Origin of the sequence: Cohnella phaseoli (genome assembly GCF_003386235.1) — a bacterium.
GTDB classification, from domain to species: Bacteria; Bacillota; Bacilli; order Paenibacillales; family Paenibacillaceae; genus Cohnella; species Cohnella phaseoli.
Window position 1 is genome coordinate 1 of record NZ_QRDZ01000030.1, and the last position, 57,206, is coordinate 57,206.

The window sequence follows — 57,206 nt, forward strand, 5'->3', positions numbered from 1 at the left end:
CTGGTGATGACGGCGGAGGGGTTCCACGCGTACCCATCCCGAACACGACCGTTAAGCCCTCCAGCGCCGATGGTACTTGGACCGCAGGGTCCTGGGAGAGTAGGACGTCGCCAGGCTGGATTCATAGTTTTACATTGCTTACCATTCCCTGATAGCTCAGTTGGTAGAGCACTCGACTGTTAATCGAGTTGTCACAGGTTCGAGTCCTGTTCGGGGAGCCATTTGGAGAGGTGTCCGAGTTGGTCGAAGGAGCACGATTGGAAATCGTGTAGGCGTCTAAAGCGTCTCGAGGGTTCGAATCCCTCTCTCTCCGCCATAAATTTTCAGGTAAGTATGGCCCCTTGGTCAAGCGGTTAAGACACCTCCCTTTCACGGAGGTAACAGGGGTTCGAATCCCCTAGGGGTCACCATTTCTTTCATAAGAAATTTCCAGAATTTGAGGGTTGCATTACATAAGCGATATAAGGTATGATAATAAATGTCGCTTTAACGGGCAACATACTCAACAACGACGCGGGGTGGAGCAGCCCGGTAGCTCGTCGGGCTCATAACCCGAAGGCCGCAGGTTCAAATCCTGCCCCCGCAACCAAACATCATCTCGGCTCATTACCGAGTACACGCGGAGCCGTGGTGTAGAGGCCTAACATGCCTGCCTGTCACGCAGGAGACCGCGGGTTCGAATCCCGTCGGCTCCGCCATTTTCCTTCAAGGAAGCATGTAAGGCTCGATAGCTCAGCTGGTAGAGCAGAGGACTGAAAATCCTCGTGTCGGCGGTTCGATTCCGTCTCGAGCCACCATCAAGACAACTTAACACTAAGCCGACTTAGCTCAATTGGTAGAGCAACTGACTTGTAATCAGTAGGTTGGGGGTTCAAGTCCTCTAGTCGGCACCATTTCTCTCCTAAACGTGGAGGATTAGCGAAGTGGCCAAACGCGGGAGACTGTAAATCTCTTCCTTCGGGTTCGGTGGTTCAAATCCATCATCCTCCACCATCATGTTTTTAATGCTTAGGGGCATAGTTTAAGGGTAGAACAGCGGTCTCCAAAACCGTTAGTGTGGGTTCAATTCCTGCTGCCCCTGCCAATTAAATGCTTCACAATTCATGGCGATCGTGGCGAAGTGGTTAACGCATCGGTTTGTGGATCCGACATTCGGGGGTTCAATTCCCCTCGATCGCCCCATTTACATCAATTTTGTTGGGGATTAGCCAAGCGGTAAGGCAACGGACTTTGACTCCGTCACTCCTAGGTTCGAATCCTAGATCCCCAGCCATTTTCACTGCACAGGTGAACCTAATGCGCGGAAATAGCTCAGTGGTAGAGCATCTCGTTGCCAACGAGAAGGTCGCGGGTTCGAATCCCGTTTTCCGCTCCATCTCAATCTTGAATCTGGCGCCATAGCCAAGTGGTAAGGCAGAGCTCTGCAAAAGCTTTACCCCCAGTTCGAGTCTGGGTGGCGCCTCCAAAAACCTCAAAGCTTGCGCCCTTAGCTCAGCTGGATAGAGCGTTTGACTACGAATCAAAAGGTCAGGAGTTCGAATCTCTTAGGGCGCGCCAGTAAGATGCAACATAATTGAATATGCCGGTGTGGCGGAATGGCAGACGCGTTCGACTCAAAATCGAATGGGCAACCCCCGTGGAGGTTCGAGTCCTCTCACCGGTACCACTTTAACAATGACAGTTCATTAGAGATTAATCTAATGAGCTTTTTTTGTGTTCGAACCAGAAGAAGTAAGGAAACCAGGCTGTAGAGATACTAACGCCTGGTTTATGGTGGCTTCCTTCGATTATCCCTGGAACCTGGATCGGGGAATGATTAAACTAAAAGCCATCCACAAAGGTTATATGTTACTCTCTTATTTGGACGAAAAAGTCGATTACGTTTATAATTTACTCGAACAAGCTATAGAAAGTGTTTGATTAGGACAGATAGAACCGCTAACATGGAGTCCGTTATTGAACTAAGGAGGGTATAAGCATTTGACAAGCGTTCTCGTAGTCGAAGACGATACGAATATGTCGGAAATGATTTCAATTGTTTTGAACCATGAAGGATTTCGTGTCCGGGGAGCGGGCAACGGCAAGGAAGCGCTGGCCGAAATGGAGAGCTCTCCTGCGGATTTGGTTTTGATTGATGTTATGATGCCCGTCATGGACGGGTGGGATTTGTGCCAGGAGCTGCGGCTCTTGAACCCTGAACTGCCGATTATCATGATTACGGCCAAGCACGAGACAAGTCAGAAAGTGAAGGGATTCGGCCTAGGCGCAGATGATTACCTGGTCAAGCCTTTTGACCCGCAGGAGCTGGTGGCCCGAATCAAAGCGGTGCTGCGCCGGTACCGGATTGCGGCCGACAAGATGGTTAGATTGGGCAGCTTCAAGCTGGATCGGCTTCGGGGGACGGTTTCGGACGGGACCGTGAATTGGAACTTGCCGCTTAAGGAATTTGAACTCTTATATCAACTTGCGAGTTATCCCGGCCAAATCTTTATGCGAGACCAGCTAATTGAAGCGGTATGGGGCTTCGACCACGAAGGGGATGAGCGGACGGTCGATGTTCATATTAAGCGGCTGCGGGAGCGATTTGCCGCCTATGCCCACTTTTTTCGCATCGAAACGGTTCGCGGTCTCGGATACAGGTTAGCGACGGAAAGCTATGATTAAGAGCTTATACTTAAAAATTGTACTGCTCTTTTTCGCAGCTGTGGTGATAGGGATCGGAGGCGCCATTCCGATAACCATGTATTTGTTTAAAGATCGGCTTACGCAATCCATCCAACAAGAGTATGCGGTGCGAAGCGGGCTGATATCCGATGCTTTTTCCCGATTGGCGCCAGAAGAACGCGATCCATTTTTACAACAGTTGTCCGAAAAGCAGAAGATTAGCCTATGGGTATACGATCGGAATGGGCTTCGCTACGCTTATGGTCCAACAAACGAACTCAGCCTGACAGACGAGGATATCCGCCGCATCCAGAGCGGCGCCGAAGTCGTGAGTCGCACATCCGTGCTGCCCCTACCGACGAGCTTGCACATGGGTTTCCCGTTACAAACTGCGGATGAACAGTTGGCACTCGTCATCCATCCGGAAGGTACTCCTAATTCTCAGTTGTTTATGATTTTGGGCGTTTTGATTGTGATTGTCATTGCGATCGCTAACACCAAGTTTATCCTTTTTACTAGCGTAGTGGTAAAGCCCTTAAAAGCATTGACAGCCGCAACCAGAAAAATGGCCAAGGGAGACTATAACATCCGGCTTCAGACAAAGAGCAAAGACGAGTTGGGCGTCTTGTCGAAGCAATTTCAACAAATGGCCCACGAGATGAGCCAAGTCGAAAAGATGCGTCAAGAGTTTGTTTCCAACGTATCCCACGAACTTCAAACCCCGCTGGCGTCCATTTCGGGTTTTGTCTCCATCCTGCAAAGGGGCGGTCTTGATGAAGCCGAGCAACGGCGCTGTCTGAACATCATCCGGCACGAAAGCCTGCGGCTGTCCCGGCTGAGCGAGAACATGCTCCGACTGGCGACGATGGATTCCAACCAGCTGCCCTTTCATCCATCGCTCGTTCGACTGGATAGTCAACTGCGCCGTATTGTCGTAGCCGCGGAGCCGCAATGGGCGTCCAAACGCTTAAATATTCATCTGGAGCTTCCAAAAACGACGATTCATGCAGACGAAGACCTGCTAAGCCAGGTGTGGCTAAATATTTTCAGCAACAGCATCAAATTTACACCCGAGGGCGGGAACATCTTCATCGAACTTCAGGCTGAAAAGGGTGAAATCGAAGTCCTCTTCCGGGATACCGGAATGGGCATGACCGAGGCAGATCGCAAGCGTGTCTTCGAACGCTTTTTTATGGCGGATAAATCGCGCAACCGCGAAGCGGAAGGGAGCGGACTGGGACTTGCGATCGTCAAGCGTGTTGTCGAATTGCACGCCGGACGGGTCGAGATCGACAGTGCCCCAGGAAAAGGAACGACGGTAACCGTTGCTCTGCCGGCTATGTGAATCAATCAAACAATCGAAAAGAGGATCAAAAAAGGTGAACGATTTCGTTCATCTTTTTTACATTTCCAACCAATTCATTCATGTTGCGTTCATACAGGGTACGTAGTATCGGTTGCGAAAGGAGACTTGAATTCACGAGAACTTACTGGAATCGGCGGAAAGTCTATATCACTTTAAGTCAAAGGAGATGTCTTCTATGGTAAACGAATCATGTATCGTACAAACTTCTCTTGGCTCGCTTCAGGGGATTCGAAGAAAGGATGTCATTCAGTTTCGCGGTGTTCCCTATGCCGAGGCGCCCGAGGGGGAGTTTCGCTTTTCGCGGACACGTCCTGTCGCTGCTTGGACCGGTGTTCGAGATGCAAGTCATCACGGCTTTATTTCCCCGCAGCCGCCTTCTCCATTACGCCAGGCCATCGGAGAAGCTTCCGAACCGCCTCAAGGGGAGGATTGCCTATCGCTCACAATCTCAACCCCTGCCATCGATCGGGAAAAACGTCCTGTTGTCGTTTGGGTGCATGGCGGACATTATATGACCGGAGCCGGTTCGCTGGACTGGTACGATGGAGCGGAGCTTTCCAAGGACGGCAATCTGGTTACCGTAGGCGTCAATTACCGGCTTGGAGCTTTTGGATTCTTGCATTATCCAGGAGTTATCGATGGGAAAATGGGGATTTTCGATATTCTCGAAGCACTGAATTGGGTTCAAGATCATATTGCGCATTTTGGCGGCGATCCCGATCAGGTCACCATCATGGGGCAATCCGCGGGAGCCCATGCCATTATGTGCTTATTGGCCACCGGAGGGGCACGAGGTCTCTTCCGCAGAGCAATTCTGCAAAGCGCGCCTGCAAGTCTGGCTCCGTTATCGGAAGCAAAAGCAGTTGAACATGGAAGCCGGCTGTTGGAAATCTTGAATGTGAATCAGAGGGATCCACAAGAAATTACCGCCCAATTGAATTCCGTATCCCCTGCCCAAATCATTCAAGCATCGGGGAAATTAGCTCAGGAAATTGCACGCTTCGGTCAAATTGACCTTCCTTTTATGCCTGTTTTTGATTCTCTTTCCACTCCGGAACGTTTTATCGAGAGGGCTGCAAAAGGGGCCGGCGAAGCAGGCATTGATCTCATTCTGGGTACCAATAGAGAGGAAGCCAATATTCTTCTAGGGAACGTCAAGAATCTTGATCCGGCTTTGGCTAACGAACGTTTCGCTGCCTTGACCGGGAACGAAAATGCAATCGAGCGATACCGCCGGCGGCGGCCCGGTAGCGCGCCCATCGCTCTAGTATCTGACCTCATTACTGACTATGTGTTCCTGCTCCCTGCTCTAAGGTTAGCAGAGGCAGTTCATAAAGCCGGCTCGCGTACATGGGTATATCAGTTCGATTGGGCACCGCTCGGCTCTCCTTTTAAAGCGTGCCATGGCATAGAACTGCCGTTTATATTCGGAAATTTTGAATCGTACAAGGATGTACCGGTATTGCAAGGAGCTAATCCAGAGGTTGCTGCCGATTTAACAGCTGTTATGCGCAAGGCATGGATTGGATTTATTCAAACCGGCAATCCCGGCTCTCCCATCCCATGGCCAGCTTATGAGCCGGTTCAAAGAAAAACCATGCGATATGCTTCCATTGTCGGTACTGTAGGCGACTTGGCGGAGATAGATCGTTTCTATACATGAAGGGGAAGGAAGAGCAATGACAAATAAAACCGGAATGGCTCGACTATTGGAGATCGCCGGTGAGAAGCGCGGGCTGATGATCGTCTCGGCCCTGTTGTCTTCGCTTAGCGCCGTTTGCATGCTGGTGCCTTACGTTTCCGTCTTTGTCATCTTAAAAGAGTTGCTGGAGCACGCCGCATCCCCTGCTTCGGCGGACGGGGCGAAAATGATCCGCTATGGCGTTATCGCTTTAATCGGACTGGCGGGCGGCTTGGTGACGATGTATGCGGGGGGAATGGTTTCTCATATCGCCGCCTTTCGTATTCTTTACGGTCTCAGGGTCAAGCTGGCAAGCCATATCGGCAAGCTTCCGCTTGGCTGGCTGAACGGTACGTCGACGGGGGCCGTCAAGAAAACGCTGGAACAAAACGTGGAGAAAGTGGAAACGTTCATTGCCCACCATTTGCCCGATCTCGTCCATGCGGCTGTGACCACGATTCTGATGATCGCCGTGATGTTTACACTGAATGTTTGGTTGGCGCTGGCGTGCTTCGTGCCGATTGTCCTCGCGTTTGCGGTTCAAATCGCGCTGATCAGCGGACCGAAGACGAAAGAAAACCTCAAGCTTTGCCATGATTCGCTGGAACGAATGAATGCTTCCGCCGTCCAGTATGTTCGGGGAATGCCGGCCGTTAAGGTGTTCGGGCAAACCGTGCAGTCGTTTCGTCAGTTTTATCAGGACATGCTTCGCTATCGTGACTACGGCGTGAAATTAACGGATCAATTTCAATACGGATCCTTGATTTTTAAGGTGATTCTCGGCTCGCTTGCCGCATTTATTCTGCCTGTTGGCGTGTTTTTATTGAGCCGGGATCCGGGCAGCATCGCCTTCGCCTCCGTTCTGCTATTCTTTCTTGTCATGGCGCCAGGGATATCTGCCCCCATGTTTAAAATCATGTTTCTGGCCGAGACGCTCAGAGATATCGATGAGGGGGTCCGGCGCGTAGATCGTGTACTGGCGGAAGGAGATGTGACGGAGCCTGAACACCCGATGCGGCCAACTTCATTCGATGTTTCATTCGATCGCGTCTTTTTTTCTTATGGAACGGAGCCTGCGGATACGAACGTCCTGGCCGACATTTCCTTTACCGCTCGCCAAGGGGAAGTGACGGCGCTTGTCGGACCGTCCGGAGCGGGCAAATCGACCATCGCCAATCTGGTGCCTCGTTTTTGGGAGGTGAACACGGGAGCGATCCGCATTGGCGGAGTGGATATCCGTGAAATCGCGACCCCTGATCTGATGAACATCGTCGCGTTCGTGTTTCAGGAATCGTTTCTGTTTTACGATACCGTGTACAACAATATTGCGATCGGACGCCCGAATGCGTCTCCGGAAGAAGTGTATGCCGCGGCGAAGGCAGCGCAGTGCCATTCGTTCATCGACGAGACTCTTCCCTTTGGGTATGACACATTGATCGGAGAAGGAGGCGTCTATTTGTCCGGCGGGGAAGAACAGCGAATCTCCGTAGCCAGGGCAATCCTGAAAAACGCCCCCATTCTCGTACTGGATGAAGCGACGGCGTTCGCCGATCCGGAGAACGAGCATGAGATGCAGCTGGCGCTAAAAGCGCTGATGAACGACAAGACGGTCATTGTCATCGCTCATCGCCTGTCTACCATTCAGGATGCGCAGCAAATACTCGTGATGGACGGCGGGAGAATCGTCGAGCGGGGGAGGCATGAAGATCTCCTTTCAGCTAACGGTTTGTATGGCGGCATGTGGCGTTCCTACCGTCATGCGACACAATGGCATTTGGGCAAAGGGGGTGCGGACAATGAACATGAGCATGCTGCGCAGCATTACGGCGGATAATCCGCGATCTCTCGTCAAACCCGTTTTGTACACGACCTTGGCCAATCTGGCCGGCTTAATCCCTTTTGCGCTGTTGGTAGAAGCGGCAAGATTGATTTTTAATCCTTTTATTTATCCCGATATGCCGCTCGATTCGGCACGGCTCTGGTTCGTGTGCGGTGCCCTGGCAGCTTCTCTCGTTCTCTTGTTCGCATGCGAAATTCCCGCCTATCGCGCCCAATACCGCGATGCCTACGGCGCGGCTGCGGACGGACGATCGCGTCTGGCCGAACATATGCGCAAGCTGTCGCTAGGGTACCTGAACAAACGGGATCCGGGAGATTTGGCCAATCGAATGGTGGGCGATTTTTCGATGCTGGAACACGGCATTTCCCACTTGGTTCCGCAGATGATCGGTGCCGCCGTCATGCCGGTTATCGCCCTGGTCGGCTTGTCTTTCCTCGACTGGCGTCTGGCGCTTTCCCTGTTCGCGACGCTGCCGATCGCTATCCTGCTGATGCTCTTAACATCGGGCATCCAGCGCAAACTCGGCTCGAAGCATATCAGGGCCAAGATGGAGGCCTCCAGCAGGCTGCAAGAATATTTGAACGGAATCCGGGTGATTAAAGCTTATAATTTGACCGGAGAACGTTTTGTCCGGCTGGAACGGTCATTCAAGGAGTTGATGCGGCAGAGCATTCGTCTCGAAGGGACGATAGGGCCGATTGTGCTGAGCGCGATTACCTGCGTTCGTGCCGGTCTCACCTTGATGATCATGGCTGGCGTTTATCTGCTGACAGGCGGAAACCTGGATGTGATCACATTCGCAGCTTTCCTGATCATCGGAACCCGTATTTTTGATCCGCTGACGACAGCGCTCGCCGGTTACGCGGAGTTCCGCTATCTGGAGCAGGCGGGCGAACGCATCGTGCAGCTTCTGCGGGAACCGGTTATGCGGGGAGAGCGGCAACCCCCTGAGAATCAGGATATCGAATTGAAGCAGGTTACGTTTGGCTATTATGATCAACCCATCTTGCGAGATGTGAGTGTAAGTATGCCGGCAGGCTCCTTCACCGCATTGGTCGGCCCTTCGGGCAGCGGCAAAAGTACCCTTCTTCGGCTCGTCGCCAGGTTCTACGACCCGGAACAGGGAAGGGTAACGATGGGCGGGGAGGATGTTCGTGCCATGGATCCCGAAGCGCTGCTCAGAAAAGTATCCATGGTGTTTCAAGATGTGTACCTCTTTCAGGATACGATCGCAGGCAATATCCGCTTCGGACGGAGCGACGCAACGCGCGAGGAAATCGAGGAAGCGGCGCGCCTTGCTTGCTGCCATGATTTTATTCTGAAGCTGCCAAACGGTTACGACACGATGGTAGGCGAAGGCGGAAGCACGCTGTCGGGCGGTGAAAAACAGCGAATTTCCATTGCCAGGGCGATATTGAAAAACGCGCCGATCATTCTGCTCGATGAAGCAACGGCTTCGCTTGATCCCGAGAACGAAGCGGAGATTCAGAAAGCGATCGATCGACTGGTGCGAGGCCGAACCCTCATCGTAGTCGCTCACCGGCTCAAGACCGTACGGCATGCGGACCAAATTGTCGTACTGGATCATGGGCGGATCGCGGAGCTAGGCGGTCATGACGAATTACTCTCGTCGAATGGCTTGTATGCCCGGCTTTGGCAGCGCCAGCACGGTGCAGGCGAGGAGCACGCGACTCTGTAAAGTTATAAGGCAACACCCCCAAAACTCTTGACTTCTGTCGGAGTTTTGGGGGCGAATTTTAGACAAACGGAGGTCAGCCTTAGAGAGGCAATCGGGCCAATGTTTAGCTTTTGTAATAGCGAATGATGGAGGAATGGCTATGTCGGCGATTAATAGGGCGGAGAAGGTTGCGGAGAAAAAATGGTGGGCGCTCGTCGCCGTATGTCTCGGATTATTTATGGCTTTACTGGATGTTACGATTGTGAATGTCGCTTTGCCGGCTATACAAAGCGATCTTCAAACGGACTTCTCCGGATTGGAATGGATACTCAACGCTTATACCTTAGTATTTGCCGTGGCGCTGGTTACAACAAGCCGGTTGGGCGATATATTCGGGCGGAAGACGTTATTTATGTTGGGAATAGCGGTATTTACAATCGGTTCGCTGTTATGCGGATTGTCGGGCGATATTACGATGCTGAATTTGTCCAGAGGCATTCAGGGGCTGGGTGCGTCTGCAATGACGCCTTTATCGCTGGCCATCATCTCGGCGACATTCAGCGGGAAGCAGCGCGGGATCGCAATTGGAATATGGGGCGGCGTAAGCGGATTGGCTACGGGGATCGGCCCGGTAATCGGCGGTATTCTGGTAAAGCATATGGGATGGGAATCCATCTTCTATGTGAATATTCCCGTCGGAATCGTCGCGATTCTACTGTCGTTATGGGCGATCAAGCAGTCCAGGGACGAGTCTGCGGCGCGCCGAATCGATCTGTTCGGGTTCGCCACATTCACCGTCTTCATGTTCTGTCTCATCTACGGATTGATTCAGGTCAACCATGAAGGCAACGACTGGACCTCTCCGGAGGTGTGGTGGGTGCTTGCAATTTCCATTTTTGCTCTCCTCGTATTCATCGTAGGCGAGCTGCGGTTGAAGCACCCGATGGTCGATCCTCGTTTATTCAAGATTCCCAGCTTTACCGGTTCCGCGATTGCCGCTTTTTGTCTGAGCGCCGGAATGTATTCGCTGCTGTTCAATCTCAGTATTTACATGCAAAGCTTTCTCGGCTTGGATGCGCTGGAGACGGGCGTCAAGCTGATCGCATTTACCGCAATGGCTCTGCTATTCGGTCCGCTGTCCGGTGCATTAATGGGCAAAATAAGCCCCAAATGGCTCGTCGTCGTATCTATGGCGCTGCTGGCGATCGGGGTTTATTCCATGTCCTTCCTATCGAAACATAACGATCCTGCTGAATGGATTGTTCTATTGCCCGGATTTATTGTTGCCGGAATTGGCAGCGGCTTGATCAACCCGCCTATCTCTAATCTGGCAATCGGAACGGTACCGGTGCAGCGAGCGGGCATGGCGTCCGGCATGAGCAATGTGGCTCGTCAGATGGGAGGCGCGTTCGGAGTTGCCCTCTACGGGGCGATATTGTCCAGCCGCTTCGCCTCGCTTGTCACGGATAGAATCCAGTCTTTGCAAGGCGACCAGCTTTCCGAATCGGCGAAGGGGCAGGCAATTCAAGCGATTGAGTCGGCAGGCCCGATTGTAGGCAGCAGCGGTCTGGCAGGCATGGAGCGGGATATCGCCTTTCAAAACGATCCGCTGTTTGACTCCTACCGGGAGATTGCCCGCGCATCTTTCGTGGACGGAACGATTGACATTATCAAGATCGCCGCTGCGATTCTGGCAATCGGCGCCGTGCTTTGTCTGGTTTTGATTCGCAAGAAGGATTTGCGGCATTAATATAAAAATGATCAAGTAAAGGTGAAATACAATGAGAATGAGAATGATAGCAACCCTCTTGTGCGGACTGTTCCTCTTTCCTCTACTCGGTTCGGGGAGAAGTGAGGGAAGTATGCAAATTGAGGGATCTGGAACGTCAGTTTTCTCCGAAGTGGATACATATATTGCTCGGGAAATGAAACGGCAACGTCTTCCGGGGCTGGCTCTGGGGATTGTGCAGGGGGATCGCATTCTTTATCTTAAGGGATACGGTCAGGCCGATTCATCCGGTCGGCCGGTAACGCCTGAAACGCCTTTTGGAATAGGTTCGATCGGCAAGTCGATTACGGCCATGGCCGTTCTGCAGCTTGTCGAAGAAGGAAAAATCGACTTGGATGCGCCTATACAGCGCTATATCCCCACCCCCTATAACGGCGCAAAGTTCATTACTGTACGCCAATTACTTAACCAAACAAGCGGGTTCACCCAAATCTCCACTTTCAGCAACACGCTGTCAAGTATCAACGTTCAGGATCAAGACGCTCTGGAGAAAAATGCTTTATCCTATGCGGAAAAGTTTCTAAAGAGAGCCGTTCAAACCGCGCAGCCCTTCAGGTATTCGAACGCAAACTATGTACTGCTCGGGTATATTGTGCAGCAAGTGTCCGGCCAGTCCTACGGCGACTACGTGAAGGAACATATTTTCACTCCTCTGTCTATGCAAGACAGCTACGTTACGCTTGATGAAGCGGCTGAGCACGGGCTGGCTAAGCCCCATCGCCGAATATTCGGATACAACGTTCCCTATGAAGGCCCCTATATTTATATTCCAGGAGATGCGCCGGCAGGCTATCTCTATTCGAGCGCTAAGGACATGAGCCATTACTTGCTTGCCCAAATGAACGGCGGCCGATTCGGGGATCATTCCGTTCTCTCTTCGGAAAGCACCCGCCTCATGCAAACCGAACCCGTTCCGGGAACGTACGCCATGGGTTGGATGACAGATCATATTAACGGGTTGCAGGTTATCGGTCAGCCGGGCGGCTCAATAGGATTTCAGGCGCAAACTTATATGGTTCCGGAACAGCAGTTGGGAGTTATCGTGTTCGCTAACGTGCTAGACGCGATCGATGCCTCGTGGCCCAACAAAACGCATGTCATTACGACTACCCATATCGCCACCGGGGTCATAAGCTTACTGAATAACGAACCGATTGCAGGATCAGGTCTAAGCATCTCGCAGAAATATGGGGTCGTAAACGGACTCTTATTCCTACTCGGCGTTTGGTTGTTATATACGACCTATAGAACGGCGAAGCGCTGCTTTGGGCCGTGGAGTCCGGATAAATCCAAACCTGCTAAAATATCGATCAAAGTTACGGCAAGAATTTTTTTGAATTTTGCGGGCCTGATTCTTGTCCTGCTGTGGAGTATGACTCAAGTCCTTCCGGTATGGCATATTGCAACCATTTATCAGCCGGACCTCATCCTTTGGCTGAAGGTCATGACTGTACTTATGGCGCTGAAGGGAAGCCTGGAAATTACCCGGCTGGTTCGGTTGAATGGTACGAAAAAGGAAGAGGAGGCTTAGTAAGACGATAGAATAAAAGCCTTCCGCAACCTGATAAATAGGATGCGGAAGGCTTTACACGGACTAACGGTTCTCTCCATTTGGCTTCAGTGAGCAAAATGTTCCTGCCATTCATTTACTCCCTCATCCATCCGATAGGCGCTAAATCCTTCAGCCTGCAGCTTCTGCGCAGCGATTGCGGAGTATACACAGAGCGGACCTCTGCAGTAAGCGACAATCTCGGTCTCCTGAGGGAATTCACGCATAAAATACTCCAGTTCCTCTATAGGTACGGATATCGCGCCATCGATATGGCTAATTTCAAACTCTTCTTTTGGACGCACATCCAGAAGAAGGATAGACTCCGTATTTAATTTTTCCATGACCTGGTCCATCGTTAGAGTTTGAATGTTATCCAAGTTATCCATAAAGTCGTCCTTAAGCTTTCCGATATCGGGAAGCTGCTTGTTGCTGATTCTCCACAGGGAAGTCAATAAATCAACAATAGCAGGGTCGGCCAATGAATAGATGACGTGGGTGCCTTTCTTGGTGAATCTAACAAGCTTGGCATCCAACAATACCTGGAGATGGCGAGATACGTTTGCAAAATTCATCCCCGTGGACGAGGTTAACTTTTCCACCGTCTTGGATCCCTGGGACAATAAAGTCAGAATTTCCAAACGCTTATCGCTCGACAAGCATTTACCGATTCTCGATAACTGTCTGTAGAGATCTTCTTTGAGGGCATTCGCAGAATCCAGCATAGTATCATTCATAATGATATTCCCTCGATTCTTGAACAGAGCCTAATCTAAAACCGCGGTGATATGCGCCTTCGTTACAGACCAATGCGAGGAGGTCCAGTATTTGGCTTTATCCTTTACATAAATAATTTGCGGGGATTCATGCTTTACATTCAAGTCTTCCGCGATTTGGTTGGATACCGGGCGCGATTCGATGACTTTGACCAGCACATAATTCAAATTTTCATTCGGCTTATCGTTTAAATATTGTTCGTATTCTTGAAGCGCGTTAGCGCTTACCGGGCAAGTTGTACTATGCTTCAGTATCACTTGTCCGCGTTCGGACGACTGGAGCAAGAGCTCATTCCATTCCTCGATCGTCGTTATTTCATTCCATTGCATACGAAAATACCCCTTTCGGTATCAGACCGATTGTCAAAAAATAATAGGCTGAATTTTTATATAGTGTACATCATCTTGTTCAATTATTCAATTGAGCAGCAGGGTTGGTTGCAGATAGAGAGGGTTGACGGGTATTTTTTTTAGAATTATAATTCAATTCATTGATTGAATGGTTGAATTCATGCGTGAGTAGACTACATCATAAGCAGAGAACGGGAACGATTTCTTTTTTAGAAGGAGAGTATAAATGTTAGAGAATCCAATGGCTGCCGGTAAAAAGGCACAAAGTCTGCCATCTTCGATGATGGACGTTGTCGAGTCGTCGGAGAAGCAGCGTCAGCTACATACAAAGACATTGAAGGTCGTGATTTTGTCGCAAGTTCTTGCCGGAGCGGGTTTGGCGGCAGGAATCACCGTAGGCGCATTGCTTGCGCAAGAGATGATCGGAACGGATCGTTATGCCGGAGTGCCTACCGCGCTATTTACGTTGGGTTCTGCCGGAGCTGCTCTTGGGGTCGGCCGCCTTTCCCAGCGATGGGGGCGCAGGCCCGGACTGGCTATAGGATTCATAACGGGCGGTTTGGGAGCGATCGGCGTCGTACTCGCTGCATTATTGAACAGCATTCCTTTACTTCTTCTTTCGATGCTGCTCTATGGGGCAGGCACGGCGACAAACTTGCAGGCTCGATATGCAGGTACGGATTTGGCATTGCCGGCACATCGGGCGAAGGCGATCAGCTTGGCTATGGTATTCACAACGTTTGGCGCCGTTGCCGGCCCGAATCTAGTCAATCTGACCGGACGGCTAGCCGTTTCCCTGGGCGCTCCCCCGTTGTCGGGGCCGTTCATGCTGGCTGCTGCTGCGTATCTAATAGCTGGCCTTGTTCTTCTTATTTTCTTGCGGCCCGATCCGTTCCTTGTCGCTAAGGCCGTTGCCGACAAGCAGCGGCTCAAGGCAATGTCCGATCAGGCGGCTCAACCCCAAGCTCAGGCAAATGCCGTAAACAAAAAAGGGATTATGACGGGCGCAACCGTCATGGTGCTGACACAGATTGTCATGATAGCGATTATGACTATGACTCCCGTTCACATGCAGCACCATGGACACGGTCTGGGCGAGGTGGGGGTTGTCATCGGCATTCATGTCGCTGCGATGTATCTTCCATCTCTGCTCACCGGCGTTCTCGTCGATAAATTTGGTCATATCGCCATGTCGTACGTTTCCGGATTTACATTATTGTTGTCCGGGCTAGTAGCCGCGTTTGCTCCCGGCGATTCCATGGGGATGCTGGTTCTGGCGCTTGCGCTTCTTGGATTGGGATGGAACTTTGGTTTGATTAGCGGGACGACGGCAATTGTCGACGCAACGCCTCCGCAGGTCCGTGCCAAAACCCAGGGCACCGTGGACGTGTTGATCGCTTTAGGAGGGGCCTCCGGAGGCGCGCTGTCCGGCATGGTTGTCGCGCAATCGAGCTATGCGACCCTTTCTTTGGCCGGAGCTTGTCTGTCCTTGCTTCTGATTCCGGTCGTCGTGTGGTTCCGAACAAAGAAAAGCTGATGCAATGGGGAACAGAAACCGCTCGCGTGCACGGAGGACACCTGGATGCCCTACTCCGCTCCGCTGAGCGAGCGATAGCCGAACTCGCCGATCGGGCAGGAGGTTCTTACGTTAAAATCGGGGCCAGATGCTCCAGCGCCAAGGAGCGTATGTGTTGATCCTCCGGAATATTGTCGTACAGAAGATGGCCCTTGCCTGCCTGCTCCATTAGCTCGCTTATTGCCGCGATGCGCCCCTTGTTGAAGTCGATAAAACGAAAATCGACCTGTCGCAAGCTCTCCATGTCCCTCAAGGGAGCAAAGGCTTCAGCCTTAATGGCCGTATTGATTTCTTTCAGCTCCAGAACCTCAAGCTGCTTGGCAGTCCATAGATTTGCGATGTCCCGCAATGATTTCATGTAGTTTAACTCGAGCTGCCGGAGATTGTCCATTTTCGAGAAGTCGCACAAGCGTTCAACCTTAGGCAGGGATAATTGCAGAAAGCTCAAATTGCGCAATTGTCCTACGGCCTGAATATCGATTAGGTTGCGCACGGCGGATAGGACGAGCATACTTAAGTTCGATTCGGCTAGTACATCGAGCGGACCATTTAACTCGCAGCTGTCGATCAACAAATACTTGATCTGCGGAAGTTCCGCTACGAAATCCAGACGATCAATCGCACAGTTCAGCAAGAGCGTGTTCAGACTGGCGCATTCCGCTATTGGGGTCAACCCGTCGAATTTTCCGTGCAGTTCAAGAAAGTTTAATTGGGGGTAGCTGCGGATAAAATCCAGGCTTTGCGCTTTTTTGGGCGAGCTTACGTTAAGGAATTGCATTTGCTTCATCCTGCCAAGTCGGGTCAAGTCCTGCGGCTGTCGCAGATCCAACCTTAGAGCGGCTACGTGCTTCAGCGCAGCAAGCGTCTCAAGAAATTCGTCCGTGTAACGGGCCTTCTCATCCTTATTCCATATGTACAAAATCAGATCCGGCCGTGTGGCAAATACCCGCTTATCCAGTTCAAGCAGATCCTCCGTCAAATCTGCGCCGACAACAAAACTAACCGTTGCCCGGTTTCGCAAATCTTTTACGGCAGCCTTCATTTTCTCTTCATTCCAGGGAATCCCCTGCATGGAAGCATGCCAAGGTTTATCCATCGTTTATCATCTCCAATCCAAGTTTTCTGCGGCATATTTACCACTACCATTGCGCCAATACAGCCTCCAAGTCTTGTCTGAGCAGATCCGTGCGGTAGCTCAGCTTTTTCTTCTTCAGCTTCTCTTCTAAGATGGCAACCATCTCTAGCAAATCCTGCTTAAACAGCTCCTTCAGAGTTTCAACGGCGAGCTCGCCTTCGTGCCTGGTAAAGTGTCTCGTAAATTCTATCTTAAGCTGGCCGTTGCGCTTGGCGAGTTTGCTTGTCTGCAGTCGGGGACGTATATAGTACGATTCCGCAAAATGGGGCGGGACGTCCTCCTCCGTATGAAAATACTCGTAGCGCATAGTGGGCGAAGGGTCGTCGTGATGGCTGAACCAGCATTGAACGGCAAAATAGTCGAAGTCGGAACCGTATCGTTCCTGCCGCATATCCCGGTCAAGCCGCTCCCGAAGCTCCCGCAGGCAGTCTACAAACGGTTGAACGGATTGCTGATAATTGCCCGATCGAACTAGACGAACAGGGTTTTTCGGCAGGGAGTTGCGCTGGGTAGCCAGGCTTGAAATCCCATAGTCCGTCGGGTCGCGGCCATCGTCAATGACAAAGCTGTCGCCTCGCTTGCTCCATCCTTTGGCTGTTCCTTCAATCGTATGGAAGGTTCGAGTCCGCAGACTGGAATAATAGGAACCGTTAATCCACTTCTCCGCAATCGCCTCGACGGGCTCCCGTTCCTTCCAGCCTACAATATGCAACGCCTCGCACACGCGAACCAGCTTGTTCCACTCCTGAATGTTCGCATAGTCGGCGTAACGGTCGTATTCGGCAAATAGCGCTTGGCGTAGCGCATCCGGAGACGGCTCCTCCTGAATCCGGACGGTTAACTGTTCTATCGTTTCTATCGAATAAATATCGTCCAGCATACGCTTTGAAGCCTCCTTGGGTATCGCGACTTATTTTTGACTGACTCGAAGCCTATTCCTTAATTTTACTTCTCCTATTTTTTCGCTCAAGAGGCCAATGTCTCAATGTTGCCGTAACAAAATACGAGAATCGGATCAAGCTACATTCGTTACCTCTGCTTCACCAAGATAACGCCAATTATAATGACAGCAAGACCTGTCCATGTTTTCCAGGAAGGGGCTTCCTTCATAAACCAATACCCCATCCAGATGGAGATCAATACTTCGATACATTTGGCGATGATCAGGACGTAGCCCAGTTGATTGACGGCTTTCATACCGAACTTGACGCCGTATCCGACGCCCAAATTAGCGACGAGAAAGAGCGGCAGCATCAGAAGCTGAAATTTTAACGTAGACCAGAAATGTGGGGAAATATGCTTGCTCTGATAGGAGAAAATAATGTTGATACAAGTTAGGCCGGCAAACATGAGCGAAAAGCTGATCAAATACAACATATTCGTACACCCCAGGATTCATATAGTAGGATTAATGTTTCCTTGATCCAACAATTTTATCCTGGGGCATTTTTCTTAGCTCATTCGTTCAGCAATACAACCGACCAGCGCGTCCACATAGTCTGCGGCATCATTCAGGAATTCCGTTGCCGCAAACTCCAAGCCGTATGAAGAAGCTTCATTGTGGCTATGGATCCGGCAATCAAAGACGGCTTCGACATTCTCGATTAAGGACAATAAATCGCAAACTACAACGGCTTTCCCTTCAGTGGCTGCAATGTCCCTGATTGCCTCGAGTATATCGGGGCCCAGCCATTTCTGCGGAGGCGACCCCGGACTACGATACGCGAGTCTCCAGTGATTCCAACAGGCTTCTGCGGCAACGGCAGCAGCCATCTCGCGAAACGCCGCGATAAACTCCATATTGGCGGAAGGCAATCCGGGTTGGCTATGAGCTGTGAACAATACGGTAGTCTTGGGCCGATTGGCGGCGGATATCCATTGCAGCGCGGTCCGAAGCCGCCGGGCTAAAGCTTGAACAACTGCAGGATACAAATGCCAGTGGTTGATTTCGTCCACAGGAATTTCTGTATCCAGTGAAGCAAGCTTCTTACGCACGCGCAAATGATAGGCTGCAGTTCCTGTTCGGGAGTAGAGAGGCGACATTGGAAAAGTATACAGTCGGGTAGCGCCATCGGCTACGATTTGCCTTGTCGTTTCCTCCACGAAAGGAGAGGTGTGCTTTGCCGTCTGGTACACCCGAACCTCCTCATTTAAGTACAGGGATAGCCGCTGCTCCAAAGCGGCCGCCAGTCGGGAAGTGACCGATCCGAGGGGATCGGCCGTTCCGATTGAGCGAAACCGCGACATTGCCGCCATCATCATTTCTGGCGGCGGCGTTTTGCCATGAAACAAGTGCGTGTAGAAAGCCGGAACATCGTCGATCGATTGCAAAGAAGCATAGCTAAGCAACAGAACTGCTTTCATTAAGAGTTCACCTCTGTGGAATGGATTACAAACGTTCCGGATGGAGCCAATGAGCAATCTCTTCCAGCGTATCGATTGAGTATCGCGTCGGGTTAAGCAGCTTGCGCGCAGGCATGACGAGGACACGCTTATTTTTTACAGCCTGCAGGGTCGACCAGCCTGGCGTTTGCGTAACCTCGTTCATATCATCGCTTTTGCCTTTCTCCCATTCAACAAGCAGAATATAGTCGGGATCGGCCTTAATTATTTGCTCGATGGTCGCTTTGGTCGTACGCGTCAATCCAAGGCTGTCCGCAGCATGTGCGGCTCCGGCAAGGCGAACCAGATCATATGAAATATTGGAGGAGCCGAGCAGGTAGGGGCCGGTGCCAGGTCCAAGCGGCGAGACTACCAGTACAGTGGGCCTTACCGCCTCGGATACGGCGGAAACGACTTTTTCCTGTCGGCTTTTCATTTCCGCTACGATATCAGCGGCCTGCTTCTCCTCGCCAATAGCGGCGCCAATGGTCATGATGTTATTCATCAATACTTCCATTGTGCTCCATGATTCCAAGGAAATGATGGGAATGCCGGATTGCTCGAGCAGCTCCGTGGCTTCTTTTTCCTTGTCGTGCAGTTTGGTCATGATTAGCAAATCGGCATTGTAAGACAGCACTTGCTCGGGATCAAGCGAAGTGGCGCCGGCAATTTTATTGGCAACGCGACTTCCCTCCTCTGTCCGGAAAGCGAGCGAAGGATTTTCAATGCTTCTTGGCACGACGGCTACGCGTTCCGCGTCCGTTAGTTCCAGCACGACCTCGGCGGCATCAAGCGACAGCGCCGCGATCCGTTCAGGTTTCGAAGGAATTGCGCTAGCGGATTCGTTCACTTGATCTGTCTTGCCTGGCGACGAAGGCTCTTGGCTTAAGCCGCAGCCCGTCACGGCTGCCGCTGCGGTTAGCAGCAATAAATGGAATGTCCAAAGTTTAATAGATTTCTTTATTAGGCTCATGGCGTTCTCTCTCCTCTTGATTTTTGAATGGCCGTAATAGCTAGCGAATCGGTAGAAGGATCGGTATATACAGCCGCATCTACCTCATAGGCGGTTTGGAGCATAGCGGGCGTCAACACCTCCAGAGGTGCGCCGGCAGCGAGCAAGCTTCCGTTGTGAAGTAAAATCAGGCGGTCGCAGAAACGCGCTGCCAGACTTAAATCATGCAAAGCGGCAATCACGGCTAAGCCTTGCCGAGCCATCTTGCGCATCAATTCAAGCACATGCAATTGATAGCGAATATCGAGCGCCGAAATCGGCTCATCCAGTAAGAGCAGACGAGGCTCTTGAGCGAGCGCCTTAGCGATCAATACCATTTGTCGCTGTCCTCCGGATAATTGGGTTGCATATCGATTGGCTAAATGATAAGTCGACGTTTTTTGCATCGCTTTTTGCGCGATAAGCCGATCCAGCTCGCGTTCATTGCCGAAGGGCGGCAAATGGGGAAACCTCCCCATCAGCACGATATCTCGCACGGTAAAATCAAACTCAATGGCCGTATTTTGCGGGACATAACCGATGATTTTGGCAAACTGTTTGCGCGTATATCGTCCAAACGGTTGATCCGCTATGCTGAATTGTCCGGAGGAGGGGGGAAGAAGACCCGCCAAAGTCCGGAGCAAGGTGGATTTGCCGCTGCCGTTGGGTCCAATTAAGCCAACACATTCACCTCCTTTGACGCTCAGGGAGATATCATGCAGAATTTGGCGATTGTCGATAAAGCTGTGAATTTGATGGGCAACAAGCATGTTCATTGCGCATGACCTCCCCGACGCGAGCGAATAATGATGGCGATAAATACAGGAGCGCCGATACAGGCGCAGACGACTCCAACTTGCAAGGTGACCGGCTGAAGAACCATTCGCGATACGACATCTGCCAATACAAGGAAGATAGCGCCTCCTAGAGCGCTTGCCGGCAGCAGCAGGCGGTGGTCGGGCCCTGCCAGCAAGCGAATGATATGCGGTACCACAAGACCGACAAAGCCGATAATGCCGCTCACCGCGACAGCCGCTCCCGTCATTAGGGAAGCAAGCGCCAGTAAAAGGTAGCGAACGAGCCGGATATTGACGCCGGATGTCGCAGCCTGATCGTCGCCAAGCAGCATCATGTTCAAGTGGCGGCCAAAGATCAGCATAAGCAGGCATCCGGACAAGATCGGAGCGGCGATCAATTGCAGATGCTCCCAGGTCCTTGCTTCCAAGCCGCCTTGCAGCCAAAAAACGATACTGCGCAATTCTTGATCGCTGCTGGAGCTAGCGACCATGATGCTGATCATGGCGGACAAAAGCGAGTTGATGCCGATGCCTAGGAGGAGCAAAGTGGCAATAGAGCGGCTGCGGCTGCTTCGCCAAACTGCGAGGATAATCAGCACAGCAAGGACAGCGCCGATAAATGCTGATAACGGCAATGCCCATCTCCCGAATTGGCTCCAGCCAAAAAACAAAGCGCATACCGCCCCCGCTGCCGCTCCGCTGGATACGCCTACATACCCGGGTTCAACCAACGGATTTCGAAATACTCCTTGCATGGCTGCCCCCGATATGCCTAGCGCCATCCCGACCAACGCGCCAACGAGCACTCGCGGCAATCGAACCTGCGAGACGACAAGCCACTCCCGCTCCGTAACCTGGACAGGGAGCGGGTACCCGATCAGTTCCAGCAAAATAGCTGCCGTTCGCGAAAAAGGAATGGACACTGGACCAACCGATCCGGCGAATAGGATTGCCCCGAGCAGCGTAATGAACAATCCGAAAACAACTAAAATAATCGTGCGACTTCCACTTGAAGTCGGCTGAAGCGACTTTGATGCATGCATGTGAGTAATCCTTCCTAATGGCAATAGTCAAATGAGGGAGAATTGCAGCTCGCGGCCGGACGTCCGAGCAGAAAGCCTTGACCGAGCGGAACGCCAAGGGATCGTGCGGCGATCAGATCATCGGCGCGCTCGATACCTTCCAGAACAAGCAGTTGTTCCCCGCGGCAAAACTCGGCAAATAGAGAAACCAGTCTTTGTTTGGCTGTATTAGTGGCCAGGTGCTTGCCGAAATAGCGATCCAGCTTTACGATGTCGGGTTTGTACTCGACAATTTTCTTGAGCGAGGCGGCGCCGGAACCGACATCATCAAGCGCAATCAGAAATCCGTATTGACGCATTTCAGATAGCCTCTCGCCTAATAAGGCGATATCCCACATCTTCTCTTCTTCAGGCGCTTCGTTAATCTCCAATACGATTCGGTTTAAAGGGAATCCGTTGTCCAGAAATTTGTTGACGATCCATGCGCTAAACGCAGGGTTTAGCAGTGTAGAGGGGAAAACATTGACGAATAACCAGGTAGGCGATCCGCAATTTTCCATCTGCTGAAAATACGTCGAAATAGATCGGGCCATAGCGCCGCTATCCAATTCGTATAAATAGCGATGCGCGCGGGCCAGGCGAAATAAGCAGTCAGGAGAAATAGAATCGGATGAGCGGAGAAGGGCTTCGTGTCCGTGGACTCGTTCGTTCTCAATCCAGACGATAGGTTGAAAAAGAGAGTAGTGGCGATGTTGTGAGAAGATCATCCCGAAACCTCCTTTAATTTATTGATGAAAAGAAAATTGTATTAAACGAAAAGTTTTTCCTTTGTGCAAAATATAATTTGTTGCTATTCTACATCAGGGATGTCGTCTCTTGCAATGACTTATTTTCATCCGCGTTACCCCAAAAAGCCTTGACAAGAAAATAGAAAGTAATTAAGTTATACATGACCATAAATTTTGCCTTAGGTAAAAATTTTTGAGTTTAGACAATTTTTTAGGAGGAGAACAGAGTGGAACAGGTACGATTTAAGTCTAAATGGGTGTTGTTAGGGGTTAGTTTGCTCGTAATGGCGCTATGGATGGCGGGATGCACGTCCGACAAGAAGTCGGATCCGAAAGAGAGCGGGAGCAAGCTGAACATCGTAACCACAATTGCTCAGATTGCCGAACCGATTTCCATCATTGGAGGCGACCGGGTTACGGTTCAAAGCTTGATGGGACCGGGCGTCGATCCGCACTTGTACAAAGCGACCCAAGGCGATATCGGAAAACTGGAAAGCGGCGATATGATCTTCTACAGCGGGCTCCATCTGGAAGCCAATATGCTCAAAGTGTTTGAGGAAATCGGCAAGACCAGACCGGTATTGGGGATTAGCGAGTCTATACCGGCAGATCAGTTATTAAAGGACGAAGGGGGAGCGATCGATCCCCACGTCTGGTTTGACATCGACTTGTGGAAGCAAGCGCTTGGGGCGGCAACCGAACAATTGAAGATAGCTGCGCCCGAGGATGCGGAGTATTTCGAAAGCAACAAAGAAGCCTATTTTAAGAAGCTGGACGATCTTAAGGCCGATGCCAAAGCGAAATTGTCGCAAATTCCGCAAGAGAAACGCGTGTTGATTACAGCGCATGATGCATTCGGCTATTTTGGCCGCATGAACGAGATCAAGGTGGTCGGGCTGCAAGGACTGAGCACGGAAGACGAAGTAGGTTTATCCGATATTGACGATACGGTAAAGCTGCTGGTGGAGTACCAAGTTCCTGCCGTATTTGTGGAAAGCAGCATCAATCCGGCCTCTATCAATGCGGTAATCGAAGGGGCCAAGAAGCAAGGGCTTCATGTAGCGGTCGGCGGCGAATTGTTCTCGGATGCTATGGGCGATGCGGGAACGCCGGAAGGTACATACCTTGGCATGTACAGTCATAATGTCAATACGATTTATCAAGCATTAAGCGTAAAAGGAGAGTGACGGGGATGCTTCCGGTTCTCAGCGTTGATGGATTATCCGCTTCCTACAGGAAAAATAAAGTGTTGGATGACGTTGTATTCGATGTTAGCCCTGGGACGATGACCAGCATTGTAGGGCCGAACGGAGCAGGGAAATCAACCTTGCTCAAGACCATACTTGAATTGCATCCCCGTCTGGCGGGCAAGATCAGCTTCTTTGGTTCCTCCTATCAGAAAGTTAAATCCCGCATCGGCTATGTTCCGCAACGCGGCTCCGTGGATTGGGATTTTCCCACTAATGCGCTTGACGTCGTATTGATGGGGCTATACGGAAAAATCGGCTGGCTGAAGTGGCCCAAACGATCTCACCGCGAAAAAGCGATGGAAGCTTTGGCGGAGATGGGGATGGCGGACTATGCTTCGCGCCAAATCAGCCAGTTGTCCGGCGGTCAGCAGCAGCGGGTCTTCCTGGCACGGGCCCTCGTCATGGATGCGGATTTGTACTTTCTGGATGAACCGCTTGCCGGCGTGGACGCGGCAACAGAGCGTGCGATTATGGCGACGCTCAATCTGCTGAAAAGCCGGGGAAGAACGGTGCTGGTCGTTCATCACGATCTGCAGACGGTAGAAGATTATTTTGACCATGTTTTGCTGCTGAATCGTACTGTCATTGCGCACGGTCCAACGGAGAAGACGTTTACCGAAAGCAACATTTATCGAACATACGGAGGAACGCTGCGCTGGAAGGGAGCGAAGTCTGGATGATACTGGGTTTGTCGCATAATGCGCAATGGGTCTTGCTGAGTACCTTAATTCTGGGAACGGCTGCCGGCATTATCGGCTGCTTTGCGTACTGGAAGCGGCAAAGTTTGATGAGCGATGCCTTGTCTCATGCGGCTTTGCCGGGAGTGATTTGCGGATTTGCTATCCTTGGCGTGAAAAATCTGCCTGTCATGATTGCCGGCGCCGCTGCGAGCGCGCTATTCGGCGCTCTGCTTATCCATTGGATTAGATCTTCAAGCCGCGTCAAGGAAGATGCGGCAATGGGAATCATCCTGTCCGTCTTCTTCGGTCTCGGCGTCATGCTGTTGACCTTTGTCAACCGTATGGCGGGAGCCAGCCAGAGCGGTCTGGATAGCTTTATCTTCGGTCAGGCGGCTTCCATGGTGAGCAAGGATGTATGGCTTATGGCGGGATTGGCGCTGCTTGTTCTGTTCATTTCGATGATCGCCTTCAAGGAATGGAAGCTTTTTCTGTTTGATGCGGCGTTTGCCAAAGGATTGGGGCTGTCGAGCCGCTGGATGAACAGTCTCTATATGTTTAGCCTTGTACTGGTCATAGTCATCGGAATTCAGGCGGTGGGGGTTATTCTAATGGCAGCGCTGCTGATTACGCCGGCCGTCAGCGCCAGATATTGGACGAATTCCTTCAAGGGGATGATGATTTTGTCGGCATTGTTTGGGGGAGGCGCCGGCGTCATCGGAACGCTGCTGAGCGCGTACGGCAAAGGATGGCCGACAGGCCCGTTTATCGTGATTGCGGCCGCTTCGCTGTTTGTCGTCTCCTTGGCCTTGGGCGTTCGCAAAGGCTTGCTGGTCATGGGAATTCAGCAATATCGCCAGCGCAAGCTGCTTAACAAGCCGTCCGTTCATCAACGCGGGGCGCTGGAAAGGGGGAATTCGGCATGAGCTATGCCGGCTGGATTATACTGACTGCTTCTCTAGTCGGGATTTCCTGCGGATTGGTCGGTTCATTGCTCGTTCTGCGCCGAATGGCGATGATGGCGGATGCCATTAGTCATACGGTGTTGCTTGGCATTGTGACTGCCTTCTTGATCACGCGCGAGCTAAGCGGCATTCATATGCTGATCGGCGCAATCGTTGCCGGATTGCTGACCGCGATATTAATTCAGTGGCTGCACTCTCTCGGCGTGCAGCAGGAAGCTTCCATCGGGGTTGTTTTCACTTCTTTATTCGCGGTTGGCGTTGTCCTGATTGCAACCAAAGTCGGAAATGCGCATCTGGATGTCCAGCACACTTTAATGGGGGAGATCACTTTCATTCCTTGGGAGAAAATGAGCCTGCCCTGGATTGGCGAAGTGCCGGAAGCGGTATTTATTTTGTCTATCGTGCTTGTCGTTGTATTAATCGCAATCATCGGATTTTTCAAGGAATGGAAGCTGACTTCGTTTGATCCTGCGCTTGCGGCGAGTATTGGCATCCCGGTTGTGCTTATGCATTACGTTTTTATGGGGCTAGTCTCCGTGACGACGGTAGCGGCATTCGACGCAGTTGGCGCAATTATGGTTGTGGCGATGCTCATCACCCCTGCTTCGGCGGCTTACCTCTGGACAGACCGATTGGCGATCATGATGGGGTTAAGCGGAGCGTTCGGCATTATCGCGGCGGTGGCCGGATATTATATTGCCGTTTGGTTGGACACTTCAATTTCCGGGTCGATGGCTTTTGCGACCGGACTTCTATTTATGATCAGTTTCATTGCTTCGCCTAAGCACGGCATCGTTGCCAGACTGAGGCGGCCGACCTTGACGTCGACCTAAACAGGAGGAGAAGAGATGACAACGCCCGGCATGGAAGATCATTTGGAGCAAATCTATCTGCTGTCGCTTGACAAAGGGTATACTCGGGTTTCCGATGTTGCCGAAGCGTTGTCCGTCCATCCCTCATCCGCTTCGAAGATGGCGCAGAAACTCGGAGAATCCGGCTATATTGAATATGAGAGATATGGCCGGATTTCCTTGACGAGGAAAGGGGCTCGAGTCGGTCAACAACTGCTTGACAGACATCGGCTGCTGGAACGTTTTTTACGGCAGATTGGCGTACCCGAGCAACGCATTGAAAGAGAGGTTGAGCAGCTAGAGCATCATTTTAGCTGGAGTACGCTTGAACTGCTTCGAGATTTGGTGCATTTTATGGAGGCTGATCAGGGAACGGCAACAGGTTATGGTCGCAAAAAGCGGCTCAGTACAAGCGATAGACATAAGGATCTTTTGGAGCAGCGATTTTTTTGAATTCGGTCACGTTAAGTACAGGAATTACCTGTTTGAACGGCTGGTACAGCTCGGAAGTCAGCTTGCCTGTCACATGGACCCAATCGTCGTCATTGAGATTCGTCCCCTTTGGAAAATGGACTAACATCCCGAACACGCCGGAATCGGCGGCGCAATGAATAAAACCGAAACGGAAAATGAAGTAATGGTCCCCATCGACCTGCTCTCCCTTATAAGCAAACCCGTCAAACGAAATCGTTCTCCCCATGAACTTGCCCGGGTAATTGTAAATGACCTCCATGCCTTTCATATAGCTGTCATCGTCTAGAGAGATCGTACTGAGATTAATAAATTGTTCAAGCTCTTTGCTTTTAAACTCGTTATAGCCTTGCTTGCCGAAAAACACGCTGGAATCCGGCTTAAGAAACTGATGCACTCCCGGATTTTGTTCGGATAAGGAGAGCTCCATCGAGGGGAAAGAGAAGCCTTTTGCTTTGACAAAGCTCGAGTCGAGCGTCGAGACCGGCAAAAAAATTCCCGTAAATATAGGGAAAGCGAGAATGAGATATCCGATCGCGCGTTTCCACTTGGAGGAGGATTCATGAGTATGTCCGAAATCATCGTGAATATGGACCGAGCTTTCATGATCGTGAACATGGGAATGTATGTGCTCATGATTTTCCTTGCATATATGTCCTTCGGCGCGTTGTAGCTCGGTCGCTTCCGCTTTCTTCTTTGCCGCTTTCTCTAATCGATCCATTCGAATGAGCTCGATGATGCAGAGGAACAGAAGAATAACAATCGCACTGATTGATAAATAAGCATACCGCATGTTGATATATTTATTTAACTGGCCTTGAAAATGAATGGACAAGAACATGAGGGCAAAGCCGAGCAGGATAAGAAAACGAATCATTACACAAACCTCCCCACGATTAAAGAGCCGATTAACGTAAATAGGGTGACCAGCGCAATCAAGACGGCGACGAACTTTCCGCGAAAAGACCCGAGCAGCATAAGAGTATTCTTGATGTCGATCATGGGCCCGTATACAAGGAAGGCAGAGATAGAACCCATTGAGAAAGTACTGCGAAAAGAAGAAGCGATAAAAGCGTCTGCTTCCGAACACAGCGACATTGTGAACGCCAGTCCCATCATCACCAAGGAAGCCATGATCGGATTGCTTCCGATGTGCAGCAAGGACGAAGTCGGGATGAACGTCTGCATGCTAGCGGCAATAAATGCGCCGAGCACGAGATATTTTCCCACGGAAAAAAATTCATCAATCGCGTGCAGGAAAACATGCCCCAACTTTGGAAAAAACGGCTGACGAGGAGCAGCAACGGAATTTTCCGCGGAAGCGGCGACTTGTTGTTCGTTCAATCGTAAGGGTAATACGGGAAACAGCAGCGCGACGCATAAAGATACGGCCAAAGCAACCAGGAAAGCCATTCCCGAACGAATCGCAACGACTCGCCAATCGTTTCCGAAGGCGATATAAGTTGAAAATAGGACGATTGGATTAATAATGGGTCCAGTCAACATAAAAGCAATTCCCGCATTTAGAGGGACGCCTTTGTTTAATAGACGGCGGGTGATCGGAACGATCCCGCACTCGCATGAAGGAAATAGAATGCCGATACTGCAACCGAAAAGAGAAGCAAGATATCGGTTTTTAGGCATAATTCGAGAAATCCAACGTTCTGTAATAAATGATTGAATAACGCCTGAAATCAAAACGCCCAGAAGAACGAACGGGATCGCTTCCATAATCATGCTCAGGAAAATCGTATTAAGCTGCAGAAAGGTTTTCATTTGGCACCTATTAATTGATTAAGATTCATGATTCAAAATGCTATGTATAGTTATCTTAACAAATGCGGAATACGATGTCTCGGAAAAGCTTAAGTCCAAGCTAGGCTTAGGCTTTTTTTGCTGTGTTATGGATTGTGCAAATAAGTCGCATATGGATGTATATCGACAAACCAAACTTTGATAAACTGACAGAGAGAGAAAGGGAGGAATCTTATGTTCAAAGTGTTGGTATCCGATCCGATCAGCGATTTCGGTTTGCAGCAGCTTAATGGAGCTGAAGATGTGGAGGTTGTAAAAATAACGGGGCTGAGCGAAGAGGAGCTTGTCGCCGTTATTCCTCACTATGACGCATTGCTTGTCCGTTCTCAAACGAAAGTGACTCGGCGCATCATGGAGGCCGGCGTTCGTTTGAAGGTGATCGGCCGAGCGGGAGTCGGCGTGGATAACATTGATTTGGAGGCGGCCACGAACCGGGGAATCATCGTGATTAATGCGCCCGACGGCAATACGGTCACGACGTGCGAGCACACTTTGGCGATGATGATGGCGCTGGCCCGGCATATTCCGCAAGCCTATGCAAAAACCGTAGCCGGGCAGTGGGACCGTAAATCGTTTCTAGGCGTTGAGTTGCGCAACAAGGTGCTTGGCGTGTTGGGGCTTGGCCGGATCGGAATCGAGGTGGCCAAACGCGCGGCGGCGTTCGGGATGACCGTCATCGGATACGATCCTTTCCTATCGGAGGAGAGGGCGAGCAAGCTCGGGATCAAGCCGGCGACCGTAGACGAAATCGTACGAACTGCGGATTTTATGACGGTGCATACGCCGCTGACGAGTGAAACGCATCATATGATCGCCAAGCCGCAATTCGCCGTCATGAAGCGGGGAATGCGAATCATTAACTGCGCCCGCGGGGGAATTATCGACGAGGCTGCTCTGATCGAAGCGCTGGACGAAGGGATTGTGGCCGGCGCCGCTTTTGACGTGTTCGAACACGAGCCTCCGGCACCGGATCATCCCTTCCTGCGGCATCCCAAGGTCATTGTGACTCCGCATCTAGGCGCGTCCACTGTGGAGGCCCAGGAGAATGTAGCTTTGGACGTTTCCGAACAAGTGATTCATATTTTGCGTCAGGAGCCTTTCAAAAACGCGGTCAATATGCCGGCCGTGCCAACCGACCTGCTGAACCGATTGCAGCCGTGTTTTACCTTGTGCTCGCATCTGGGCAACTCGCTTGCCCAAATGACCGACGGCGCGGTACGCGAGGTTACGTTGGAATGTTCGGGCGAGCTGGCGGACCTGGACGTCACCCCGCTCATTCCTTATGTTCTCAAAGGCATACTTACGCGCCATCTTGGCTCGGAACAGGTCAATGTCGTAAATGCCATGCACCTGGCGAAGTCCCGCGACATTAACGTTTCGGTGCAAAAATCGTTGTTGGCACACAGTCCGCATGCATTCGACGAGATTACGATTCGATTAAAGACGACCGTCGAGGAGAGATGGGTCACAGGTGCGGTTCTGCCCGATGCGGGGGAACGCATTGTTCGCATCGGTCCTTACCCGGTGGAGCTTTCGCCTGAAGGACATATGCTGTTGATCTCGCAGAAGGACAAGCCGGGCATTATCGGACGTGTCGGAACCTTGCTCGGGGATAACGGAATTAACATTGCCTCGATGCAGGTAGGGCGAACCGAAATTGGCGATTCGGCGGTTATGATCCTGAAAATCGATAAAAAAACACCCGAAAGCGTAATGGAGTCCTTGGTCGCGATTCCGGAAATCAAACGCGTAAGGGAAATTTCCTTCGACTAAAGCAAAGTCGGAAAGAAGGCGGGCCAGATGAGCAACCCGGTTGAAGAAAATCTCAATGCGGTGAGACGGCGGATGGAGCGGGCTTGCCAGGCCTCGGGACGCAGCGTCGCGGATGTGAAGCTGCTGCTGGCGACCAAAACCGTACCGCTGGAAAAGCTGCAAATGGCGATGCAGGCGGGGGCGACGCTGTTTGGCGAAAATAAAGCGCAGGAGCTGCGGGACAAGTTTCCGTTGATGCGGCAGTACAGCGAGGTGGAATGGCACTTTATCGGACATTTGCAGACGAATAAGGTGAAGGACGTGGTCAAATACGTCACGCTTATTCACTCCGTGGATCGTCTGAAATTGGGTCAGGCTCTCGACCGGCAGCTGAACAAAGAGAATAAGACGATGGACATTCTGGTGCAGGTGAATACGTCCTACGAAGAGAGCAAATTCGGCATTCCTCCTGAAGGGGCCGCGGAGCTGGTAGAGCAGCTGTCCCGGTTCGAAACGCTGAACATTAAAGGGCTGATGACGATCGGCAAGCTGAATGCCACCAACGACGAGACGCGGCATTGCTTCCGACTGTTAAAATCGCTGCAAACGCAGATCAGGGAGCAGCAATTTCCGCGAGTCGAGATGGATATTCTCTCGATGGGGATGTCCGGCGACTTCGAGGCGGCGATTGAAGAAGGAGCTACGATCGTCCGCGTAGGGACAAGCGTATTCGGTCAACGAGATTTGCCTGACAGCTACTACTGGAATGAGAATTTACGGCAGGACGGCGGGGGCTAACAGAGAGAAGCGCGAATCAAGCGGCCGCCGGCGGGGATGCTTACGTTATGGAAGTATCTCCGCCAGCCGCCTGATGCCTTCTTCAATCGCGGCTTCGTCCACCTTGGCAAAGCCCAGTACCCATCCTTTGCGCTTGCTCTCCAAACCGTACTTGCTTAACGGATAAACGCGGATTCCTTTTTCGCTCGCCAAGCGGGTTACCGCTTCCTCGTCAAATGCCTCCTCGGCTTCAAGCAGCATATGCAAGCCTGTTTCCACCCCGCTCAGCTTATAACGCTCACTCAGTCCCGTCGCGATAATCGCCTTCGTCATCACCTCGTGTCTGCGCCGATACACATTTCGAACGCGTCTCATATGACGCATGAAATGACCGTGCTCGATAAAATGGGCAAGCGTTAATTGCTCCATAATCGGGAGCTGACGATAGGTTAGCGCATGGACTCGGGCAAGCTGACGAATCGCGTTGGCGGGGCCGACGACGGCCGAGATTCGAATGCCGGGAGCGATCATTTTGGAAAAACTCATCATATATAACGTGTTCTGAGGCCGCTGACTGAACAAGGTAGGGAGCGGGTCGCCGCGATAGCGAAATTCGCTGTCGTAGTCATCCTCCACTATCCAGAATCTTTGCTCCGCAGCCATGTGCAGCAATTGCTGTCTGCGAGGCTCCGACATAATTACGCCAACCGCGCATTGGTGCGATGGCGTTACGTATACAAGCCGCGACTCCGGGGCGATCCGGTCTACGCATAGTCCGTGCTCGTCCACGGGGACAGGCGCAACCTGCATGCGCTGGTATTTCAGGGCCATCCAAGCGGCAGGGAACCCGGGGTCCTCGACCGAAACCATGTCGTCTTGCCGCAGAAGCGCTTGAGCGATCAAATCGAGGCTGTGCTGCGCGCCAGATGTGAGCAGAATTTGCTCGACGCTCACATGCACGCCTCGTTCAAGCGATAGATAGCGCTGAATCTGTTCCCGCAGCGGCAGGAATCCGTAAGCGTCGCCGTAAGCCCAGGCGTCCAGCTCGGTTTCCGCCGAGGCCCGCAAAAAGGATTGTCTCCAGTTTTTCTGAAACTGCTCGTCCAAATAAGGCTCGTGAGGACTGAAATCGATCTCCGTTGTTCGCTCCGTTTTGTCTCCCAACCAACTATGCAAATGATCGACGGCGGCGTTAAGCATCGGCAATTCGGGGAGAAGCGGCCCGTGGGACGAAACCTCCTCCAAAGGACGAGCCTCGCCGATCCATTCGCTCACTCTGGTCCCGCCGCGGCGGGAGGTTATCGTATACCCGCGGCTGAATAGCTCTTCGTACACAATCTGTATGGTGGAGCGGGACACGCCGATCAATTGCGCGAGCTCGCGGGTCGGGAGCAGCAATTCGCCCGGCGGCCAGTTACCGGTGGTAATATTGTGAATGGCTTGGTCGAGAAGCTGCTGCCAGATGGGACGTTCGTCCTCCCGGTTAATCTGTAGCATGTGTTCATCTCCAGTGCTTCGACAATGAATATGGATGGAAGAAATTCATGATTAATGTACTGAAGTAACAGTCCATTGGTTGATATGCTATCACGAACTTCGTTGCTATTGCAACCTGCGGTAGGATAGAGGGCCTTGGAGGCACATTTTTGGCCTACGCTTTGAGGCAAGGCCACGGTGGAGGCACTTTCTTGACCTCCGCTTCGAGGCTCCTATGCTTGACCCACAACACTTCTAGATAATTCCCAGAAATTATTCGTATAATTATCGAAGACGCTTTAGTGACATACAATCCCTGATCTTGGTTGATTTATACGATTTTCCCTACAAACGTTCGTCGTTTGAGTCTGAGCCGAGTTGCTTTGTGCGGTTTTTCCTACAAACGTCCGCCGTTTGAGCCTGGTTCGAGCTGCTTTGTACGAATTTCCGACTAACTTCACTGCGTAAGCTCATGTGTGCAAATAGATCCGTCGTAAAAGTTTAATATCCAATAAATTGTAAACGTTGTGGGTCATGATTAGCCAAGGTACGGCTACAGGGGAGGCACGGCTACAGTGGAGGCCCGGCTACAGGGGAGGCACATTTTTGGCCTCCGCACTATTCGGTCCGCCAAGTTAACCTGCCGGCATCGAGAGGTTCTAGCCTTTCTAAGGGCACGCCTCAGCCGATTTACTTAAGCCCAATCACGCAAACGCCGACGAGAATGATGCCGGCCCCGATCCAGCGGTTCGGCGGGATGACCTCGCCCAGCAGCAGCCACGCCAGCAGCAGCGCGAATACGTAGGCGAGACTTTGCAGCGGATAAGCGGCGCTTAGCGGCAACCGAGACAGGACGGCGAGCCACAGTACCGTCGCCAAGCCGTACAGCAGCACGCCGGAGAGGATCCACGGGGAGAAGAAGACTTGCAGCACATTGTGCAGATGCAGGCCGCCCAGCCTGTCCAGACCGATTTTCCATACCGTCTGTCCGGCTACGAGCAGCGCGATGTTCAGCAGCAGCAGGGCGTAGGCCGTCACCATGCCCGGTCGTCCATTTCGGCTCTTTCCGCCGCTTCTTGAGCGAAGATTCTCGGGATTTTCAGCTTTTGCTGCTCCAGCTCCCTGATCCGCTGCTCCTGCATCGCCAGCGTCTGGGTCAGCTTGATGACCCGGCCGGTTAGCGACGATAGAGCGATCGACATATGCATCAGGAGAAAAAGCACGCCGATGAACGCAAGCAAATACAGCAGCGACGGGGCGTAGTCGACGTTGAAGAAGGAGGCGAGACGATCGATAATCCCCGGGAACGGGGACAGCACGATCATCAGCATCCCTAGCGCAAGCCACAGAAGGGCGTACTGCTCGCGCAGCTTCCGGACCCGGATCAGATGCAGGACGGTTGCGGTGAAGCCAATGCCGATCATAAAACTGACGAAATAAATGTCCGGATTCATAGCTGAGCGCTCAACCCCCTGCTCTTCCGGCTCTTGGATATAAGGACGGCAAGCGTTACTTTAAGCATGTAGTAGACCGACTTGAGCGCCGAAATGCTGGATTTGCCCGTCTTGCGGGCGCTCATGACGACAGGCGTCTCCATAAACGTCAGGCCGGAGTTGTCCATCAGCACAAGCGCCTCCACCTCGGGATAATCGGTCGGATAATCGTGCGCGAACAGCTCGATCGCCCTTCGGCCGCATATGCGATAGCCCGATGTCGGATCGGTCACCTTGCGGCCGATCAGTCCCGAGACGAGCCCGGCGAGCAGGTCGATGCCGATTTTGCGGGCAAACGTCGATTGGAAGCCTTGGCCGGTCAGGAAACGCGAGCCGACAACCATGTCCGCGCCGCTGCCGCGAAGCGTATCGAGCAGCCGCTCGAAATCTGCGGGATTGTGCTGGCCGTCTCCGTCGATCTGAGCGGCGTACCGGTACCCGTTCTCCTCGGCATAGCGGTAGCCGGTTTGCACGGCGCCGCCGATACCGAGGTTGGCCGGCAGATGGATGACGAGCGCCCCGGCCTCCTCTGCGAGCCTTCCGGTGGCGTCATCGGAGCCGTCGTTCACGACGAGCACATCCGCATAGGGCGCTCGCGTCCGAATCTCGTTCACGACACGGACGATGCCCTCGGCTTCGTTATAGGCCGGCACGATAATAAGCGCTTCTTTGTCGCCGGGGAAGCAGGTCATTTGGTCAAACGTCATGTTGAGCATGTCGGTTCCTCCTTGTGATAGACAGCTTAGAGCGAAGCCGGAAGCGCTTGTCCAGCCGGGCAAACAGCCAAGCTAGCAGACGGGCGGCAAGTAAGCTGCTCAGAATAATCAATTGCGGCATTGCCGTAAAGTTGTAGCGATATTCCGGGACGAAGGCCAGACGGGCTGCGGATATTGCGATCAGCAGGAAAACGATGAGCATGGCCGGTTGCCGCCAATTGATCAGAATGACAATCGCTGAGATCAGCCCCGTATAGACCAGCAGCAGATGGAATGACGAGCGGAACGGGATGACTGGATAGAACGGCTTATGGCCGCTGCCAGCAAACATTTTATTGTAGATGTAATCCAGCTTGCCGACCGTATACCATTTGACGAACGTCCACGTATGCTGCGTAAAGCCGACCCGCAGCCGCTCCTTGGCGACCTCCATCTGCGTTTTTCCGCCGCGCTCGACGAGACCGTCGTCGTAATTTTTGTTCGGATACGTGCCGGCCGCGAACGGATTAACCTGGGTCGACGTCACAATCGGCTTGTTCAGAGTTACGATGTTGCGGATCAGCCACGGCGACAGCACGACCGCCATGCCGATCCCTGTGCACAGCAGCAGCTTCAGCGCTTGACCTCCCTTGCGGCGCCAGAGCAAATACAGCAAGTAAGCGGCCGGAGCCATGATCAGAAACTCGGGACGGACGAGCGCGGTCAGCCCAAGGGCGAGGCCGGCCCATAACGCGGCTTTGCGATCTTTTCGCTCGAAGGCGATAAGCTGCCAGTACATATACGCCGTAAGCAGCATCGCGGCGATCGTCTCCGTGAGGACCGCCCCTGTCGTCCATACGAACGGCGGGTAGACGGCCATGCCCGCCGCCGCAATCAGTCCGGCCCATTCGCCGCCCAATCGTCGGGCGATGCGGTAGACGAACCAGATCGTTATCAGGCTGAAGACGAGCTGGAAGTAGCGGATCGCCGGAAAAGGATCGCGCTCCTCGTAGTCGACCAGCTTGTACACGGCGGCCATGAACAACGGGTAGCCGGGGGATACCTGAGCGTTCGGCTTTGCGCTTTTGTAGCCGTAGACGCCTTCCTCCAGGAGCTGCCGTACCATAATGTCGTAGTTGATCGTATCGTGGGAATTGTGATGGTGGACCGAAACGAGAAAATCGAACCTCAGCAGCGCGGCGACGAGCAAAATGAACAGCAGGGCGACGCGCGTCCATTCGTTCAGCTTTAACCGCTTCAACAATAACAAGGCAATTGCTCCCCTCCCGAGGCTTATCCGGCACGCAAAAAACCGTTAAGCTCTCTCTGACTTTCATTGATTGAAAGTATAGAGGAGATAGCTTAACGGTTCGGTAAGTCAAATCTTAACGAAATCTTATTATTTTCCGTACAAAAATTCAGGGCTCTCTCGGGAACCTACAGCGGCAAACGGGTCGTAAAGACGGTTTTGTCCTTGCGGCTGGATACGTCGATCGTTCCCCCGTGGACTTCGATGATGCTTTTCGTAATGGCGAGCCCGAGGCCGGTCCCCCCGGTTTCTTGGGAGCGGGAGCGCTCAACTCGATAGAACCGGTCGAAAATAAACGGCAAATCCCGCTCGGGAATCGGATCTCCGTAGTTGGCGATCGCGACGATCGCCTCCTCGCCGGAACGGTGCACGGAGATGTCGACGTACGGACTTTTCCGCCCGTAGCGGATCGCGTTGGAGATCAGATTGCCGAAGCTGCGGACGAGCAGATCGCCGTCTGCCGAGACGATCAGCGCTTCGTCGTCGGCCTCGATTCTGCACGTCATTCCGGCCTGCTTGAGCTGGGGGACGAACTCCTCGGCGAGCTGCCGCATAAAACCGACCAGATCCAGACCGACGATATTAAGGGGCATACCGTTGTTGATCCGCGTAAACTCGAACAGGTCTTCGATCAGTTTCTTGAGACTGATCGCTTTATGATAGGCGATATCGGTATAGTGGCGCAGCTCGACCTCGTCCCGGTAACGGTCCTGGTTAATGACTTCCAGGAAGCCGAGAATCGAGGTGAGCGGCGTTCGCAGATCGTGCGACACGCCGGTAATGAGATCGTTTTTGGTCTTCTCGGCATTGCGCTCGTCGAGAATGGAGCGGTTCAGCTTGGCCGCCATCGCATTAATGCTATGTGCGACTTCGGCCAGTTCTCCGGAGGCGTCAGCCGTCTCGATCGGCCGGTCGAAATTGCCGTCGGCGATCTCTTGCAGGCCGGCGGTAATACGCTTCAGATCGCGGCTGAGCTGCCCGCCTAACCGCCCGATCATCTCCTGGATGCGGCCGATCTCGTCGGCGGAACGGGACGCAGCCAACTCCTCGAAGCTGCCCTCTTCCATGCGCTGCAAGGAGTGATGCAGGCTCTCCAGCCTGCGCAGGGTTCCGCGGATAAGCAGAAAAAAGCTAGCAATGTACAGACCGATTCCGGCAACGATAAAGACGGGCAACGACCCGATATGGTTAATCACGTAGGCAAACGGCGCGCGAATCGACGATTGCAGCAGCAGGGCGACAAGAAAGTCGGCGGCATACAGCGTACCTGCCGTTATTGTCGCGCTGGCCAGGCTGTAGAAAAGCAGCTTCCAACGCAGCGTATCCTTCAAATACAAGCTCAATCGTTTCTCCTCCTTACCTTACGTAGTCGATTCCATCTTGTAGCCGATGCCCCATACCGTTTTAATAATCCGGGGATTTTGCGGGTCTTTCTCGATTTTCTCGCGGATTTTGCGGATATGCACCATCACCGTATTTTTGGATTCCATGAATGGCTCGTTCCATACTTTCTCATAGATCGCGTCCATGCTCAGCACCGCGCCGCGATTGACGGCGAGCAGCCTTAGAATGGCGAATTCGCGCGGTGTCAGCTTGACCTCCTTGCCGTCCACCGTGACGGTATAGTTCACGAAGTTGATGACCAGATCGTCGATCTCGATGATGCTGCCGTCGTTATGAAGCTGCCGCTTAAACCGGTCGTAACGCCGCAGTTGCGACTTCACGCGCGCCATCAGCTCCAGCGGGTTAAACGGCTTCGTGACATAGTCGTCCGCGCCGATGCTGAGTCCGGATATTTTATCGATGTCCTGGCTTTTGGCGGACAGGAAAATAACCGGCACGTCGCACAGCTCGCGGATTTTGATACAAGTCTCGATCCCGTTCAGATGCGGCATCATCACGTCCAGAACGACCAGGTCCACCGGATTGGCGGACATCAGCTCCAAGGCCGCCATTCCGTCGCTGGCCTTAAGCAGCTTGTACCCTTCGTTAAGGAGATAAATCTCCATCAGCTTAATGATTTCCTTCTCGTCGTCTACCAACAAGATCGTCGTGTTCGAAGACATTCCCATCACCTGTATGTTCGTTGTGCTTTCCTACGTAAATATAGCATAACCAGACGCCTGGCAGTTCTTAAGTCTTGTTAAGGAATGGCTGGGATAATTTTCTCTTCGCGTTCGAGGGGGCATTCGTCGGACAGTTATTGTATATTGAAAAGGAAGGCCGATTGGCGGATAGCGACGATCGGAGGAGGGGACGGTTATATGATGAACGCGGACAAGCTGGCCGATATTTTTGCCGGCGGCTCCTATGAGATCAATGGGGTTCACCGTTTGGTGATCCAGCCCAAAAGCGTGCTGCGCGAGTTCAAGACGATTAAGTATGGCTTTCTTTTTGTCGTTCGCGGAGAGGCGACGATAAGCGTGAACGAGAAGGAATATAAGCTGCGGAGGGGTTCGGTGCTTCATGCGGCTCCGGGCATGCGGATGGACGCTAGGGCGACCGGCTCGACGGAATATGAGTACTATACCGTGTTTTACAGCTTCGGGGATGCGTCCGGCGGCCGCGAATGCGATGTGCATTTCCTGCTGGATCCGGCAGCCAGCCCGCGGGTGGCGGAGCTGCTGGCCGTGCTTCATCAGAACGCGCGCACGAAGGACGGCATCGGACGGCTTCGCGCGAAGCAATTGTTTCTCAGCGTCCTGGATCAGGTTCTGACGGGCTGCAGGCACCGGGAGGCCGTCAGCGCGCCGGGCCGGCGAGCGATCGAAGCAGCGGTAGATTATATCAACGGACATTACACGGACCCGCTGACGCTGGATGAATTGGCGGAGCTGCATGCAATGAGTCCGAAGAGCTTCTCGTACTTTTTCCATAAGCATACCGGGCTTCGTCCGATCGACTACGTGATCCACTATCGAATGGAGAGAGCGAGAGAGCTTCTCGGCGAAGGCAATTATCTCGTGCGGGATGTGGCGGTTAGCGTCGGCTATGCCAATCCGCTTTATTTCAGCAGAGCATTCAAGAAGAAATTCGGCGTTTCTCCTACGGACTACGCGTTGCAAACCTCGAATCGACGGCCGGAATAATCGTTCCGGTCAATTCTCCGTTCAATAATGATGCATGTGCGATTAACCATTTGTGCATTCCTATTTCTCCTTTCTCTTGCTAAACTACTTATCGATAATGATAATCATTATCGATAATACTGTTTCTTGACGAACTGGTGCCGAGGTTGGCCGATCAAGGCTTGTTCAGATCGGAGTATACGGGTACGACATTACGCGAGCACTTGGGGATTGAATAACATTGGAGGAATCGAATATGCAAAGATTAACAGGCTGGATTGTTCCGCTTGTTTTGTTGATGGCTGTACTGACAGGCTGCTCTGGCGCTTCGGAGGGCAGCGACGCTTCCGAATCCGCGCCTCCGCCAAGCTCGCCGAGTCCGTCTACCGCGCAGGAGAGCGCCTTCCCCGCCGAGAGTCCGCTGGATGCCGAAGAGTCGGGGGAGCAGGCATGGCCGAGAACGATCAAGGACGCCGTCGGGAACGAGATCGTGCTGGCGAAGAAGCCGGAACGAATCGCCGTGCTGCATCCCGTCTATTTGGACTATTTCTTTGCCTTGGGCGAGCCGCCGTTCGCCTCCGCCAACGCGGCGGAAGCGCTGCAGGAATACGGCACGCTGCAGCCTTATGCGGCGACGGCCGACATTTTGGATCTGGGGAGCGGCCGGGAATTGAGCCTTGAATTCATCGCTCAGGCCAAGCCTGATCTGATCGTGACGTTTAAGGGCCACATCGATACCCTCTACGACAGCTTGGTCAAGATTGCTCCCGTCGTTCAGATCGATTTTGCCGACAGCTGGCAAAATACGACGATGCTCTGCGCGGCGATGATCGGCAAGGAGAAGGAAGCGGAACGGTACATCTCAGAGACGAACGAATTAATCAAGCAAACCCAGGACAAGCTGGGCGACCGGATAAACCGAACCTTCGCGATGCTGCGCATCGACGGCAAGGCGAACTTCTTCGCTCCGGGGACGAGCAACACGATGTATTACAAGGCCGACAGCTTTGGCTTGAAGGCTCCGGAGGGGTACCCGGAGGGCAGCGAAACGCTGTCCCTGGAAGGACTGTCGCAAATGAATCCGGACTACATCATTATCCAGCATGATATCGCCACGGCCAAGGCATCGGTGAAGGAGAAGGAATCGTTAAAGGTGTGGAATTCTCTTAAAGCGGTGCAGGAAGGTCATGTGCTGTTTTTCGATAACTCGTTGAATACGGCAAGCGTGTTGGCCGTCCGCTTGGCGGCGCAAAATCTGATGGAGCTTGAGAACTAGCGCCCGGCGGCAAACCAGAGGCTGCTTCATAAGTCAAGGCGACAAAAAGGATCGGCAACAAGGACGGAGATTCTCCGCGTCCATGAAGCGATCCTGTCCGTTTGTCGTCCTCAATGACTTAGGGTGCAGCCTCTTCTTTTATGGTTTTTTTTGCTATGATGAGAATGCAAGCTTCATAGCCGTGCTGTATTCGCTTTTGTCGGCTGAGGGAAGGAGACGGGGGAATGAAAGAAAAAATCTGTATGGTTACCGGCGCCAATTCCGGTATCGGATTTGCCGCCGCCAGAGGGCTGGCGGAGCGAGGGGCCGCTGTCGTTATGGTATGCCGCAATCGGGAGCGCGGCGAGGCGGCGCGGAAGGAGATCGTCAGGCAGACCGGCAACGAGCGGATCGAGCTGCTTCTCTGCGATCTATCCTCCTTGAAGTCCGTTCGCGACGTCTCCGAAGCTTTCCGCTCTCGCGGAGACAGGCTGGACGTGCTCGTCAACAACGCCGGCGGACTGTTCGACCGCCCGCAGACAAGCGCCGACGGCTTCGAGATGACGTTCGCCGTCAATTATTTGGCTCCGTACCTGCTGACGCATCTGCTGCTGGACAAGCTGCGCGCCTCCGATAACGGCCGCATCGTTAACGTCGCTTCCGTCATGCAGGCCAAGACGCTGGATCTGGATGCGGCTATTCGGCCGCAGACTCCTTATTCCGGCTTTAATGCATATCGAACCGCCAAGCTTGCGGTCATTATGGCGACGTATTTTATGGCTGAGCGTCTGGGGGGAAGCGGGATTGCTGTCAACGCGCTTCATCCGGGCGTGATCTACACGCCGCAATCGACGAGAAGCGTGCCGGGATTTCTCCGTCCGCTGGCCAAGCTGTTTATGAGCTCTCCCGAGCAGGGCGCCCGGCTCATTTTGCATCTGGCTGCGTCGCCGGAAGCGGGCTCGTCGAGCGGGAAATATTACGCGGGCGGCCGCGCCGTATCCACGGTTCCGGTGTCCTACGATTCGCAGCAGCAGCGAGTGCTGTATGAAAGAAGCCTGCAATGGACCGGCCTGCCCGAGAACGCGCTTGGCCTAGACTGAGTCGGGCGCTGCCGCTTGATTCTCCCCGAGCTACCTCCTGCGCATTCCTTTGACATTGAGAATCAATCTCAATTATAATCGATTTATGTCAAAGCGAGTCGAAGCGGCGCCGGTCCGGTGCCGCCGTTTCGGCTTTGCGAAGGAGCGAGCGGAATGATGGAGAAACGACCGGCAGAGCGTATGCCCGACCGGGAGGAGCTGGGCATGGCGATTCAGGTGTGGCTGCATTCCTCCATTGCGATCGCCGATATTCGTCAGTGGGCGGTCGAGTCCGGAGAACCGATCGACGAGTACCGAATGCCGAGCAGCATGTTCGTCTGCTCCTACGGAGGTCCGGCGGAGGTGCGGCTGAACGATGAGCTGTACAGCGTGGAGAGATTCGGTCTTTTTCACGGAGGCAAAGGGACACGGCTGTCTATTCGTCCTACCGGATCGAGATGCGACTGCTACGCGTTGTATTATAAAGCGGAGGAGCCGCCGTTCTACAAGACGGAGCTGAAGCGGCTGCTGAGCGTCGTGAATCCGTTTCGGGAGCTGTACGGCTTTGCGCCGCGGAATCCGATTTTCTTCGTGGAGCAGCTGCGGCAAATGCACGAGCGTTGGAACGGGCCGGCCCCGCTTCAGCGCTTTTTCGGCAAAGCCGCCTTCTATCGGTTCGTCTGCGAGATTTACGAGGAGCTGAAGCAGGGCGGCGTGGATGTTTTGCAGCCCGACGTCGTGGCGCTTGTCAAAGGGTATATCGACGAGCACTATCGCGAAGCGGTATCGCTGCAAGCGATGGCCGAAATGTTCCATGTCAGCGCCGGCCATCTGAGTCGGCTGTTCAAGAAGCAGGAGCGCTTCAGCCCGCAGGAATACTTGATCCGAACAAGGGTGGAGGCGGCTCGAACGCATCTGTTAAGCACGGACGCCACGCTGCGGGAGATTGCCTGGAGCTGCGGCTTTTCCGACGAGTTCCATCTGATCAAAACGTTCAAAAGCCACTTCAAGATGACGCCCGGCGACTGCAGGAAAATAAGTTCAATCCGATTGCGCGATACCGCCATAGGATATGGCGCGAACCTCCCTTATTCTGATAGTGGACTGGCAAAGCCGGATCACTTATCGGGAAAAGGGGAGTATTCGATGTTTGGAGCAAATAGAAGCAAGACGATGATGGCGACCGCAGCGCTCAGCTTGATGCTGATGCTGTCGGCCTGTTCTTCCGCGCCGGCCGCGTCGCCGTCGCCCTCGGGCGCTAGCGGGACAAGCCCGGCTGCGAGCCCGGTCGCCTCAAGCGCAGCGGAGAGCGCGTCGAGCCAGACGGCGCCCGCCTCGCCAGCGACTGCCGCAACGAGGGAGTTCGAGCATGCCGGCGGAAAATCGGTCGTTCCGGCCGATCCGCAGCGCATCGTGGCGGACTGGTACTACGGAGAGCTGCTGGCGCTTGGCGTAAGGCCGGTCGGCTATCCGGAATACTTGCTGAGCGAATATCCTTATCGGGAGGCCGAGGGAACGGAAGGGTTCGCGGAGTCGATGGAGCAGGTCATCGAAATGAAGCCGGACCTGATCATCTCGACTTGGGACGACAGCTACAAGGAATTTTCCAAGATTGCGCCTTCGGTATTGCTGAAGCTGAACAACGGTGTAATCGACAAGATGCGCGTACTCGGGCAATTGGTGAACAGGGAGGAGGAAGCGGAGGAATGGATTGCTTCGTTCGAGGAGAAGCTGGCGAAGGCGAAGCAGCGATTGGCCGACAACGCTCCTGCGGACACGACCGTAACGATTTTGAGCATTTTCCAGAAAGACGTGAAGGTGTTCGGCTACCGCAACATGGGCGGAGACGTTCTGTACAACCTTCTGCAGGTCAAGCCTCCCGAGAAGGTGCGGGAAATGTTCGACGGAACGGAAGCATGGAACCATGCCGTTTCTTTCGAACAACTGCCTGAAATTGCAGGCACGCATATTATTTTAACGACGTATGATGCCGAGGGAACGGGGCGCGAGACGCTGGAGCGGCTGGAGCAGAGCCCGATCTGGCAAAATCTTGACGCGGTCAAAAACAACCGGGTGCACAAAATCTCGTACTACGACTTGTTCTTCGACGATCCGATCGCCATCGAGCATCAGATCGAGCTGCTGACGGACATGATTCTGGGACAGTCGGCCGATCAATAAGAGCAACGAGAGAGCCTCGGAATCTTCACGAATTCCGGGCTTTTTTGCTTGATGGAGCAGCATGTCCGTCCTTGGATTTCCCGATGCGAACCGTCTGCCTTTCTCCATTCGCAGGCCCCCGGAGCCCGGAGTCTTAGCTGGACCGGTCTGGGGCGGTTATTCTCCTAAACTCCTTGGGCGTAAGTCCGGTCATCCGCTTAAACAGCTCGGTAAAGCTGGCATGCTTGCCGTAGCCGACCGCTTGAGCCACCTCCTTGATCCCCTTTCCCGAATTCAGCAGCAAATCCTTCGACTTCTCGATGCGAACCGACTGCGCGTACTCCGTCATCGTCATTCCGTAAGCTCGCTTAAAGCCGCTCGTCAACGCGCTGGGACTCATGCAGGCCAGCCTGGCCAGAGCGTCGAGCGCCTGCTGCCGGGCGTAATTGCGCCGGATATGCTCGCGCACCGCTTCAAGGGAGTCCAGATCTCCGTCTGCGCGATGAGCGGAGGCGAGATGCGCCTTCCGATCCAGCCCCCACTGCATAAGAAAAGAGACGATTTCGAGCACCTTGCTCTCGTAATACATGTTGGCCACCTTGGGGGACGGCCGATAAGAACGAATTTGCCGCAGCGCCGCCGCAGCCTCGGGAATGGCGAAGCTGCCATTCAGCATGGAGCAGATCTCGGGCAGCGCGCGAATTTCCTCCGCGAACCTGCCGGGCAGAATCCCTTTGTAATAGGCGGGCATGAGGTTGATGCCGACGCTGCGAACGGGTACGCTGCGAGGAAAGCGCATCCGATACTCGTGCTCGTACCCTACGTAACCGGTGAGGCTCTCTTCGCCGCCGGTCGGACTTCCATCCGCGACTTCCTCGTAGATTCCCACGTTCAAAAATGACGGCTGATCATATTGAAGCGACACATCGCAACGGAACGCGAGATCGTTAATCGTAATCGCGAACAGATGATCGACGGGATACACCCAGACGGAACCGGTTCCCAGCGCTGGATCAAGCTCGTAGCGGATGCCCCCGCCCGAGTCGCAGTCGGCCGCAGGGGAGAAGCCTATTTGGGACAGATAGGGCAAGTACAAGGAATCGAGGATGCTTTTCAACGATTGTTCCTCCTCCGACTACCGCGCAAAAACGGAAATCTTCCGCTCAATAACGAAAGGACTGCAAAGCTATGGCGGTCTGCTTTTTTCTAATTGATAATGATTATCACTGCGACGGGTTATGAGAGAAATTGTAGCCAACTTCGGAGAAGAAATCAATTACAGAATCAGGCGGAGGAGAAAGAAGATGAAACGAGTTGCGGTTACGGTCATGTTATGCGGTTTGTTGGCGGTGACGGCCTGCGGCCAAGCGGAGCAGGGCGGCGAAGCGGAGGTCAGGACGGTCGACAACGGGAGAGGCCAGAAGATTGAAATTCCGGCCGAGCCCAGCCGAATCGCCGATCTGTCGGGTTCGACGGAGGAACTGCTGGCGCTGGGCATCGTTCCTGCGGCATCGGCGAACGCCGATTATGGCGATCCCAGGCAAATGTCGCCGACGATCAAGGATCGTTTGAGCGCCGATACGGTTAATCTCGGCTGGTACGGAATGCCGATCGATCTGGAGGTCGTCGCGTCCGTCAAGCCCGATCTGATTTTGCTGGGCAAGCTGTTCAACGAAGATTTGTACGACCAATTGGCCAAGATCGCCCCGACTGTTCAAGTGGCTTATCCTTATTACGAATGGCGAGAGCGTCTGGGTTTCCTGGCGGAGCTTTTCGGAGAAGAGGACAAGGATAAGGCATGGATTGCCGAATACGACAAAAAAGCGAAGGAATGGAAAGACAAGCTCCAACCGGCCGTTCAGGACGAAACGTTCGCGGTGATCGAGACCTATCCCGGCAATATCGTCATCTATTCTTCGTCGGGCTTGGCCGAGATGGTCTATCAGGATATGGGACTGAAGCAGGCGGAAGGTATCCCGGAGCCCGAGCCGTGGGGAGGGCTGGAGACCAGTCTCGAAGCTCTCACGTCCATCGACCCCGACCATTTGATTTTCCTGGAAAACAGCGAGAACAAAATGGAGGACAGCCAGGTGTGGAGCAGCATCAGCGCAGTGAAGAAGGGGAATGTCTACAAGATTACGAACGTCGACAACTACAACTACGCTTTCACGGCGCTTGGTCGCATGGAACTGCTTGATCGCATCGGAACGATGATTCTGGATAAGCATCAATAGCTAAGCCGAGGTGATCAGCGAATGAATGCCAAATCGGAAGTGTCGGGTTTGTTGCAAATCGCCGGGGAGAAAAAGGGGCTTCTGATCGCGGCGTGCGTCTTCTCCGTTCTGTCCAGCGTGCTGCAGATCGCTCCGTTCGCGGCGGTGTATGTTATTGTCGAGGAACTGCTGAAGCATGCGGGAGACCCGGCAAGCATGGACAAGGGGCTTCTTCTGTACTGGGGAGTTGTCGCGCTGACGGCTCTGGCCGCGGCGCTGGTCGCCATGTATGTCAGCCTCATGTGTTCGCATATTGCCGCCTTCGACATTCTGTATCGGCTCCGCGTACGGCTGGCCGATCATGTCGCCAAAGTTCCGATGGGTTATCATACGAAAACGGCAACCGGAGAATTGAAAAAAATTATCGAAGTCAGCGTCGAGAAAATCGAGAAGTTCATCGCGCATCAGCTCCCCGACATCGTCGGTGCAGTCACGATTCCGCTTCTGTTCGTCGGGGGCCTGATCTGGTTGGACTGGAGGCTGGCGCTGGCGCTGCTCGTTCCGATCGGCTTCGGCTTCTGGCTGCAGGCCCGGATGTTCGGCAGCGAAGACGGACGCAAGGCGTACCGGGAATTCCAGTATGCGACGGAGGAGATGAACGCGACGGGCATCGAATACGTTCGGGGAATGCCCGCGGTCAAAGCGTTCGGCGTGAAGGCGGACGACTTCCTTACGTTCAGATCCGCCGTTACCCGCTATCGTGATCTTTCTCTTCGCATTACAGATTTGTACAAAACGTCGTACAGCGTCTTTTTCGTCCTGATCAGCTCGCTGTTTACGTTCGTGGCGCCTATCGGCGTCGCTCTGGCGAGCGATCGCGCGGATAGCCGGGCGTTCGCCGTGACGTTTATTCTGTTCTTGATTGTAACGCCGAGCTTATCGGCACCGCTGCTTAAGCTGATGTATGCGGGAGGCGCGATGAGGGAGATCGTGGAGGGCAACAAGCGGATCGCCGCTGTTCTGGCGGAGGCGCCCGTCGAGGAGCCTCTTCGTCCCCTGGCGCCCGTCTCGTATGAGATCTCTTTCGAGCAGGTGTCGTTTGCCTATGAGAGCAAGGATAGCAAAGATTACAAGCCGGCGTTGAGAGGGATCGATTTCGTCGCTAAGGCGGGCGAAATGACTGCGCTCGTCGGGCCTTCGGGCGGCGGCAAGTCGACGATCGCGAATTTGCTGCTGCGCTTCTGGGACGTGCAGGAAGGCGTTATCAAAATCGGAGGCGTTCCGATTCGCGACATCGGGACGGAGAAGCTGATGCAGACGGTGTCCTTCGTTTTTCAGGATGTGCATCTGTTCCATGACACGATCGAGACGAATATCCGGATGGGCAACGCAGGCGCGACGAGGGAAGAGGTGGAGGCTGCGGCGAAAGCGGCTTGCTGTCATGATTTCATTGAGAAGCTGCCCGACGGATACGATACGAAAATCGGCGAGGGAGGAACGTATTTGTCCGGCGGGGAGATGCAGCGGGTTGCCATCGCACGGGCGCTGCTGAAGAACGCCCCGATTCTCGTGCTCGACGAGGCGACCGCCTACGCGGATGCGGAGAACGAGAGCAACATTCGACGGGGGCTGGCGGAGCTGGCGAAAGGTAAAACGGTGTTGATCATCGCTCATCGTCTGTCCAGCGTCAGGTCCGCCGAGCAGATTCTTGTCGTCAAGCAGGGACAGATCGCGGAACGGGGAACGCATGACGAGCTGCGGAAGCTTGACGGGCTGTACGAGCAGATGTGGCTGGCCCATACGAGCGCCGCTTCCTGGAGACTGGGAAGGACCGAAGCGTCGCTTGCCGCCGCCGTCGAGAGGGAGGAGAGCAGGTCGTGAAGCGTTACTTGTATAATATATCGGGCGGTAATGTTCGCAGCTTGTGGTCCGCAGCCTTCGCCGCGCTGCTTGACGGAATCGCGAAGGTCGTTCCCGCAGCGTTATTGGCCGATCTGCTCCATACGGTTTATCGCGCTTTTGCCGAGCCGGAAGCGGGACTGGACACCGGGAGATTGTGGGCTGCGTGCGCCGTTCTGATCGCTTGGCTGTTCGTATCGTATGCGGCGTATGGGCGACTGTACGACAAGTCGTACAAGACGGCCTACCGCTTGTCGGCGTCCGGCAGGCTGAGGCTGGCCGAGCATCTGCGCCATCTATCGCTGGGGTATTTCGGCAAGCGCGATCCGGCGGACATGACCAACCTGCTGCTGAGCGACTATGGTCAAGTGGAACATACGGTGTCCCACAACGTGCCGCAGTTGATCAGCGGGATTATGCTGCCGCTGCTGGCTCTGGCGGGTCTTGCATTCGTCGATTGGAGGATGGCGCTGGCGATGTTCGCTGCCGTTCCGCTCGGACTGTTGCTACTCTGGCTGACTGATTCCATGCAGGAGAGGCTAAGTGAACGCCATGTTCGGGCGAAAAACGAGGCTGCCAGCCGTCTGCAGGAATATTTGGGCGGCATTCGCGAAATTAAGGCCCATCATATGGGCGGCGAGCGGTTCGAGCGGCTGCGGCTTTCCTTCGAGCGCCTGAAACGCGCTTCAATCCGGCTGGAAGGCAGAATGGGGCCGCTCATTATGGGCGCGATGCTGCTGACCCGCTCAGGCATGACGATCATGATCGCGGCCGGGAGCTATTGGCTGGCCGGAGGGGAGCTGTCGCTCTCCATCTTCCTGCTCTTCCTGCTGGTCGGCACGCGGATATTCGAGCCGCTGACCGCCGTGCTAATGAACTATGGAGAGATGAGATATTCCGCCTTCAGCGCGAGGCGCATCATGGACGTCCGGCAGGAGCTGCCGATGCAAGGAAGCGAAAGCGTCGATCCCCGAGGCCCGATCGTCTTCGATCGGGTCACGTTCGGATATGACGAACGCGAGCCCGTGCTTAAAGGGCTATCGTTCACGATTGAGCCGAATGCGATTACTGCGCTGGTCGGACCGTCCGGCAGCGGGAAAAGCACGGTAACGCGCCTGGTCGCGCGCTTCTGGGACGTTCGGCAGGGAGAGATTCGCATCGGCGGACAGCCCCTTGGCCAAGCGGACCCGGAGGAACTGCTGCGGCATGTGGCTATCGTGTTCCAGGACGTCTATCTGTTCCGGGATACGATCGGCAACAACATCCGTATCGGGAGGATGGACGCCACGCAGGAGGAGATCGAGGAGGCGGCCAGGCGAGCCTGTTGCCATGACTTTATCTCGGCGTTGCCGCAGGGCTACGATACGCCGGTCGGGGAGGGCGGCTCGACGCTATCCGGCGGGGAGAAGCAGCGAGTCTCGATTGCCCGAGCGCTGCTCAAGAACGCGCCGATCGTGCTGTTGGACGAAGCGACCGCTTCTCTCGATCCGGAGAACGAGTATTCCGTGCAGCGGGCGATCGACGAACTGGTTGCGAACAAGACGGTCGTCGTCATCGCCCACCGGCTGAAGACCGTTCGGTACGCCGACAAAATCGTTGTGCTGGAGCGGGGGCGGCTGACGGAAGAAGGTCGGCACGATGAATTGCTGGAAAGCGGAGGACTCTACGCCAAGCTGTGGCGCTTGCAGCAGGAGTCGGAGGAGTGGCAGGTCAAAGCTTAGGCGGCCGGTTTCGACTTTTGTCCATGTTATTTTCAGAATTGCTCCATTTCCATATGCTCTCTTTTCTGCTACAATCATTTTGATATTGAGAATCATTATCGATGTCATAGAGATAGCGTTGTTCAGCGCGGAAGGAGAGAGGATGACTTGATTCAACGTTTTTTTGCGTATTACCGGCCTTATAAAGGATTGTTCATGCTCGATTTCGGCTGCGCGATTATTGCCGGCTTGCTGGAACTGGCGTTTCCGATGGCCGTTAACTCGTTTATCGACGATCTGCTGCCGGGAAGCAAATGGGGGCTGATTCTATGGGCTTCGGTCGGGCTGGTCGCTTTGTATGCACTGAATACCGTATTGATGTATATCGTCAACTATTGGGGGCATATGCTGGGCATCAATATCGAGACGGATATGCGGCGCAAGCTGTTCTCGCATATTCAGAAGCTGTCGTTCCGCTTTTTCGACAATACGAAGACCGGCCATCTGGTCGGACGGCTAAGCAACGATATGAACATGATCGGCGAGATGGCGCACCACGGTCCGGAGGATCTGTTTATCGCGATCATGACGCTGACCGGCTCCTTCGCGCTCATGCTGGCGATCAACTGGAAGCTGGCGGTGATGACCTTCATTATCGTGCCGGCGATTATTTGGGTGGTTGTATACTTCAACGGCAAAATGACGAAGGCGATTCACCAATTGTTTGGCGATATCGGCGACTTCAATGCCCGCATTGAGGACAACGTAGGCGGGATCCGCGTCGTCAAGGCGTTCTCCAACGAGTCGTTCGAGGAAACGCGATTTGCGGAAAACAATGGACGCTTCCGCCTGACGAAGCTGATGTCCTACAAGCTGATCGCCAAAAACGGCTCGATCAGCTACATGATGATGCGCTTTGTTACGCTGTTCGTCATGGTATGCGGCACATGGTTCGTCATTAAGGGGCAGCTTACTTATGGGCAATTCGTCGGCTTCCTGCTGCTGACCAACGTATTTTTTCGGCCGATCGAGAAAATCAACGCCATCGTGGAAAGCTATCCGCAGGGGCTTGCCGGATTCAAGCGTTACACTGAGCTGATGGATACCGCTCCCGATGTGGCCGACGCTCCGAATGCGGCCGAGCTTGGCGCCTTCAACAGCGATATCGAGTTCGATCAAGTGAGCTTCGGCTATGAGGGTGAGAAGAAGGTGCTGCAGAACGTGAGCCTGACGGTTCGCAAAGGGGAGACGATCGCCTTCGTCGGCCCTTCCGGCGCCGGCAAGACGACGCTGTGCAGCCTGCTGCCGCGTTTCTACGAGATCGATAGCGGCGCGATTCGCATCGACGGCGTCGACATTCGCGAGGTGACCCAGGAATCGCTGCGTCGCCAGATCGGCATCGTGCAGCAGGATGTGTTCCTATTTAACGGAACGATTCGCGAGAACATCCTGTACGGTAAGCTGGACGCCACGGAAGAGGAAATCTGGGAAGCGGCGCGGCGGGCTCGTCTGAACGAGTTCATCCAGGCGCAGGAGCACGGACTGGAAACCGTCATCGGCGAGCGGGGCGTGAAGCTGTCGGGCGGACAGAAGCAGCGTCTGGCCATCGCGCGGATGTTCTTGAAAAATCCGCCGATTCTGATTCTGGACGAAGCGACGTCGGCGCTGGATACGGAGACGGAGCTGGCGATTCAGCAATCGCTGTCCGAGCTGTCGCAGGGTCGGACAACGCTCGTGATTGCCCACCGTCTGGCGACGATCAAGGATGCGGACCGCATCGTCGTCGTAACGGAGGAAGGCATTACCGAGCAGGGGCGCCATCGCGAATTGGTCGCTGCCGGGGGCGTCTACAGCCGTCTGCATCAGGCGCAATTCGGCCAACTCGCTTAATCCAATAAAAAGAAAAAGATCGCTTCTTATCCGGCTCTCTTAGCCAGGGTAGTGGCGATCTTTTTTTATATTCCGGCAGAGATGGGACAGATGGGGCGCATGCATCATAACCACCTATAGCTATGCATACACATTGGAGATAATGCAGGCATGGGAGGCTGAGAAATGGACGACAAGAACGACCGCGACCAGACGAACAATCGAAGCTGGCAAAGCGTCGCTCCTTCGCAATGGGCAGGCGGTCCACAACCGGAGCGTTACTCGCAGACGGTAGGAGAGAGCGGCCCGATTCTCGAACAAGACACGATGCTGCACGAGAAAAACGAAACTTTTATTCATCAGACCCTACGAGAGCGCCCTTTGCATGTGAAGGGCTTCGGAGCCTTCGGCTATTTCGAGACGGTTAACTCGATGGCGGCTTATACGAAGCTTTGTTTCCTGCAGCGTCCGGGCCAGCAAGTGCCTGTTGCCGTTCGATTCTCGCTGGCGGCCAGCAACAGGGGGACGCCGGACACTTCGCGTAATGTGCGCGGCTTCTCGACTAAATTTTATACCGAGCAAGGGATCTTCGACTTAATATGCAACCATCTTCCCGTGTTTACGATTCGGGATCCCATGCGGTTCGTAGAGACGGTCAGCGCCTTCAACCCGTCGCCCGTCAACAACTTGATGGATCCCAATCGCTTCTGGGGCTTCTACGCGCAAAATCCGGAGGCGACGCATTTCGTGCTGCAGCTGTACTCCGATCTGGGGACGATCAAGAGCCTGCGGCACATTCCGGGCTACAGCGTGAGTACTTATGTTTGGAAGAATGAACAGGGTTTCCGTACTTACGTGAAATACAACTGGATTCCGCTAGCCGGCATGCAGTATATCGATAGCCAAGAGGCGGCGCGGCTCGCCTGCGAGAATCCGGATTACGCAGGCAAGGATCTCTACGATACGATTGCTCAAGGGAAGCCGGTCGAATATGGGCTGTATGTACAGCTCATGAATCCGCAGGACGAAGCTGCGCTGCCGTTCGATCCGTTGGACGATACGAAGGTGTGGGATGTGAGGCAGTACCCGCTGCTGCCGGTCGGCAAGATGGTGCTGAACCGCAATCCAGACAATTATAGAGATCAGGTGGAGAAGCTGGCTTTTTCCCCGTCCAATATGCTGGAGGGCGCCGAATTTTCATTCGACAGAGTACTGCAAGGCCGCGCCAATATTTATACAGATTCACAGCGTCATCGGCTGGGCCCGGATTTTCGCAGCATCCCGATCAACCATCAGGCGAACTGGAAGCCGTCGGACGAGGTAACAAGCGGCACCGGCCGCCATGTGGAAGGGCGGCTCGAGCGCACCGCGCCTCCCAAGGGGGATGACTTCACGCAGCCGGGGCAATTTTACAATTCGCTGTCGCCCGATCATCGGGAGCACTTAGTCCACAACATTGCCTCGGATCTTGGAGCCGCCGTGCCGGAGTTGCAGCGTGTCGTGATCGGTTATCTGAACCAGGCGAGCCCGGAGCTGGGAGAACGCGTTGCCCGGCAGATCGGGACCCAAGGGAAAGGATAACGCCCTTCTAAACGCCGTAAAACAGTGAAGGGGCTGTCTCATAAGTAGGGTCATACAAGATGAACGATTAAGAAGAAGTGCATGTATCTCCTGGAGACCTAATCATAACCCGCAACACTTCGAGATAATTTCCAGAAGTTATTCGTATCATCATCGAAGACGCTTAAGTGACATACAATCCCTGATCTTGGTTGATTTATACGATTTTCCCTACAAACGTTCGTCGTTTGAGTCTGAGCCGAGTTGCTTTGTGCGGTTTTTCCTACAAACGTCCGCCGTTTAAGCCCGGTTCGAGCTGCGTTGTACGAATTTCCGACTAACTTCCCTGCGTAAGCTCATGTGTGCAAATAGATCCGTCGTAAAAGTTTAATATCCGATAAATTGGAAACGTTGTGGGTCATGATTAGTTTGGAGACTGCCTCATACGGTCCTGAAATCTGAAACCACCTTATCACGGGTTAACCCATTCAAATTTCAGGATCGTATAGCATCGTAGGGAGATACATGCACGACAACATCCTCTATCGATCATTCTTACGTACAACTTTTCTACTTATGGGACAGCCCCTTCTTGACATTCGGCGGGGTTGTCCCGATCCCCGATTTCTCCCTGATTTACTCGACAATTCCGTAGCCAAAGCCCCTGATCGTCTGAATGATGTCGCCCGATCCGGGCGAAGCCCCGTTCATTTTTTCCCGCAGCCGCTTGACGTGAGTGTCCACTGTACGAGTGTCGTTCTGGAAGGCGGCTTTCCATACGGCTCTGATTAGTTGCTGCCGAGAGAACGGCATGCCGAAGTTGGCGGCCAAGTAGTAGAGCAGCTCGAACTCCTTGACGGTCAGCTCCATTCTCGCTCCGTCCACCGTCACCTTGCGCGTGCTGGGGTCCATTCCGATGCGGGGCAGGGCGATTGGACTGACGGGCCCCGGCTTGTGCGGACGATACCCTTGCGTCGACGTGCGGTACAGGATGCCGCTAATGCGATGGACGACCTCGCGCGGGCTGAACGGCTTGACGACAAAATCGTCCGCGCCGGCCTGGAACCCGCCGATGACATCCTGTTCGCTTTCTTTGCCGGTTATGAAGACGACCGGGGTGTTGCTAGCGGTCTTAATGATATGGCAAAGCTCCAATCCGTTAATGCCCGGGAGCTCGATATCGAGCACGATCAGATCGAAGCTTCTGTTCGACAGACGGCGCAGGGCGCTTAAGCCGTGCGACTCTTCGAGTACCCGAAAGCCCTCTTTTTTCAAATAGCGGCCTAGCGTATTGCGTGTATGTCTTTCCTCGTCGACAATCAAAATTTGTGCGGTGGACATCAATATGGCCTCCTTAATTGCTTCTTCTCGACGTTCCGGCTTGTCTGCTATAATAGATAATGATAATCATTATCAATTATAATCATATCTAGCATATAACTCAAGGAGGCAATTATGGTTCATATTGAGCATCGCGATATGCATCAGCATTTCTATCAGTACAAGCCGTTTTTGGAAATGATCGACGATCACGATCTGACGATGGAGGTGCTGAGACTGCCGGAGCATGTGGGCGAAGGAGAGGTCAGAAGGCTGATTCTTCGCGGGGGGATGGAGCTCTGCATAACCGAGTATCGGATGCGCGACGAACGGGTCACGACCTTCAAAGGAAGCGAAGCGCTGGTGGAGCTGAATTACTGTTTGGAGGGGGGCGGGCTGTTCGAAGTATCGGGGCGGCGATTTGAGGTGAAGCCGAACGAATGGCAGCTTCTGTTGATGAAAGATTTGTATGCGGTCATGAAGCACGAGCCGGACAGGAAAATGCATTTTCTCGGCATTCGGATGAAGGAGTCGGACTTCCGGGAATATGTCGGAGCGGGGGAGGGCGAGGAGGCGACGGCCGTTCCTCGTCTGCGTGGCGCTCAACCGTTCTATGCGGCCAGCCGGCCGATGACGCCGGAGATCGGCGCGGTCGTGCGGGAGCTGGCGGCGCGGGCGCGTCAAGAAACGATGCCCAGACTGTACATGGAGAGCAAAACGCTGGAGCTGCTTCTGCTGAGCTTGCGACAATACTTTCTTCCGGAGGATGGAAGGGGCGCGAAGTCCATTCTCAGAGGCAACGATCTTGACAAAATCAAACGAGCGAAAGCCGTTCTTCGGGAGAAAATGGACAGTCCGCCGACGCTGCTGCAGCTGGCCAGGCTGGTTGGGCTCAACGACAACAAGCTGAAGCTCGGCTTCAAGGAGGTGTTCGGCAACACTGTGTTCGGAGTGCTGCGGGAGATGCGTCTGGAGCAAGCCAAGCTATGTCTGGAGCAGGGAACGATGAATGTCAGCGAAACGGCGTATGCGGTCGGCTACTCGAATCCGGGCCATTTTGCCGAAGCCTTCCGGCGCAAATACGGCATTCAGCCGCACACGCTGCTGCATCGAGCTAAAATCTCCGTATAACCGCCGAAAAAATCCGTCCGTCGGCAGACAGCTTCTCGCTATTGGTGATAATGTTTCTCAGTGAGTGTGCTGAGAAGATACGATATGAGGAGCGTGCAGGGATGGATAGGAGAAGAAAATGGAGCATCGGTATTGCGGCGTTGATCATAGCGGCTGCGCTTGGCGCGGCGGGCTGCGGTAACAGCAAAGGCAACGGCGACGAGGGGAGCGTTTCTTCAGCCTCTACGAATGGCGGGCAAGCCGGACAGAGTGGGCAGAGCGGGCAGAGTGGGCAGGCCTCGCAGGCTGCGTCTGCCGAGTCGCCCAAGCCGGACGCAGAACTGCGCAAGGTGAAGGATGCGAAGGGCGAGACGGAGATTCCTGCGAAGCCGCAGCGAATCGTCGATATTTCCGGCGCATCGGAGGAGCTGGCGCTGCTCGGCTTTAAGCCGATCGGCACGGCGAATCAGGACAGTCTCAAGCCGGGAGAGATGCCGGCTTACTTAAAGGAATACGTTGCGGACGCGCAGATTGTCGGCAACTATGCGAGCGGGGAGGCGAATTTGGAGCGGATTGCGGCGCTAGAGCCGGATTTGATCGTCTCCAGCGCAATGTTCGACAAGGTGTACGAGCAGTTGAGCAAAATCGCGCCCGTGTTCGTTATCGAAGACGATCCGCTGTCTTTCGCGGGCTGGCGCAATCGGCTCGTGCAGCTTGGCGCGGCGCTCGGCGAAGAGGCGAAGGCCGCGGAGTGGCAGAAGGCTTACGACGATAAGGCCAAGGCAATCGGAGAGCGGATCAAGGCGGAAGCGGGGGAAGACAATTTCGCCGTCGTGGTGGCTTTCCCTAACAACCTGAGCGTCTTCAGCGGCACAGGGCTGGGAGATATGCTGTACGGAGATTTGGGTCTGCCCCGTTCACCCGGCATTCCGGCGGAAGGCTGGGGCGAGACAATCAGCCTGGAAGGGCTGACGAAAATCGATGCGGACCGTATTTTCCTGCAATTTGCCGAGGGGACCGACGCGGAGCTTGAAGACAGCGTCGTATGGCGAAGCTTGAAAGCTGTGCGCGACGGCCGCGTGTACAAGCTACCGAACGAGGACTATTACGATATGACCTTCAGCCCGATCGGCAAGGAACGACTGCTGGACAAAATAGCCGAGCTGGCGCTAGCCGCACCTTGACCGATCGGGAGGAAGGGAAATAGCCAGAAGGAAAATGGCAAGGAGGAGAACGCATGCAGAACAAAACGGGCATTGCCCGATTGCTTGAAATCGCCGGGGAGAGACGCGGCCTGCTGATTGTCTCCGGGCTGCTCTCGGCGCTCAGCGCAATCGCTTCGCTCGTGCCCTACGCAGCCGTCTATTATATTTTGAGAGAGCTGCTGGAGCATGCCGCCGCACCCGCTGGAGCCGACGGAGCCGCGATGACTCGCTGGGGCGTATATGCCCTGCTCGGACTGCTGGGCAGCCTGGCTCTGATGTATGCCGGGGGCATGGCTTCGCATATTGCCGCTTTCCGCATTTTGTACGGCTTGAGGATCAAGCTGTCCGCCCATATCGCCAGATTGCCGCTTGGCTGGTTGAACGGGACTTCGACGGGAGCGGTCAAAAAAACGCTGGAGCAAAACGTCGAGAAAGTCGAGACGTTCGTCGCGCACCAGTTGCCCGATCTCGTTCAAGTCGCTGCGACGACGCTGCTGATGATTGCGGTCATGCTGACGTTAAACGTCTGGCTGGCGCTCGCCTGCATCGTGCCGATCGTTCTGGCCATCGTCGTGCAGATGAAGCTGATGAGCGGTTCGGGAACGCAGGAGCACGTAAAAAGGTATTACGATTCGCTGGAGCGTATGAGCGGCGCGGCCGTGCAGTACGTACGCGGGATGCCGGCGGTCAAGGTGTTCGGACAGACGGTCCATTCCTTCCGCAGATTTTATGCCGATATGATGCAATACCGCGATTATTGCGTAAAGTTTACCGACCAGTTCCAGAACGGCTTTCTGATCTTTAAGGTCGTGCTCGTCTCGTTCGCCGCTTTCGTGCTGCCGGTTGGCGTCT

The 57,206-nt window shown here is 53.7% G+C and carries 48 protein-coding genes, 15 tRNA genes and 1 rRNA gene (1 of these 64 running past the window's edge); 43 read left to right on the top strand and 21 right to left on the bottom strand.

All coding sequences use genetic code 11. The features are described from left to right. The 23 genes from rrf (at window position 1) to DFP98_RS29140 (ending at window position 12,549) form a co-directional block, all read left to right on the top strand. A 5S ribosomal RNA gene (gene rrf, locus DFP98_RS29025) occupies window positions 1-116 on the top strand. Window positions 117-145: 29 nt separating this feature from the next. Then, window positions 146-221: transfer RNA gene (locus DFP98_RS29030), tRNA-Asn, on the top strand. 3 nt (window positions 222-224) lie between these two features. Next, window positions 225-316 (top strand) — tRNA-Ser (locus DFP98_RS29035). A 19-nt stretch (window positions 317-335) separates the two neighbouring features. Beyond that, window positions 336-410, top strand: a tRNA-Glu gene (locus DFP98_RS29040). Between the two features lie 102 nt (window positions 411-512). Next, window positions 513-589: transfer RNA gene (locus tag DFP98_RS29045), tRNA-Met, on the top strand. A gap of 32 nt (window positions 590-621) precedes the next feature. Then, a tRNA-Asp gene (locus DFP98_RS29050) sits at window positions 622-698 on the top strand. A 23-nt stretch (window positions 699-721) separates the two neighbouring features. Further along, a tRNA-Phe gene (locus tag DFP98_RS29055) sits at window positions 722-797 on the top strand. A 20-nt stretch (window positions 798-817) separates the two neighbouring features. Beyond that, window positions 818-893 (top strand) — tRNA-Thr (locus tag DFP98_RS29060). A gap of 16 nt (window positions 894-909) precedes the next feature. Further along, window positions 910-993, top strand: a tRNA-Tyr gene (locus tag DFP98_RS29065). Between the two features lie 17 nt (window positions 994-1,010). Beyond that, window positions 1,011-1,084 (top strand) — tRNA-Trp (locus tag DFP98_RS29070). Window positions 1,085-1,106: 22 nt separating this feature from the next. Next, window positions 1,107-1,182 (top strand) — tRNA-His (locus tag DFP98_RS29075). Between the two features lie 16 nt (window positions 1,183-1,198). Then, window positions 1,199-1,273, top strand: a tRNA-Gln gene (locus DFP98_RS29080). A 27-nt stretch (window positions 1,274-1,300) separates the two neighbouring features. Further along, window positions 1,301-1,375 (top strand) — tRNA-Gly (locus DFP98_RS29085). A gap of 16 nt (window positions 1,376-1,391) precedes the next feature. Then, window positions 1,392-1,465 (top strand) — tRNA-Cys (locus DFP98_RS29090). 15 nt (window positions 1,466-1,480) lie between these two features. Then, a tRNA-Arg gene (locus DFP98_RS29095) sits at window positions 1,481-1,557 on the top strand. 24 nt (window positions 1,558-1,581) lie between these two features. Next, window positions 1,582-1,666 (top strand) — tRNA-Leu (locus DFP98_RS29100). A gap of 314 nt (window positions 1,667-1,980) precedes the next feature. Then, complete coding sequence (locus DFP98_RS29110) at window positions 1,981-2,664, top strand: response regulator transcription factor (protein WP_116064149.1); 684 nt, start codon at window positions 1,981-1,983, stop codon at window positions 2,662-2,664. Continuing rightward, window positions 2,657-4,009 carry a sensor histidine kinase gene (locus tag DFP98_RS29115; protein ID WP_116064150.1) on the top strand — a complete coding sequence of 451 codons (1,353 nt, stop codon included), beginning with the start codon at window positions 2,657-2,659 and terminating at the stop codon, window positions 4,007-4,009. The genes DFP98_RS29110 and DFP98_RS29115 overlap by 8 nt, the downstream gene beginning before the upstream one ends. Window positions 4,010-4,205: 196 nt before the next feature. Further along, window positions 4,206-5,693, top strand: coding sequence for a carboxylesterase/lipase family protein (locus DFP98_RS29120; RefSeq protein ID WP_116064151.1), 1,488 nt, complete (start codon window positions 4,206-4,208; stop codon window positions 5,691-5,693). A gap of 16 nt (window positions 5,694-5,709) precedes the next feature. Then, the gene (locus DFP98_RS29125; protein ID WP_116064152.1) at window positions 5,710-7,545 is read left to right on the top strand and encodes an ABC transporter ATP-binding protein; all 1,836 of its coding nucleotides are present in this window, start codon (window positions 5,710-5,712) and stop codon (window positions 7,543-7,545) included. Then, entirely contained in the window at window positions 7,514-9,250 is a 1,737-nt protein-coding gene (locus DFP98_RS29130) for an ABC transporter ATP-binding protein (RefSeq protein WP_116064233.1), read from the top strand. The genes DFP98_RS29125 and DFP98_RS29130 overlap by 32 nt, the downstream gene beginning before the upstream one ends. 139 nt (window positions 9,251-9,389) lie before the next feature. Then, the gene (locus DFP98_RS29135) at window positions 9,390-10,979 is read left to right on the top strand and encodes an MFS transporter (RefSeq protein WP_181918005.1); all 1,590 of its coding nucleotides are present in this window, start codon (window positions 9,390-9,392) and stop codon (window positions 10,977-10,979) included. A gap of 112 nt (window positions 10,980-11,091) precedes the next feature. Then, window positions 11,092-12,549, top strand: coding sequence for a serine hydrolase domain-containing protein (locus tag DFP98_RS29140; protein ID WP_281275168.1), 1,458 nt, complete (start codon window positions 11,092-11,094; stop codon window positions 12,547-12,549). Between the two features lie 86 nt (window positions 12,550-12,635). Here the strand turns inward: DFP98_RS29140 and DFP98_RS29145 are convergent, their stop codons facing one another. Together DFP98_RS29145 and ytxJ are read right to left on the bottom strand one after the other, a co-directional pair. Beyond that, entirely contained in the window at window positions 12,636-13,304 is a 669-nt protein-coding gene (locus DFP98_RS29145) for an ArsR/SmtB family transcription factor (RefSeq protein WP_116064155.1), read from the bottom strand. A gap of 30 nt (window positions 13,305-13,334) precedes the next feature. Next, window positions 13,335-13,673, bottom strand: a complete 339-nt coding sequence (gene ytxJ / locus DFP98_RS29150) for a bacillithiol system redox-active protein YtxJ (RefSeq protein WP_116064156.1) — start codon at window positions 13,671-13,673, stop codon at window positions 13,335-13,337. Window positions 13,674-13,935: 262 nt separating this feature from the next. Between ytxJ and DFP98_RS29155 the strand changes: the two genes are divergently transcribed. After that, complete coding sequence (locus DFP98_RS29155; RefSeq protein WP_116064234.1) at window positions 13,936-15,231, top strand: MFS transporter; 1,296 nt, start codon at window positions 13,936-13,938, stop codon at window positions 15,229-15,231. 106 nt (window positions 15,232-15,337) lie between these two features. On the opposite strand, the gene DFP98_RS29160 is transcribed toward DFP98_RS29155, so the two are convergent. The 8 genes from DFP98_RS29160 to DFP98_RS29195 form a co-directional block, all read right to left on the bottom strand. Further along, window positions 15,338-16,366 carry a leucine-rich repeat domain-containing protein gene (locus tag DFP98_RS29160; RefSeq protein WP_116064157.1) on the bottom strand — a complete coding sequence of 343 codons (1,029 nt, stop codon included), beginning with the start codon at window positions 16,364-16,366 and terminating at the stop codon, window positions 15,338-15,340. Window positions 16,367-16,409: 43 nt separating this feature from the next. Then, window positions 16,410-17,285, bottom strand: coding sequence for a hypothetical protein (locus tag DFP98_RS29165; RefSeq protein WP_116064158.1), 876 nt, complete (start codon window positions 17,283-17,285; stop codon window positions 16,410-16,412). Between the two features lie 149 nt (window positions 17,286-17,434). Continuing rightward, window positions 17,435-17,782 (bottom strand): hypothetical protein, encoded by a 348-nt coding sequence (locus tag DFP98_RS29170; protein WP_116064159.1) that lies wholly within the window; start codon window positions 17,780-17,782, stop codon window positions 17,435-17,437. A gap of 75 nt (window positions 17,783-17,857) precedes the next feature. Further along, complete coding sequence (locus DFP98_RS29175) at window positions 17,858-18,769, bottom strand: ferrochelatase (RefSeq protein ID WP_116064160.1); 912 nt, start codon at window positions 18,767-18,769, stop codon at window positions 17,858-17,860. Between the two features lie 25 nt (window positions 18,770-18,794). Continuing rightward, on the bottom strand, window positions 18,795-19,760 hold the full coding sequence (locus DFP98_RS29180) for an ABC transporter substrate-binding protein (protein WP_116064161.1): 966 nt from the start codon (window positions 19,758-19,760) through the stop codon (window positions 18,795-18,797). Then, window positions 19,757-20,554 carry a heme ABC transporter ATP-binding protein gene (locus DFP98_RS29185; protein WP_116064162.1) on the bottom strand — a complete coding sequence of 266 codons (798 nt, stop codon included), beginning with the start codon at window positions 20,552-20,554 and terminating at the stop codon, window positions 19,757-19,759. The genes DFP98_RS29180 and DFP98_RS29185 overlap by 4 nt, the downstream gene beginning before the upstream one ends. Further along, entirely contained in the window at window positions 20,551-21,618 is a 1,068-nt protein-coding gene (locus tag DFP98_RS29190) for a FecCD family ABC transporter permease (protein WP_116064163.1), read from the bottom strand. Before DFP98_RS29190 ends, DFP98_RS29185 begins: the two co-directional genes overlap by 4 nt. A 14-nt stretch (window positions 21,619-21,632) precedes the next feature. Then, window positions 21,633-22,364, bottom strand: a complete 732-nt coding sequence (locus tag DFP98_RS29195; protein ID WP_116064164.1) for an EAL domain-containing protein — start codon at window positions 22,362-22,364, stop codon at window positions 21,633-21,635. 317 nt (window positions 22,365-22,681) lie between these two features. Here DFP98_RS29195 and DFP98_RS29200 point away from each other — a divergent pair, with 317 nt between their 5' ends. Genes DFP98_RS29200 through mntR form a run of 5 tightly spaced genes read left to right on the top strand, consistent with a single transcriptional unit; the run spans window position 22,682 to window position 26,581 of the window. Beyond that, complete coding sequence (locus tag DFP98_RS29200) at window positions 22,682-23,572, top strand: metal ABC transporter solute-binding protein, Zn/Mn family (RefSeq protein WP_425455562.1); 891 nt, start codon at window positions 22,682-22,684, stop codon at window positions 23,570-23,572. Between the two features lie 5 nt (window positions 23,573-23,577). After that, window positions 23,578-24,315: a metal ABC transporter ATP-binding protein gene (locus DFP98_RS29205; RefSeq protein ID WP_116064165.1), complete on the top strand. Its 738-nt coding sequence runs from the start codon at window positions 23,578-23,580 to the stop codon at window positions 24,313-24,315. Continuing rightward, window positions 24,312-25,238, top strand: a complete 927-nt coding sequence (locus DFP98_RS29210; RefSeq protein WP_116064166.1) for a metal ABC transporter permease — start codon at window positions 24,312-24,314, stop codon at window positions 25,236-25,238. Before DFP98_RS29205 ends, DFP98_RS29210 begins: the two co-directional genes overlap by 4 nt. Beyond that, a complete protein-coding gene (locus tag DFP98_RS29215) occupies window positions 25,235-26,110 on the top strand; it encodes a metal ABC transporter permease (protein WP_116064167.1) in 876 nt (291 codons plus the stop codon). Before DFP98_RS29210 ends, DFP98_RS29215 begins: the two co-directional genes overlap by 4 nt. A 15-nt stretch (window positions 26,111-26,125) precedes the next feature. Continuing rightward, window positions 26,126-26,581, top strand: a complete 456-nt coding sequence (mntR, locus tag DFP98_RS29220) for a transcriptional regulator MntR (protein ID WP_116064168.1) — start codon at window positions 26,126-26,128, stop codon at window positions 26,579-26,581. Here the strand turns inward: mntR and DFP98_RS29225 are convergent. Together DFP98_RS29225 and DFP98_RS29230 are read right to left on the bottom strand one after the other, a co-directional pair. After that, window positions 26,532-27,476 (bottom strand): TIGR03943 family putative permease subunit, encoded by a 945-nt coding sequence (locus DFP98_RS29225; RefSeq protein ID WP_116064169.1) that lies wholly within the window; start codon window positions 27,474-27,476, stop codon window positions 26,532-26,534. The genes mntR and DFP98_RS29225 overlap by 50 nt on opposite strands. Beyond that, window positions 27,476-28,375: a permease gene (locus DFP98_RS29230; protein WP_116064170.1), complete on the bottom strand. Its 900-nt coding sequence runs from the start codon at window positions 28,373-28,375 to the stop codon at window positions 27,476-27,478. Before DFP98_RS29230 ends, DFP98_RS29225 begins: the two co-directional genes overlap by 1 nt. Window positions 28,376-28,588: 213 nt before the next feature. Between DFP98_RS29230 and serA the strand changes: the two genes are divergently transcribed. Beyond that, the gene (serA, locus tag DFP98_RS29235; protein ID WP_116064171.1) at window positions 28,589-30,187 is read left to right on the top strand and encodes a phosphoglycerate dehydrogenase; all 1,599 of its coding nucleotides are present in this window, start codon (window positions 28,589-28,591) and stop codon (window positions 30,185-30,187) included. Between the two features lie 27 nt (window positions 30,188-30,214). Continuing rightward, complete coding sequence (locus tag DFP98_RS29240) at window positions 30,215-30,964, top strand: YggS family pyridoxal phosphate-dependent enzyme (RefSeq protein WP_116064172.1); 750 nt, start codon at window positions 30,215-30,217, stop codon at window positions 30,962-30,964. Between the two features lie 45 nt (window positions 30,965-31,009). On the opposite strand, the gene pdxR is transcribed toward DFP98_RS29240, so the two are convergent. From pdxR to DFP98_RS29275, 7 genes are all read right to left on the bottom strand, one after another. Next, a complete protein-coding gene (pdxR, locus tag DFP98_RS29245) occupies window positions 31,010-32,440 on the bottom strand; it encodes a MocR-like pyridoxine biosynthesis transcription factor PdxR (protein ID WP_116064173.1) in 1,431 nt (476 codons plus the stop codon). Window positions 32,441-33,109: 669 nt separating this feature from the next. After that, window positions 33,110-33,460, bottom strand: a complete 351-nt coding sequence (locus DFP98_RS29250) for an EamA family transporter (RefSeq protein WP_116064174.1) — start codon at window positions 33,458-33,460, stop codon at window positions 33,110-33,112. Then, complete coding sequence (locus DFP98_RS29255) at window positions 33,454-33,873, bottom strand: DUF2304 domain-containing protein (protein ID WP_116064175.1); 420 nt, start codon at window positions 33,871-33,873, stop codon at window positions 33,454-33,456. The genes DFP98_RS29250 and DFP98_RS29255 overlap by 7 nt, the downstream gene beginning before the upstream one ends. Then, window positions 33,870-34,628, bottom strand: coding sequence for a glycosyltransferase family 2 protein (locus DFP98_RS29260; protein WP_246016848.1), 759 nt, complete (start codon window positions 34,626-34,628; stop codon window positions 33,870-33,872). Before DFP98_RS29260 ends, DFP98_RS29255 begins: the two co-directional genes overlap by 4 nt. Continuing rightward, window positions 34,609-35,877 carry an ArnT family glycosyltransferase gene (locus tag DFP98_RS29265; RefSeq protein WP_246016850.1) on the bottom strand — a complete coding sequence of 423 codons (1,269 nt, stop codon included), beginning with the start codon at window positions 35,875-35,877 and terminating at the stop codon, window positions 34,609-34,611. The genes DFP98_RS29260 and DFP98_RS29265 overlap by 20 nt, the downstream gene beginning before the upstream one ends. Before the next feature lie 167 nt (window positions 35,878-36,044). Continuing rightward, window positions 36,045-37,259 carry a sensor histidine kinase gene (locus DFP98_RS29270; RefSeq protein ID WP_246016861.1) on the bottom strand — a complete coding sequence of 405 codons (1,215 nt, stop codon included), beginning with the start codon at window positions 37,257-37,259 and terminating at the stop codon, window positions 36,045-36,047. Between the two features lie 18 nt (window positions 37,260-37,277). Then, entirely contained in the window at window positions 37,278-37,982 is a 705-nt protein-coding gene (locus tag DFP98_RS29275; protein WP_116064239.1) for a response regulator transcription factor, read from the bottom strand. Between the two features lie 198 nt (window positions 37,983-38,180). Here DFP98_RS29275 and DFP98_RS29280 point away from each other — a divergent pair, with 198 nt between their 5' ends. The 4 genes from DFP98_RS29280 (at window position 38,181) to DFP98_RS29295 (ending at window position 43,499) form a co-directional block, all read left to right on the top strand. Continuing rightward, window positions 38,181-39,005 (top strand): AraC family transcriptional regulator, encoded by an 825-nt coding sequence (locus DFP98_RS29280; RefSeq protein ID WP_116064176.1) that lies wholly within the window; start codon window positions 38,181-38,183, stop codon window positions 39,003-39,005. Window positions 39,006-39,240: 235 nt separating this feature from the next. Next, window positions 39,241-40,260: an ABC transporter substrate-binding protein gene (locus DFP98_RS29285; protein ID WP_116064177.1), complete on the top strand. Its 1,020-nt coding sequence runs from the start codon at window positions 39,241-39,243 to the stop codon at window positions 40,258-40,260. A 224-nt stretch (window positions 40,261-40,484) separates the two neighbouring features. Next, window positions 40,485-41,339, top strand: a complete 855-nt coding sequence (locus tag DFP98_RS29290) for an SDR family oxidoreductase (RefSeq protein WP_116064178.1) — start codon at window positions 40,485-40,487, stop codon at window positions 41,337-41,339. 153 nt (window positions 41,340-41,492) lie between these two features. Then, window positions 41,493-43,499 carry an AraC family transcriptional regulator gene (locus DFP98_RS29295; protein WP_116064179.1) on the top strand — a complete coding sequence of 669 codons (2,007 nt, stop codon included), beginning with the start codon at window positions 41,493-41,495 and terminating at the stop codon, window positions 43,497-43,499. A 133-nt stretch (window positions 43,500-43,632) separates the two neighbouring features. Here the strand turns inward: DFP98_RS29295 and DFP98_RS29300 are convergent, their stop codons facing one another. Continuing rightward, the gene (locus tag DFP98_RS29300; protein ID WP_116064180.1) at window positions 43,633-44,595 is read right to left on the bottom strand and encodes a helix-turn-helix transcriptional regulator; all 963 of its coding nucleotides are present in this window, start codon (window positions 44,593-44,595) and stop codon (window positions 43,633-43,635) included. Window positions 44,596-44,782: 187 nt separating this feature from the next. Between DFP98_RS29300 and DFP98_RS29305 the strand changes: the two genes are divergently transcribed. The 5 genes from DFP98_RS29305 (at window position 44,783) to DFP98_RS29325 (ending at window position 52,740) form a co-directional block, all read left to right on the top strand. Next, window positions 44,783-45,712, top strand: a complete 930-nt coding sequence (locus DFP98_RS29305; protein ID WP_116064181.1) for an ABC transporter substrate-binding protein — start codon at window positions 44,783-44,785, stop codon at window positions 45,710-45,712. A 21-nt stretch (window positions 45,713-45,733) separates the two neighbouring features. Then, complete coding sequence (locus DFP98_RS29310) at window positions 45,734-47,572, top strand: ABC transporter ATP-binding protein (protein WP_116064182.1); 1,839 nt, start codon at window positions 45,734-45,736, stop codon at window positions 47,570-47,572. Continuing rightward, window positions 47,569-49,311 (top strand): ABC transporter ATP-binding protein, encoded by a 1,743-nt coding sequence (locus tag DFP98_RS29315; RefSeq protein WP_116064183.1) that lies wholly within the window; start codon window positions 47,569-47,571, stop codon window positions 49,309-49,311. The genes DFP98_RS29310 and DFP98_RS29315 overlap by 4 nt, the downstream gene beginning before the upstream one ends. Before the next feature lie 147 nt (window positions 49,312-49,458). Continuing rightward, window positions 49,459-51,180, top strand: a complete 1,722-nt coding sequence (locus tag DFP98_RS29320) for an ABC transporter ATP-binding protein (RefSeq protein WP_116064184.1) — start codon at window positions 49,459-49,461, stop codon at window positions 51,178-51,180. Between the two features lie 165 nt (window positions 51,181-51,345). After that, window positions 51,346-52,740, top strand: a complete 1,395-nt coding sequence (locus DFP98_RS29325) for a catalase (protein WP_116064185.1) — start codon at window positions 51,346-51,348, stop codon at window positions 52,738-52,740. 615 nt (window positions 52,741-53,355) lie between these two features. Here the strand turns inward: DFP98_RS29325 and DFP98_RS29330 are convergent. Next, window positions 53,356-54,060: a response regulator transcription factor gene (locus tag DFP98_RS29330; RefSeq protein ID WP_116064186.1), complete on the bottom strand. Its 705-nt coding sequence runs from the start codon at window positions 54,058-54,060 to the stop codon at window positions 53,356-53,358. 114 nt (window positions 54,061-54,174) lie between these two features. On the opposite strand from DFP98_RS29330, the gene DFP98_RS29335 reads away from it, so the two are divergent. The 3 genes from DFP98_RS29335 to DFP98_RS29345 form a co-directional block, all read left to right on the top strand. Beyond that, the gene (locus tag DFP98_RS29335; protein WP_116064187.1) at window positions 54,175-55,170 is read left to right on the top strand and encodes an AraC family transcriptional regulator; all 996 of its coding nucleotides are present in this window, start codon (window positions 54,175-54,177) and stop codon (window positions 55,168-55,170) included. Between the two features lie 101 nt (window positions 55,171-55,271). Further along, the gene (locus tag DFP98_RS29340; protein ID WP_116064188.1) at window positions 55,272-56,333 is read left to right on the top strand and encodes an ABC transporter substrate-binding protein; all 1,062 of its coding nucleotides are present in this window, start codon (window positions 55,272-55,274) and stop codon (window positions 56,331-56,333) included. Window positions 56,334-56,386: 53 nt separating this feature from the next. After that, a protein-coding gene (locus DFP98_RS29345; RefSeq protein ID WP_116064189.1) for an ABC transporter ATP-binding protein crosses the window boundary here: on the top strand, window positions 56,387-57,206 show its 5' portion. Its footprint extends 1,016 nt past the window's final position; the window shows 820 of its 1,836 coding nt (coding positions 1-820); its start codon is at window positions 56,387-56,389; its stop codon lies beyond the right edge, outside the window.

What these genes read in the sequence shown, in the direction of transcription:
- DFP98_RS29115 (WP_116064150.1), top strand. Translation starts at nt 2,657, where the DNA reads ATGATTAAGAGCTTATACTTAAAAATTGTACTGCTCTTTTTCGCAGCT.
- DFP98_RS29120 (WP_116064151.1), top strand. Translation starts at nt 4,206, where the DNA reads ATGGTAAACGAATCATGTATCGTACAAACTTCTCTTGGCTCGCTTCAG.
- DFP98_RS29125 (WP_116064152.1), top strand. Translation starts at nt 5,710, where the DNA reads ATGACAAATAAAACCGGAATGGCTCGACTATTGGAGATCGCCGGTGAG.
- DFP98_RS29130 (WP_116064233.1), top strand. Translation starts at nt 7,514, where the DNA reads ATGAGCATGCTGCGCAGCATTACGGCGGATAATCCGCGATCTCTCGTC.
- DFP98_RS29135 (WP_181918005.1), top strand. Translation starts at nt 9,390, where the DNA reads ATGTCGGCGATTAATAGGGCGGAGAAGGTTGCGGAGAAAAAATGGTGG.
- DFP98_RS29140 (WP_281275168.1), top strand. Translation starts at nt 11,092, where the DNA reads ATGCAAATTGAGGGATCTGGAACGTCAGTTTTCTCCGAAGTGGATACA.
- DFP98_RS29145 (WP_116064155.1), bottom strand. Translation starts at nt 13,304, where the DNA reads ATGAATGATACTATGCTGGATTCTGCGAATGCCCTCAAAGAAGATCTC.
- ytxJ (WP_116064156.1), bottom strand. Translation starts at nt 13,673, where the DNA reads ATGCAATGGAATGAAATAACGACGATCGAGGAATGGAATGAGCTCTTG.
- DFP98_RS29155 (WP_116064234.1), top strand. Translation starts at nt 13,936, where the DNA reads ATGGCTGCCGGTAAAAAGGCACAAAGTCTGCCATCTTCGATGATGGAC.
- DFP98_RS29160 (WP_116064157.1), bottom strand. Translation starts at nt 16,366, where the DNA reads ATGGATAAACCTTGGCATGCTTCCATGCAGGGGATTCCCTGGAATGAA.
- DFP98_RS29165 (WP_116064158.1), bottom strand. Translation starts at nt 17,285, where the DNA reads ATGCTGGACGATATTTATTCGATAGAAACGATAGAACAGTTAACCGTC.
- DFP98_RS29170 (WP_116064159.1), bottom strand. Translation starts at nt 17,782, where the DNA reads ATGTTGTATTTGATCAGCTTTTCGCTCATGTTTGCCGGCCTAACTTGT.
- DFP98_RS29175 (WP_116064160.1), bottom strand. Translation starts at nt 18,769, where the DNA reads ATGAAAGCAGTTCTGTTGCTTAGCTATGCTTCTTTGCAATCGATCGAC.
- DFP98_RS29180 (WP_116064161.1), bottom strand. Translation starts at nt 19,760, where the DNA reads ATGAGCCTAATAAAGAAATCTATTAAACTTTGGACATTCCATTTATTG.
- DFP98_RS29185 (WP_116064162.1), bottom strand. Translation starts at nt 20,554, where the DNA reads ATGAACATGCTTGTTGCCCATCAAATTCACAGCTTTATCGACAATCGC.
- DFP98_RS29190 (WP_116064163.1), bottom strand. Translation starts at nt 21,618, where the DNA reads ATGCATGCATCAAAGTCGCTTCAGCCGACTTCAAGTGGAAGTCGCACG.
- DFP98_RS29195 (WP_116064164.1), bottom strand. Translation starts at nt 22,364, where the DNA reads ATGATCTTCTCACAACATCGCCACTACTCTCTTTTTCAACCTATCGTC.
- DFP98_RS29200 (WP_425455562.1), top strand. Translation starts at nt 22,682, where the DNA reads ATGGCGGGATGCACGTCCGACAAGAAGTCGGATCCGAAAGAGAGCGGG.
- DFP98_RS29205 (WP_116064165.1), top strand. Translation starts at nt 23,578, where the DNA reads ATGCTTCCGGTTCTCAGCGTTGATGGATTATCCGCTTCCTACAGGAAA.
- DFP98_RS29210 (WP_116064166.1), top strand. Translation starts at nt 24,312, where the DNA reads ATGATACTGGGTTTGTCGCATAATGCGCAATGGGTCTTGCTGAGTACC.
- DFP98_RS29215 (WP_116064167.1), top strand. Translation starts at nt 25,235, where the DNA reads ATGAGCTATGCCGGCTGGATTATACTGACTGCTTCTCTAGTCGGGATT.
- mntR (WP_116064168.1), top strand. Translation starts at nt 26,126, where the DNA reads ATGACAACGCCCGGCATGGAAGATCATTTGGAGCAAATCTATCTGCTG.
- DFP98_RS29225 (WP_116064169.1), bottom strand. Translation starts at nt 27,476, where the DNA reads ATGATTCGTTTTCTTATCCTGCTCGGCTTTGCCCTCATGTTCTTGTCC.
- DFP98_RS29230 (WP_116064170.1), bottom strand. Translation starts at nt 28,375, where the DNA reads ATGAAAACCTTTCTGCAGCTTAATACGATTTTCCTGAGCATGATTATG.
- serA (WP_116064171.1), top strand. Translation starts at nt 28,589, where the DNA reads ATGTTCAAAGTGTTGGTATCCGATCCGATCAGCGATTTCGGTTTGCAG.
- DFP98_RS29240 (WP_116064172.1), top strand. Translation starts at nt 30,215, where the DNA reads ATGAGCAACCCGGTTGAAGAAAATCTCAATGCGGTGAGACGGCGGATG.
- pdxR (WP_116064173.1), bottom strand. Translation starts at nt 32,440, where the DNA reads ATGCTACAGATTAACCGGGAGGACGAACGTCCCATCTGGCAGCAGCTT.
- DFP98_RS29250 (WP_116064174.1), bottom strand. Translation starts at nt 33,460, where the DNA reads ATGGTGACGGCCTACGCCCTGCTGCTGCTGAACATCGCGCTGCTCGTA.
- DFP98_RS29255 (WP_116064175.1), bottom strand. Translation starts at nt 33,873, where the DNA reads ATGAATCCGGACATTTATTTCGTCAGTTTTATGATCGGCATTGGCTTC.
- DFP98_RS29260 (WP_246016848.1), bottom strand. Translation starts at nt 34,628, where the DNA reads ATGCTCAACATGACGTTTGACCAAATGACCTGCTTCCCCGGCGACAAA.
- DFP98_RS29275 (WP_116064239.1), bottom strand. Translation starts at nt 37,982, where the DNA reads ATGTCTTCGAACACGACGATCTTGTTGGTAGACGACGAGAAGGAAATC.
- DFP98_RS29280 (WP_116064176.1), top strand. Translation starts at nt 38,181, where the DNA reads ATGATGAACGCGGACAAGCTGGCCGATATTTTTGCCGGCGGCTCCTAT.
- DFP98_RS29285 (WP_116064177.1), top strand. Translation starts at nt 39,241, where the DNA reads ATGCAAAGATTAACAGGCTGGATTGTTCCGCTTGTTTTGTTGATGGCT.
- DFP98_RS29290 (WP_116064178.1), top strand. Translation starts at nt 40,485, where the DNA reads ATGAAAGAAAAAATCTGTATGGTTACCGGCGCCAATTCCGGTATCGGA.
- DFP98_RS29295 (WP_116064179.1), top strand. Translation starts at nt 41,493, where the DNA reads ATGATGGAGAAACGACCGGCAGAGCGTATGCCCGACCGGGAGGAGCTG.
- DFP98_RS29305 (WP_116064181.1), top strand. Translation starts at nt 44,783, where the DNA reads ATGAAACGAGTTGCGGTTACGGTCATGTTATGCGGTTTGTTGGCGGTG.
- DFP98_RS29310 (WP_116064182.1), top strand. Translation starts at nt 45,734, where the DNA reads ATGAATGCCAAATCGGAAGTGTCGGGTTTGTTGCAAATCGCCGGGGAG.
- DFP98_RS29325 (WP_116064185.1), top strand. Translation starts at nt 51,346, where the DNA reads ATGGACGACAAGAACGACCGCGACCAGACGAACAATCGAAGCTGGCAA.
- DFP98_RS29330 (WP_116064186.1), bottom strand. Translation starts at nt 54,060, where the DNA reads ATGTCCACCGCACAAATTTTGATTGTCGACGAGGAAAGACATACACGC.
- DFP98_RS29335 (WP_116064187.1), top strand. Translation starts at nt 54,175, where the DNA reads ATGGTTCATATTGAGCATCGCGATATGCATCAGCATTTCTATCAGTAC.
- DFP98_RS29340 (WP_116064188.1), top strand. Translation starts at nt 55,272, where the DNA reads ATGGATAGGAGAAGAAAATGGAGCATCGGTATTGCGGCGTTGATCATA.